General features: G+C 63.4%; 47 protein-coding genes and 2 pseudogenes. 20 read left to right on the forward strand and 29 right to left on the reverse strand.

All coding sequences use genetic code 11. From position 1 onward, the window contains the following. From AC3WJU_RS03035 to AC3WJU_RS03045, 3 genes are all read right to left on the reverse strand, one after another. Window positions 1–231, reverse strand: a 231-nt coding sequence (locus AC3WJU_RS03035; protein WP_492259086.1) for a hypothetical protein, incomplete at its 3' end; no start/stop codon positions are given. A gap of 130 nt (window positions 232–361) precedes the next feature. Next, the gene (locus AC3WJU_RS03040) at window positions 362–796 is read right to left on the reverse strand and encodes an SRPBCC family protein (RefSeq protein WP_059388794.1); all 435 of its coding nucleotides are present in this window, start codon (window positions 794–796) and stop codon (window positions 362–364) included. Window positions 797–850: 54 nt separating this feature from the next. Next, window positions 851–1,504 carry a hypothetical protein gene (locus tag AC3WJU_RS03045; protein WP_492259087.1) on the reverse strand — a complete coding sequence of 218 codons (654 nt, stop codon included), beginning with the start codon at window positions 1,502–1,504 and terminating at the stop codon, window positions 851–853. 325 nt (window positions 1,505–1,829) lie between these two features. Between AC3WJU_RS03045 and AC3WJU_RS03050 the strand changes: the two genes are divergently transcribed. Beyond that, window positions 1,830–2,882 carry an iron ABC transporter substrate-binding protein gene (locus AC3WJU_RS03050; RefSeq protein WP_284988896.1) on the forward strand — a complete coding sequence of 351 codons (1,053 nt, stop codon included), beginning with the start codon at window positions 1,830–1,832 and terminating at the stop codon, window positions 2,880–2,882. 85 nt (window positions 2,883–2,967) lie between these two features. Here the strand turns inward: AC3WJU_RS03050 and AC3WJU_RS03055 are convergent. Further along, window positions 2,968–3,285: pseudogene (locus AC3WJU_RS03055) on the reverse strand (SDR family oxidoreductase); the annotation flags it as partial. 268 nt (window positions 3,286–3,553) lie between these two features. Here AC3WJU_RS03055 and AC3WJU_RS03060 point away from each other — a divergent pair. Further along, on the forward strand, window positions 3,554–3,757 hold the full coding sequence (locus AC3WJU_RS03060; protein ID WP_035743560.1) for a cold-shock protein: 204 nt from the start codon (window positions 3,554–3,556) through the stop codon (window positions 3,755–3,757). An 18-nt stretch (window positions 3,758–3,775) separates the two neighbouring features. On the opposite strand, the gene AC3WJU_RS03065 is transcribed toward AC3WJU_RS03060, so the two are convergent. From AC3WJU_RS03065 to AC3WJU_RS03085, 5 genes are all read right to left on the reverse strand, one after another. Further along, a complete protein-coding gene (locus tag AC3WJU_RS03065) occupies window positions 3,776–4,510 on the reverse strand; it encodes a maleate cis-trans isomerase family protein (protein WP_492259088.1) in 735 nt (244 codons plus the stop codon). Window positions 4,511–4,517: 7 nt separating this feature from the next. Beyond that, complete coding sequence (locus tag AC3WJU_RS03070) at window positions 4,518–5,951, reverse strand: amidohydrolase family protein (protein ID WP_306964558.1); 1,434 nt, start codon at window positions 5,949–5,951, stop codon at window positions 4,518–4,520. Window positions 5,952–5,959: 8 nt separating this feature from the next. Then, window positions 5,960–6,772, reverse strand: a complete 813-nt coding sequence (locus tag AC3WJU_RS03075) for an aspartate/glutamate racemase family protein (RefSeq protein WP_492259089.1) — start codon at window positions 6,770–6,772, stop codon at window positions 5,960–5,962. Continuing rightward, window positions 6,769–7,452, reverse strand: coding sequence for a GntR family transcriptional regulator (locus tag AC3WJU_RS03080; protein ID WP_492259090.1), 684 nt, complete (start codon window positions 7,450–7,452; stop codon window positions 6,769–6,771). The genes AC3WJU_RS03075 and AC3WJU_RS03080 overlap by 4 nt, the downstream gene beginning before the upstream one ends. Window positions 7,453–7,553: 101 nt before the next feature. Continuing rightward, window positions 7,554–8,906 (reverse strand): MFS transporter, encoded by a 1,353-nt coding sequence (locus AC3WJU_RS03085; RefSeq protein WP_306964553.1) that lies wholly within the window; start codon window positions 8,904–8,906, stop codon window positions 7,554–7,556. A gap of 1,235 nt (window positions 8,907–10,141) precedes the next feature. Between AC3WJU_RS03085 and AC3WJU_RS03090 the strand changes: the two genes are divergently transcribed. From AC3WJU_RS03090 to AC3WJU_RS03100, 3 genes and pseudogenes are all read left to right on the forward strand, one after another. Then, window positions 10,142–10,849 carry an EamA family transporter gene (locus AC3WJU_RS03090; RefSeq protein WP_492259091.1) on the forward strand — a complete coding sequence of 236 codons (708 nt, stop codon included), beginning with the start codon at window positions 10,142–10,144 and terminating at the stop codon, window positions 10,847–10,849. Continuing rightward, window positions 10,846–11,088: a hypothetical protein gene (locus AC3WJU_RS03095; RefSeq protein ID WP_332602813.1), complete on the forward strand. Its 243-nt coding sequence runs from the start codon at window positions 10,846–10,848 to the stop codon at window positions 11,086–11,088. Before AC3WJU_RS03090 ends, AC3WJU_RS03095 begins: the two co-directional genes overlap by 4 nt. Further along, window positions 11,049–12,056 (forward strand): annotated as a pseudogene (locus AC3WJU_RS03100) (cysteine desulfurase family protein); the annotation flags it as partial. The gene AC3WJU_RS03095 and the pseudogene AC3WJU_RS03100, both read left to right, overlap by 40 nt. Window positions 12,057–12,343: 287 nt before the next feature. Here the strand turns inward: AC3WJU_RS03100 and AC3WJU_RS03105 are convergent. The 4 genes from AC3WJU_RS03105 to mscL all read right to left on the reverse strand — a co-directional run bounded on the left by AC3WJU_RS03105 (window position 12,344) and on the right by mscL (window position 15,073). Then, the gene (locus AC3WJU_RS03105; RefSeq protein ID WP_492259092.1) at window positions 12,344–13,291 is read right to left on the reverse strand and encodes a proline dehydrogenase family protein; all 948 of its coding nucleotides are present in this window, start codon (window positions 13,289–13,291) and stop codon (window positions 12,344–12,346) included. Between the two features lie 80 nt (window positions 13,292–13,371). After that, window positions 13,372–13,626 carry a hypothetical protein gene (locus tag AC3WJU_RS03110; protein WP_306964542.1) on the reverse strand — a complete coding sequence of 85 codons (255 nt, stop codon included), beginning with the start codon at window positions 13,624–13,626 and terminating at the stop codon, window positions 13,372–13,374. Between the two features lie 30 nt (window positions 13,627–13,656). Continuing rightward, complete coding sequence (locus AC3WJU_RS03115; protein ID WP_492259093.1) at window positions 13,657–14,520, reverse strand: amino acid-binding protein; 864 nt, start codon at window positions 14,518–14,520, stop codon at window positions 13,657–13,659. 121 nt (window positions 14,521–14,641) lie between these two features. Continuing rightward, window positions 14,642–15,073 (reverse strand): large conductance mechanosensitive channel protein MscL, encoded by a 432-nt coding sequence (mscL, locus tag AC3WJU_RS03120; protein ID WP_059388782.1) that lies wholly within the window; start codon window positions 15,071–15,073, stop codon window positions 14,642–14,644. A gap of 306 nt (window positions 15,074–15,379) precedes the next feature. Between mscL and AC3WJU_RS03125 the strand changes: the two genes are divergently transcribed. The 5 genes from AC3WJU_RS03125 to AC3WJU_RS03145 all read left to right on the forward strand — a co-directional run bounded on the left by AC3WJU_RS03125 (window position 15,380) and on the right by AC3WJU_RS03145 (window position 20,065). Beyond that, window positions 15,380–16,429: an FUSC family protein gene (locus tag AC3WJU_RS03125; protein ID WP_492259172.1), complete on the forward strand. Its 1,050-nt coding sequence runs from the start codon at window positions 15,380–15,382 to the stop codon at window positions 16,427–16,429. 93 nt (window positions 16,430–16,522) lie between these two features. Beyond that, on the forward strand, window positions 16,523–17,293 hold the full coding sequence (locus AC3WJU_RS03130) for a GAF and ANTAR domain-containing protein (protein WP_284988978.1): 771 nt from the start codon (window positions 16,523–16,525) through the stop codon (window positions 17,291–17,293). 106 nt (window positions 17,294–17,399) lie between these two features. Then, window positions 17,400–17,963 carry a hypothetical protein gene (locus tag AC3WJU_RS03135; protein ID WP_059388779.1) on the forward strand — a complete coding sequence of 188 codons (564 nt, stop codon included), beginning with the start codon at window positions 17,400–17,402 and terminating at the stop codon, window positions 17,961–17,963. Window positions 17,964–18,011: 48 nt separating this feature from the next. Beyond that, window positions 18,012–18,764, forward strand: a complete 753-nt coding sequence (locus tag AC3WJU_RS03140; protein WP_492259173.1) for an IclR family transcriptional regulator — start codon at window positions 18,012–18,014, stop codon at window positions 18,762–18,764. 113 nt (window positions 18,765–18,877) lie between these two features. Then, window positions 18,878–20,065, forward strand: coding sequence for a 4-hydroxybenzoate 3-monooxygenase (locus AC3WJU_RS03145; RefSeq protein ID WP_492259094.1), 1,188 nt, complete (start codon window positions 18,878–18,880; stop codon window positions 20,063–20,065). Window positions 20,066–20,083: 18 nt separating this feature from the next. On the opposite strand, the gene AC3WJU_RS03150 is transcribed toward AC3WJU_RS03145, so the two are convergent. The 3 genes from AC3WJU_RS03150 to AC3WJU_RS03160 are packed head-to-tail and all read right to left on the reverse strand — an operon-like array spanning window position 20,084 to window position 23,523. Then, window positions 20,084–21,010 carry an aldose 1-epimerase family protein gene (locus AC3WJU_RS03150; protein WP_492259095.1) on the reverse strand — a complete coding sequence of 309 codons (927 nt, stop codon included), beginning with the start codon at window positions 21,008–21,010 and terminating at the stop codon, window positions 20,084–20,086. A 10-nt stretch (window positions 21,011–21,020) separates the two neighbouring features. Continuing rightward, window positions 21,021–22,247 (reverse strand): ROK family protein, encoded by a 1,227-nt coding sequence (locus AC3WJU_RS03155; protein ID WP_059388778.1) that lies wholly within the window; start codon window positions 22,245–22,247, stop codon window positions 21,021–21,023. A 10-nt stretch (window positions 22,248–22,257) separates the two neighbouring features. Beyond that, a complete protein-coding gene (locus AC3WJU_RS03160) occupies window positions 22,258–23,523 on the reverse strand; it encodes an FAD-binding protein (RefSeq protein WP_492259096.1) in 1,266 nt (421 codons plus the stop codon). Between the two features lie 204 nt (window positions 23,524–23,727). Here AC3WJU_RS03160 and xylA point away from each other — a divergent pair, with 204 nt between their 5' ends. The 4 genes from xylA to AC3WJU_RS03180 all read left to right on the forward strand — a co-directional run bounded on the left by xylA (window position 23,728) and on the right by AC3WJU_RS03180 (window position 28,801). Beyond that, the gene (gene xylA, locus AC3WJU_RS03165; protein ID WP_307053176.1) at window positions 23,728–24,918 is read left to right on the forward strand and encodes a xylose isomerase; all 1,191 of its coding nucleotides are present in this window, start codon (window positions 23,728–23,730) and stop codon (window positions 24,916–24,918) included. A gap of 4 nt (window positions 24,919–24,922) precedes the next feature. Then, a complete protein-coding gene (gene xylB, locus AC3WJU_RS03170) occupies window positions 24,923–26,425 on the forward strand; it encodes a xylulokinase (RefSeq protein ID WP_492259097.1) in 1,503 nt (500 codons plus the stop codon). Further along, on the forward strand, window positions 26,400–27,485 hold the full coding sequence (locus AC3WJU_RS03175) for a Gfo/Idh/MocA family protein (protein WP_492259098.1): 1,086 nt from the start codon (window positions 26,400–26,402) through the stop codon (window positions 27,483–27,485). Before xylB ends, AC3WJU_RS03175 begins: the two co-directional genes overlap by 26 nt. Window positions 27,486–27,604: 119 nt before the next feature. Beyond that, window positions 27,605–28,801: an ROK family transcriptional regulator gene (locus AC3WJU_RS03180; RefSeq protein WP_492259099.1), complete on the forward strand. Its 1,197-nt coding sequence runs from the start codon at window positions 27,605–27,607 to the stop codon at window positions 28,799–28,801. On the opposite strand, the gene AC3WJU_RS03185 is transcribed toward AC3WJU_RS03180, so the two are convergent. From AC3WJU_RS03185 to AC3WJU_RS03215, 7 genes are read right to left on the reverse strand one after another with little or no spacing between them, the layout of a single operon-like run. Then, window positions 28,783–29,904, reverse strand: a complete 1,122-nt coding sequence (locus AC3WJU_RS03185) for a Gfo/Idh/MocA family protein (protein WP_307053180.1) — start codon at window positions 29,902–29,904, stop codon at window positions 28,783–28,785. The genes AC3WJU_RS03180 and AC3WJU_RS03185 overlap by 19 nt on opposite strands. Continuing rightward, a complete protein-coding gene (locus tag AC3WJU_RS03190) occupies window positions 29,889–30,587 on the reverse strand; it encodes a ThuA domain-containing protein (protein ID WP_441433006.1) in 699 nt (232 codons plus the stop codon). Before AC3WJU_RS03190 ends, AC3WJU_RS03185 begins: the two co-directional genes overlap by 16 nt. 47 nt (window positions 30,588–30,634) lie before the next feature. Further along, window positions 30,635–31,639 carry a sugar phosphate isomerase/epimerase family protein gene (locus AC3WJU_RS03195; RefSeq protein ID WP_441433007.1) on the reverse strand — a complete coding sequence of 335 codons (1,005 nt, stop codon included), beginning with the start codon at window positions 31,637–31,639 and terminating at the stop codon, window positions 30,635–30,637. Window positions 31,640–31,651: 12 nt separating this feature from the next. Next, window positions 31,652–32,860, reverse strand: a complete 1,209-nt coding sequence (locus AC3WJU_RS03200; protein WP_441433008.1) for a Gfo/Idh/MocA family protein — start codon at window positions 32,858–32,860, stop codon at window positions 31,652–31,654. Between the two features lie 33 nt (window positions 32,861–32,893). Further along, a complete protein-coding gene (locus AC3WJU_RS03205) occupies window positions 32,894–33,817 on the reverse strand; it encodes a carbohydrate ABC transporter permease (RefSeq protein ID WP_306964519.1) in 924 nt (307 codons plus the stop codon). Beyond that, the gene (locus tag AC3WJU_RS03210; RefSeq protein ID WP_492259100.1) at window positions 33,817–34,719 is read right to left on the reverse strand and encodes a carbohydrate ABC transporter permease; all 903 of its coding nucleotides are present in this window, start codon (window positions 34,717–34,719) and stop codon (window positions 33,817–33,819) included. Before AC3WJU_RS03210 ends, AC3WJU_RS03205 begins: the two co-directional genes overlap by 1 nt. A 3-nt stretch (window positions 34,720–34,722) precedes the next feature. Beyond that, complete coding sequence (locus tag AC3WJU_RS03215; RefSeq protein ID WP_059388771.1) at window positions 34,723–36,042, reverse strand: extracellular solute-binding protein; 1,320 nt, start codon at window positions 36,040–36,042, stop codon at window positions 34,723–34,725. 287 nt (window positions 36,043–36,329) lie between these two features. On the opposite strand from AC3WJU_RS03215, the gene AC3WJU_RS03220 reads away from it, so the two are divergent. Then, complete coding sequence (locus tag AC3WJU_RS03220; RefSeq protein ID WP_284988916.1) at window positions 36,330–37,364, forward strand: LacI family DNA-binding transcriptional regulator; 1,035 nt, start codon at window positions 36,330–36,332, stop codon at window positions 37,362–37,364. A 139-nt stretch (window positions 37,365–37,503) separates the two neighbouring features. Here the strand turns inward: AC3WJU_RS03220 and AC3WJU_RS03225 are convergent, their stop codons facing one another. From AC3WJU_RS03225 to AC3WJU_RS03235, 3 genes are all read right to left on the reverse strand, one after another. Continuing rightward, window positions 37,504–38,757, reverse strand: coding sequence for a zf-HC2 domain-containing protein (locus AC3WJU_RS03225; RefSeq protein ID WP_492259101.1), 1,254 nt, complete (start codon window positions 38,755–38,757; stop codon window positions 37,504–37,506). A gap of 230 nt (window positions 38,758–38,987) precedes the next feature. Further along, the gene (locus AC3WJU_RS03230; RefSeq protein WP_284988918.1) at window positions 38,988–39,122 is read right to left on the reverse strand and encodes a hypothetical protein; all 135 of its coding nucleotides are present in this window, start codon (window positions 39,120–39,122) and stop codon (window positions 38,988–38,990) included. Between the two features lie 73 nt (window positions 39,123–39,195). Further along, window positions 39,196–39,828 carry a hypothetical protein gene (locus AC3WJU_RS03235; RefSeq protein WP_492259102.1) on the reverse strand — a complete coding sequence of 211 codons (633 nt, stop codon included), beginning with the start codon at window positions 39,826–39,828 and terminating at the stop codon, window positions 39,196–39,198. Between the two features lie 188 nt (window positions 39,829–40,016). Here AC3WJU_RS03235 and AC3WJU_RS03240 point away from each other — a divergent pair, with 188 nt between their 5' ends. Continuing rightward, window positions 40,017–40,253: a hypothetical protein gene (locus AC3WJU_RS03240; RefSeq protein ID WP_059388767.1), complete on the forward strand. Its 237-nt coding sequence runs from the start codon at window positions 40,017–40,019 to the stop codon at window positions 40,251–40,253. A 33-nt stretch (window positions 40,254–40,286) separates the two neighbouring features. On the opposite strand, the gene AC3WJU_RS03245 is transcribed toward AC3WJU_RS03240, so the two are convergent. Beyond that, on the reverse strand, window positions 40,287–42,263 hold the full coding sequence (locus tag AC3WJU_RS03245; RefSeq protein WP_059388766.1) for an APC family permease: 1,977 nt from the start codon (window positions 42,261–42,263) through the stop codon (window positions 40,287–40,289). Between the two features lie 385 nt (window positions 42,264–42,648). Between AC3WJU_RS03245 and AC3WJU_RS03250 the strand changes: the two genes are divergently transcribed. From AC3WJU_RS03250 to kdpC, 4 genes are read left to right on the forward strand one after another with little or no spacing between them, the layout of a single operon-like run. Next, window positions 42,649–42,729 (forward strand): potassium-transporting ATPase subunit F, encoded by an 81-nt coding sequence (locus AC3WJU_RS03250; RefSeq protein ID WP_284988983.1) that lies wholly within the window; start codon window positions 42,649–42,651, stop codon window positions 42,727–42,729. Between the two features lie 6 nt (window positions 42,730–42,735). Next, entirely contained in the window at window positions 42,736–44,403 is a 1,668-nt protein-coding gene (gene kdpA, locus AC3WJU_RS03255; RefSeq protein ID WP_492259103.1) for a potassium-transporting ATPase subunit KdpA, read from the forward strand. Beyond that, window positions 44,400–46,526, forward strand: coding sequence for a potassium-transporting ATPase subunit KdpB (gene kdpB / locus AC3WJU_RS03260; RefSeq protein WP_306964505.1), 2,127 nt, complete (start codon window positions 44,400–44,402; stop codon window positions 46,524–46,526). Before kdpA ends, kdpB begins: the two co-directional genes overlap by 4 nt. 9 nt (window positions 46,527–46,535) lie before the next feature. After that, window positions 46,536–47,144 carry a K(+)-transporting ATPase subunit C gene (kdpC, locus tag AC3WJU_RS03265; protein WP_059388763.1) on the forward strand — a complete coding sequence of 203 codons (609 nt, stop codon included), beginning with the start codon at window positions 46,536–46,538 and terminating at the stop codon, window positions 47,142–47,144. A gap of 51 nt (window positions 47,145–47,195) precedes the next feature. Here kdpC and AC3WJU_RS03270 read toward each other — a convergent pair whose 3' ends face one another. Both AC3WJU_RS03270 and AC3WJU_RS03275 read right to left on the reverse strand, forming a co-directional pair. Continuing rightward, a complete protein-coding gene (locus AC3WJU_RS03270; RefSeq protein ID WP_332602829.1) occupies window positions 47,196–47,849 on the reverse strand; it encodes a hypothetical protein in 654 nt (217 codons plus the stop codon). Beyond that, on the reverse strand, window positions 47,833–48,922 hold a 1,090-nt coding region (locus AC3WJU_RS03275; RefSeq protein ID WP_492259104.1), incomplete at its 5' end, for a L,D-transpeptidase family protein. The genes AC3WJU_RS03275 and AC3WJU_RS03270, both read right to left, overlap by 17 nt.

The raw sequence follows: 48,922 nt of genomic DNA on the forward strand, positions 1-48,922 counted from the left end.
GGTCGGGAGGGCGAACAGGGTGCCCCGGCCGACGTTTTCGCTGCTTCGAATCGGGCGGGCGGGGGGCCATGCCGGTGCCGGAGATTGGTTGGCTTCCGGATGCCAAGAGGGAATTTGGGGGCCCGGGGCATCCGGAGCGCTCATTCCGAACTCAGGCTTGGGACGCTGCGATGCGCCGTATTCGTTGCTGCCGGGCTGCGTGTTTTCCGGCAGGTTGGTGCTTTCGGTCATGTTTCCCCCAATGTGGACCGCGGCGATCGTATGGGTCATCCTTGCACGCGACAGAGGAAATTCGCCAGCAATTGCGGCGAATAAATGTGTCGGCGATTCGACGCCGTGGGGAGAGCCTGGGGCTCGTGGACTAGCCGGCTTCGAGGATCTTCTTGAGGTTCTCCAGGTCCTTGCGCATGGCGGTGCGCATCATTGGCGCCATGAGAATGCCCGCAAGCGCGGAGAACCCGGAGGGTTCACCTGTGTTGCGGAGGGTCATGCGGGTGGCGCCATTCTCATCGGACCAGGTGTAAGTGGTGCGCATCGGGAAAGGACCTTGGCTTGTGCGCATAGTGAGTTTCTCGCCGGGGACAAGCTCGGTGAATTCGTAGACATAGTCCAAATTTCGGCCCAGAAACCGTGCGGTGAAGGCAACCCGGGATCCGACCGCGAGGGGCTTCGGCGTCTGCCACTGTGCAGATCGTATGTTCACATACCAGACCGGCGCGTTGTCCGGGTTGGAAGCATAACTTGCCACGATCTCGCGGGGCCGCTGGATCAGTATTTCGGTCTGGACGTCCACCATGTCCCTAACTATCGCAGAACGCGCCTAGCGGGCGGTAACCCCCATTGAAGGAACTCATGGCAGATGCTCAGATTCTTCGGGGCGCTGCTGGGCCTCTTCGCTCTGGGGTTCAATCTCCACGTAGTAAATCGCGCCTGCACCCGGGGCATGAAGGCGGAGGGTCGCATGACGTATCGGCCGGTAGTCGTGTCCGAAGGGGTCCCGCACTGCTATTCGTTCAAGGTGGTCCATCCGCGCGAGGAGGCCATCGACCTCCCTGAGCGTCGCGCAGTGGGTCTCTTCTCCCGCTACATCCAATACCCAGGGTGAACCGGTGGCGCCGCTGGCAAGTTCCAGGCTCAAGGTTTCAAATATTCCAGCCAGAAGGGCATCGAGCGTTGTGGGGTAGAGGCGGAGCAAACGATGCGCTTGCGGTTCGCGGCGCCGGTCGCTGATCCAGGTTTGGCGGAGCCACGTGAATTCGACCCGACCGAACGAGGACCCAAGAGTCAGCTTCCGGCCTTCCTCCAAGGTCAAGTGGAAGTTGTTCCCCGCCCGGTCCAGGATGCTGGCCGCTTCCTCAACGTACTCAAGGTCTTCCAGCATGGCGGTCTTGGACGGGTAGTACGTGAAATCGCCGAGCTCATCGACAACGACGTAGTCTTCCGGAGCCGCGCCGGCAAGCGCGGAAGCGTGTGCCGCTCCTTGGTTGAGGGGACTGCGTTTCATGGTGGATTCAGCTCCTACCGAGGTTGGCCCAAAGCCCGAATAGGCCGTGCGTCCTTTCTTCATCAGACCACCAAACCGAGCGGCCGTCGTCGGTCCTTAATGGTTTCCTTACGCGGACCGGAACAGATTTAGCGCCAAGGCTGCCGTTTGTAACAGTCGACCTCAGTGTGCCCAGAATTACGCAACAGCAGCATGTTGTTATTACAGTAAGGATTGCCTTGCCTATCTCGTTGCCGTTCCTCCCGACTCGTCGGGCTGCCGTGCACGAAGGGTAGGGCAACCCCCAGCCATTCCGGTCCCAGCCGGAACCCTTGAAAGGCCCCCCATGAAATTCGGCATCAAACCCGCTACGGCCCTTGCCGCCGCCACGGCCACGCTGCTGGCACTTTCTGCGTGTAGCGGCGCACCAAGCGGTACTGCGAGCGGTGGTTCCACGGCCGGCGCGTCCGGTGACGGCATCGTCGTATACAACGCGCAGCATGAAAACCTCACCGGCGCATGGGTGGACGCCTTCACCAAGGAGACGGGAATCAAGGTTACGCTCCGTAATGGTGACGACCTTGAAATGAGCAACCAGCTCAGTGAGGAAGGCAAGAACTCTCCGGCGGACGTCTTCCTCACGGAAAACTCCCCGGCGATGGTCCGCATCGCGAGTGCCGGGTTGCTCGCCCCCGTCGATCAGGCAACCCTTAGCCAAGTCCCTACGCAGTACCGGCCCTCCACCGGCGACTGGACGGGCATCGCGGCCCGCTCCACCGTGTTGGCCTACAACAAGACCAAGCTCAGTGCAGACAAGCTTCCCAAGTCCTTGATGGACCTTGCGGACCCGTCATGGAAGGGACGCATCGGTGCGTCCACGGGTGGAGCCGATTTCCAGGCTATTGTCAGCGCGATGCTTGCGCTCAAGGGAGAAGACGCCACCCAGAAATGGCTGGAGGCGGCTAAAACCAACTTCAAGTCCTACAAGGACGACACCCCGGTGCTCGCAGCTGTGAACGCAGGCGAGGTCGACGCGGGAGTCCTGTACCACTACTACTCCTTCGTGGACCAGGCCCAGACCGGAGAAAACAGCAAGAACGTTGATCTCCACTACTTCAAGAACCAGGACCCGGGTGCGTTCGTCAGCGTCTCCGGCGGCGCTGTTCTGGCATCCAGCAAGAAGCAGGCCCAAGCCCAGCAGTTCCTGAAGTTCATCACGGGCAAAGCGGGTCAGCAGGTCCTCCAGAACGGTGACTCCTTTGAATACACCGTTGGCTCCGACGTACCGGCGAACTCCAAGCTTGTGCCCCTCAAGGACCTTCAGGCACCTTCGGTGGACCCCGCCAAGCTCAACAGCGAAAAGGTTACCGAGTTGATGACCAAGGTCGGGCTTCTCTAGGCTCCAGGGCCGCCTTGCTGCTGCAGACCGCCGCCCCCTGTCCCGTCGAAGACAGGGGCTGCGGTCCGTCAGTGCCCAGCCCGACCTTAAAGCCCCCGTTGCTATAAGGAATCTGGCCATTCATCCACGACCCCTGCCCGGAAAACAGGAATCTCACCAGGTCCGTCGTGTCCTCGGCCGTGCCGAGTCGACCCGCTGGAGTCGCGTCAATGCCCGAACGCCGCGTAGCGTCGTCCATCCACCCGGTGTCGATCGGGCCCGGGTTCACCACGTTCGCCCGCACGCCCCGGCCTGCCAGCTCGACGGCGGACGCTGTGACGATCCGGTCGAGGGCCCCCTTGCTCGCGCCATACGGCAGGTTGTGAACAGTGTGGTCGCTCGTCAAGGCGACAATCCGGCCGCTTCGAACCGGCGCCGGAACAACCCCACCTGGTGTTCTCCTTCATGGCCGACGACGCTAATCGCCAACCACTCTGCCGTCCCAGTTTCAAGATCCCGCCCTGCAGAGGAACAAGAAATCCTCAAGATTCGGGCCCCAGGGAACACCGAGACCCCCGAAGATCCTTGCGCCCCCGAACCCCGCCACGTAGCTTTGAGGAAGCGGACGTATGCGTCCGGGGGCATCGGGTTTGAAGCCGGTGGCCAGTCAGATTCAGAGAAGGAACATGGCCGTGGCAACAGGTATTGTCAAGTGGTTCAACGCCGAAAAGGGTTTCGGCTTCATTGCCCCCGACGACGGTTCGGCGGACGTTTTTGCCCACTACTCAGCGATCGCCTCAAGCGGGTACCGATCACTGGACGAGAATCAGCGGGTCCAGTTCGACGTCGTCCAAGGCCCGAAAGGCCCCCAGGCGGAGAACATCCAGCCTCTTTAAGAGGGCACCACTGACGAATCAGGCTAGTTCGGCAAGCAGCCGGCCCCACTTGGGTGCCAGTAAGGGCGCTCCGGCAAGCTTGAGGCAGTGCCATAGCGTCACCGCCACGGAATCAAGCACCGGCACTCCGGTGGTTTCCTCCACTTCCGCGGTGATGTTGGCGCCGTAAAGGTTCGTGCACAAATAAATGAGCGCGTCCGGGTTCGAGGCGGCAAGTTCCAAGGACCCGGGCAGCATCTCCGCGTCCGTGACCCGGGCGAAGGATTCGTTGTTGCTGAGGTCCAGGTGGCGGTGGTCAACCGTCCTGATTCCTTCGCGCCCATATGACTCAATGACGGCATTGTTCACGTCCCCTGTGTAGGGCGTGAACATGCTGATCCTTTCCGTGCCGAACGCCTTGAAGGCCTCCAGGTAGGCCAACGTAGAGGTCGTGGCCGGGATCCCGGTGGCCTCCGTGATTTCCTGGACCAGCGCTTCGTCATGGGCGGAACCGAGCCAGGAGCCTGAGGTTCCGTTCCATGCGATGACGTCTACATCCGCCGTCGCGAGCAATGCGGCGGCCTCCCTCATGACGGCCGAATCGAATTGTTTGTCCGAGGAATCATCCAGTGCAATGCGTGTGACCGGAATGCGCGTGAAGTGGATGGTGACGTCCTCGCGGTCACCCAGGATCCGGTAGCTCTGCGGTTCAAGGCACGTGTTGGATGACGGCACGATCATGCCGATGCGGGTGGGGCGGTGTTCGGAAGGCATGGTTCTCCTAAGCAGAAACGGTGGCGGGAACGGACGGCGATTTTCGAACGGACAGGGCGTCGTGGTGGGCGGCGAAGCCGTTGCGGGCGACGAAACGGCCCACCGGTCCGGGATCGTGGAAACCGCCGTCGTCGACCACGACGCGTCCGGCGGAGACGACGACGGCGGGCCAGCCGTTCAGCGTCTTCCCTTCGAAAGGCGAGAAGTCAGTTCCCATGTGGAGCGCGCCGCCGTCGACCTCGCGTTCTTCGGCGGGATCGAAGATGACCAGATCGGCGTCGAACCCTGCCGCGATGGTGCCCTTGCCGGGCACGGCGTTGATCCGCGCGGGACCGGCCGAGAAGACCTCGACGAAGTCCTCCACTGTGCTGTTGGGCGCCATTGCGGTGAATGTGACGGGCATTCGGGTTTCGACGCCGGGCAGCCCGTGCGGCATGAAGCGGACGTCGTCGGTGCGCTCCCGCTTTTGCGAGAGGTCGTAGCAGGAGTGGTCCGAGGAGACGGTGTGGATCGCTCCGTCCGCGAGCCGTTCCTTCAGCGCGGCGACGGTTTCAGCGCTGCGCATCGGCGGGCAGCAGGCATACCATTCGGGGAATTTTGAGCCGTAGACGGTGTCATCCAGCGTCAGGTAGTGCGGACACGTCTCGGAGTAGGCCACCTGGCCGCGCCCGCGGGCCTCGGTGACCAGATCCACCGCGCCGGGGGTCGACTGGTGCACGAAGTAGACCGGCGCACCGGTGTACTCGGCCATGGCGAGGGTCTCTTTGACAGAGATTTCCTCGGCGAGCTCGGGCCGTGTGGAATGCAGGTGCTCGATGCCGATCCGGCCGTCCGCAGCGTGCTGTTCGGTGCAGTCGGCGATGATGGGATCGTGTTCGGCATGGATGTACGTGAGTCCGTCCAGGCGCACCATTTCGCGCATGACTTTCAGGATGGTGTCGCCGTCGGCCATGGTGGAGCCGCGGTTGGTGGTGTACATCTTCACCGAACGGACGCCCTCGGCGGCGAGTTGCTCCAGCTGCCAGGGCACGGTCTCGTCCCAACTGACCACGGAGCCGTGCAGCGCGACGTCGCAGCGGGATTCGGCGGCCAAGCGCTTCTTGTTCAGGACGGCGTCCAGCGGGGATTCCTGGGCGTCACGCGGAATACCAAAGTCGATGATGGTTGTGGTGCCGCCCCACAGGGCCGCGGTGGAGGTGGTGCGGTAGTCATCCAGGGTGCGGAAGCGGCCGGTCACTTGGGCCACGTGGCAATGGCCGTCCACACCGCCCGGGATGACCAACTTGCCCGAAGCGTCGATGATACGCGCGGCCGCGGGGACCGGTTCTGCGGCGTCGATGAGCTGGATGATGCGGCCGCCGTCGACCACGACGTGCGCGGCTTGCCGGCCGAAGCTGTTGACCACGGTGCCGTGGGCGATGACGAGATCGGGAATGGTCACGGTGGTTCCTACTTTCCTGCTGGAACGGCGGTGCCGGCAACGGAGGTGCCGGCGGCGGACTGGATGGCGGTCAGGGCGGCGTCGAGGTTTTCGGACAGTCCCCGGCGGTGCTTGACGGGCGGCGGCGCAAAAGCGCCTTGGCGGTGGAAGCCGGATTGCAGGGCCACAACCGCTTCGGTCATGCGGATCCCGGCGGAGATTCCGTCCACCACGGGCACGGGGATTTGTCCTTCAAGCTCGCGCGCGAGTCCGGCAAGCGGGGCACCTGCCAGGATGACGACGTCGGCGCCGTCCTCGGCGACCGCTAGCCGGCTCAGTGCCAGGAGGGTTTCCTTGAAGTCCTGTTGCACAGTGCCGATGCCGTTGAGGCTCTGGTTGATGGAACGGATCGAGGCAAGACGGCTGCCAAGTCCGAAATGCTCCACGCAATCCCGGTACCAAGCGGTGATGCGGTCCGAAATGGCGATGACGGAGAAGCGTTGGCCCTGCAGGGCCGCGGCGCAGAGGGCGGCCTCCGTGATCCCGATGACCGGCACGTCGGTCAGTTCCTTGAGCGCAGGCATTCCGGGGTCGCCGAATGCGGCCACGACGACGCCGTCTATGCGGTCCGCAGCCGGATCGCCGCCGCAGTGCTCGGCGATGATTTCGGCGACGGCTCCGGCTGCGATGAGGGATTCGAAGCGGGTCTCGATGTATTCGACGCCATGTCCGGCGGTCCTGACGATCAGCTCGGTGTCGGTCCCCGCCGAGCGGCGGGCTTCGGCGTCGATCAGCGCGGTGACATCCGCGCTGATGTTGGGATTGATGACTAGCAATTTCATGGTCGTTTGCCTTGCAACTTGAGTTCGGTGGCGGGCTCGTTCTGGGGGAACTGCTCGCGGTACTTTCCAATGTGCGACGCCGATTGGGTTGCGGCGCGCTCGGCATCGCCGCTGGCGATGGCGGCGTAGAGATCGCGGTGCTCCTGGATCAGCTCCGGCAGGTCGTGCACGTGGCGGAAGAGCCAGTGCATGCGGCCTTGGAGCGGTTCCAGCGCGGTGCGGAGAAAATCGTTGTTGGCGATGGCCGTGATGGCATCGTGGAATTCGCTATTGGCGCGGTGCGCCTCGAGAATTGAGCCTTTCGCAAGGAAGCGATCGGCCTCATCGAGGAGCCCGGCCAGGTGCTTGAGGTCCTTGTCCGTGGCGCGGGCCGCGGCCAGGCGGCAGGCGAGGACTTCGAGCGACTGGCGGACGTCGAAGAGGTCCTCGACGTCTTTGGGGCTCAACCCCGCCACTTCGGAACCGCGTGAGGCCCGGTCCTGGATGAGGCCTTCCTGCCGCAGCATGCGGAGGGCTTCGCGGATGGGGAGTCGCGAGACGTTGAATTCGGCGGCGAGGTCCCGCTCCACCAGCCGGGTGCCGGGCGCGTAGTGACCCTCGAAGATTCGCGAACGGATGGCGTCCCGCACGGATTCCCGGAGGGGACGGTCCGTGGTGGGGGCTTCTTCTGCAATCAGCATTCTTGCTCCATTCGTGTTCTCTTGGGTCAATGCGCCCGGCAACCCGGAGGCGTCCAGTCGTGCGGCGGTTCAGGACCGCACGGCCGGCCCGGTCAGGCGAGTTAGACCGGAAGCCGCTTGTTGTAGTTCAGGGTCAGGACGGAGACGCCCATGATCACGGCGGATCCTACAAAGTACAGCAGCGCCCAGGTGTAGGAGCCCGTGGCCCCGACAATCAGGCCTACCACAATCGGGGTGACGAACCCTGCGATGTTGCCGCTGAAGTTCATTGCACCGCCGAGGACGCCAGCGTTGGTGCGGCCGCCGAGGATTGACGGGATGGACCAGAAGAGGCCCACCCAGCGGAGGAAGAACAAGACCACTGAGAGGAGCACGACGGCGGTGATCGGGTCTGCGACGACCGTCACGCCAACTAGGCCGCCGACCACCACGACGCTGGAGATGCCCAGCAGGGTACGCATGACCAGGTTGGCCGAGGCGCCAGCTGCGCGCCACTTGTCGGCGATAGCGCCGCCGAGGATCTCGCCGACGAAGCCTGCGCCGAAGATCACGAACGTGGACCAGCCGATGGTGTTCAAGTTGAAGTGCTTGGCCTGGGCGAGGTAGAGCGGGCCCCACGTCAGCAGGCCGTAGAACACGCCGTTGAATCCCAGCCAGCCAAAGCACATGGCCCAGAAAGAGCGGAACTTCAGGTAGGGGAGGAGTGCGCGCTTGCCCTTGACGCCGTCTTTCGTGGCCTCGGCGTCTTCTTCGGCGTGGGAGGACTCGATGTATTCGGCCTCGGCGTCGTTGACGGCCTTGTGGTTGCGGGGATTGTCCCGGACGTACCACCAGACAGCCAGGCCCATGAGGACGGTGGCGGCACCGGCGATGATGAACGAGTAGCGCCAGCTGCCTGTTGAGGCGATGAGCCAGGTGATGAGGATACCGCCCAGGCCGGCTCCGAGCGGGGCGCCTGCGTCAAGGATCGTGGCGCCGCGGCCGCGCTCCTTCTTGTGCATCCAGATGGCGTTGAGCTTGCCGCCGGCCGGCATGACGCCTGCTTCGGCGACGCCGATACCCAAGCGGGCGATGAACATGCTGAGGAAGCCGCCGGCCAGGCCGGATGCTGCCGTTGCGGCACCCCAGCCGATGCACGACGCCGTGACGACCTTACGGGGGCCGAACTTGTCGATGAGCAAGCCGACCGGGATCTGCATGAGGGCATAGGTCCAGAAGAATGCCGAAAGCAGGAGCCCGACGAGCTCCGGTGCGAGGTTGAATTCCTTTTGGATGATGGGCAGTGCCACGGAGATGGAGCCGCGGTCGATGTAGTTGACGGCGACCAGGATCAGCAGCAGGACGAAGAGCCTCCAACGGACACTCGTGCGTCGCTGCACGCCGTCCTTGCCGGCTTTTTCTTCTGCTTTTCCTTCGGCGGCATGCGCTTCTGTTTCGGTGTTTTGGAGAGACACAGTTTCTCCTTCAGGGGGAGTTTGGGGAGCGGGGAAAGTCTTGAATTGTTGAGCTGGGTGCGGGTTGCCGCAGCAGCTGGACTCGCGCCGGCGGCAGCAGTAGCGGCCCGGTCCTCTTTCTGGGAGGAGGGACGCTGCCGGTTCGTTGGGTCCGTTTTGGGATCCCGCTTTGGGATCCCAAAATCAAAATTAGATGTGACCCGGCGCACTGTCAAGAGTTTTGGTATACAACGTGAAGAAACAGAATGTGACCGGGGGCGAAGTCTGGCGGAATATGGGTTCACTCACCCGAGTGGTGCGGGAAATGGGATACCGACACGATTCCTAGGCTTGCCCGGGTGGGGCATGGGATACCGGCGTGTTCGCGTGTTCCTGCCTGCCGACGCGCTCCCGACCCCACGACACGCTGTCTACCTCACGACACGCAACTGGTTATGCGACGAGGAGAAAGTCTGGCGACGCCCGAATACCGGTGTCGATAGGGATTTTCCGGGTCACGAGGCGTTTAGGGTGTCACGAGGCATTTGGGGCGTCGCGAGGCGGGCAGGGTCGGGGAGGGCTTAGCTCGGGTTGAGGTCGGTGAGGAGGGTGGCTTGTTATTGAAACGCGGGTGCGCAGATGGGATACCGGAGGCGTGGAGGGGTTCACTCGCACCCGTTGCGCCTTCCTCGAGGTAGGCGTCGGACCTACGATGATCCCGACGGTCGGAGGATCCCCGTCCGGTTCAGGGCACTTGCTCGATTCGCCTTTCGGGGTCTGCCGGCCGGCGGAGGTCGACAAGGGGGACGATGCCATATCGGCTGGGGTGGTGTTTCACGTGGGGATAATCACTGCCAACCGCATCCGAATTTGTGTGTCACGTTGCTGTCACAAACTATTTGGCCCTGTCACAAGGTTTGTGTGAGGATTTTCAGGCGTCGCATACAAGCGCAAATGCACGACTCACTTCTGGATAATTGGGATCCTCTCGTGAAAATAGCGCGTATACCTTCGGCGGAAACGGCCGACGCTGGCTCCGCGTGTTTGCACCATGCCGACTCGGAACGGGTCAGCAATTGACTTTTCAAGCAAATAGGCCAGAGTCATCCCGACACAGGGCCGGCATTCTGGCGTCCGTAGCGAGCCTCTCGCTCCTTCAAATCGGTAACGCCGTCGCGGTCGGGTTGATTAGCTCGATGGGCGCCGCGAGTGCGACGGTTTTGCGAATCGGGATTGCCGCGATCCTGACTCTTCCAGTGATTTTCATGATGAAACCATCGAGTCGAGCGCCGGTCCGATTCATCCTCAAGTACGGGTTGGTGCTGGGGCTGATGCAGGTCACCTTCTACCGGGCGATATCCACCATTGATCTATCCCTGGCCGTCTCCATAGAGTTCACACTGCCTCTCGTTATCGGATGCATCCGGTCCCGCAACACCACGGCCCGGGTTGCTGCGGGGCTGGCGGTTGCCGGGCTCTTCATGATTCCGACCTATGGCGCGACGACTGCACTCGAAGGTCTGTTCTTTGCTGCGGCAACGGGACTGCTACTGACCGCATACATCCATGTCGGGACTTCCATTCCGCAGGCCAACCACCCGATGCTCACTCTTAGTAAGGGGCTATGGGTTGCCCTACCCATTGCGCTGGCTGCCTTCATGGTGAACGCTCCGCCCGCTGTTCTATTCACTCCTGAATTGGCGCTCCATGCGCTCATTGTTTCCATATTGACCTTGCTGGCTCCGTTTGCGCTGGAGCTATTTGCAATGAAACGCCTTCGAGCTTTGGTATTCGCGCTCGTCGCTGCCCTTGACCCTGCGTTGGCTTCCACCGTAGGTGCCGTGGTTCTACATCAAAGCCTGGACTTTCGGCAGATGGCAGGTATCGCGATTCTCACGGTCTGCGCCGGCGTTGCCGTTTTTGCTGAATCATCAACTTCACAAAAGAAGGTCAGTGTGCAATGAAGACAGCACCCGCCATGGATATTGATCGACTTCTGGACGGCTTGGATTTGTCGGTTGAGGTTACCGGCGACACGCAAGCCCTGATCTCATGCGGATATTTCGATGCACCAACCGGGATCGATGATTTTTCGCGGAGTTCGATGATGGCAGGGCTCAGCCTTGGCACAGTCTTGGACGGCGCCAACACCGCGAACCTCACGGAATCGAAAAGGCCCGCCGCAGCATCTCTAGAGTGCTGAATTGCCGCCCGGGTGAGCTCTTCTTCACCTCCGGGGCGACGGAGTCCAACAACTGGGCAATCGCAACTGCAGCTGGGTCCAGCAGCAACCACATCATTACCTCTGTCATCGAGCACAAATCCGTCCTGGATGCCTGCCTCGCCTTTCAAAAGCGGGGCGGTGAAGTCACCTTTCTGCCCGTGGACGCACAAGGGATCGTCTCACCCAATGACATTGCCGACGCGATCAGGCCCAACACCAGCCTCGTGTCGATAATGCTGGCTAATAACGAGATCGGCACCATACAACCGGTCACGGACATCGCCGCCATCACTCGTGAGGCAGGGGTTCGGTTTCACTGCGACGCCACGCAAGCCATCGGCTATCTCGCTCCGGACTTCAAATCCCTGGGCCCAAACCTGATCAGCTTCTCAGGGCACAAAATTTACGGGCCCAAAGGCATCGGAGCCCTCTACATCGACAAGGAAACCCAGACGCTGCATGGGGGGTTCGAAAACATGTTGTTCGGCGGCGGCCAAGAGGGAGGGCGCCGGCCTGGGACGCAAAACATCACCGGCATCGTCGGATTCGCGGAAGCAATAAAAATTTCCAACGAGATCTCCGCCAGCGAAAAGCAAAGAGTTCTCGACCTGAGAAGCAGATTCTGGAACCAGTTGTCCAAGCGCATCCAAACGGTCACCGCCAACTCGCCGCTCGATGACGCTCTTCCGAATTGCCTGAATTTCAGGATTCCGGACATCGATTCGGTGGACCTGCTATCAGCCCTACCGAAAATAGCCATGTCGACTGGGTCCGCCTGCAACAGCAGCGACCAGAATCCCTCACATGTTCTCATGGCCATTGGCCTTGACGGCGCCATGGCCAGGTCCAGTATTCGCGTAGGATTCGGGCGCTTCACTACCACGGAGGAAATCGACGAGGCAGCAGGCATGATTGCGAAGGCTGTTCAGCGGCTCCAAAGTTCGTAGGCGCGAGCGTACTCAAGGCCGACACCGTCAAGATCTAGGAAGACGAGGCCGCGGACCGGGAACCTACCTCAGAGATCTGACAGTGGATATTAGCAGGCCGCACGCTAGGTCTGCCGGGTATTGCATGGGATACCGGGCAACCCGGCGCTGGGGCGTTGCTATGGCGACACACTAATGGCCTGCCGACGCGCTTCCTACCTCGCGACGCGGAAAATACCCTGCGACGCTGGAATACCGGTATCGCAGGGTATTTTCCGCGTCGCAGGGCAGCCGGGATCGGGGAGGGCTTAGCTCGGGTTGAGGTCGGCGAGAGCCGTCAGCGCACGCTCGGGATGTTCCGCGATGCGGTTCAGGACGTACAACCACCATTCGCCACCGAAGATGACGTATTCACGGGTCCTGTACCCGTCCCTGTGGAGCCGATCGAGAAGTTCGGTCCCGAGTCCGAGGAGCATCTCGAATTCGATCGCGTCTGTCTTCAGTGCCTCGCCGTGCCTGGAGATGAGCGTGTTGACGAGCTCGTCGTCGTGGGTTGCGAGGGACAGGGAGTGGCCCGAGCGGATGAGCTGGCTCGCGAGGTCGAGGTAGGCAGCCGTCAGTTCGGCGCTGTTGCGAGGGTAGGCGACGGACTCGGGCTCGAGGAACGCGCCTTTGACCAAGCGAACGGTACCCGGGTGGCGAAGGACCCGCTCGAGGTCTCCGGGGGTGCGGTGCAGGCGGGCTTGGAGCGTGATGCCGACGCGGGGGATCTCTGCTGCGAGCTCGTCGTACAGGTCGAGGACCAAATCGGTCCGGTCGGAGCCTTCGGCCGAGATCATCAGTCCCGTTCCGTACGGTTCAGTTATCGCGGCGAGCTGGCGTACATGGTTGAGGACCAGATCGCGGTCCACGAGTGCGCCGAGATGGGAGAGGTCGAAAGAGATGGTGCCCGGCAGGCCGGACTTCCCGAGGGCAGCGCCCAGCTCAAGGAAGACCCCGGCTTCCGAGCGTGCGAGCTCGGCGTTGCGCACGCTCTCGCCGGCATACTCGATGCTGGCGGCATGCCCGCGCGCCACCGCCGCTGCGGCTACCTCGATGGCATCGGCGGTGGTGTCCCCGGCTGAGTATCGCCTTGCCACGCGCGAAGCCATTGTTGCCAAGGCCGGCGTGGACATGACGCGTTGCTTCAGGTCTTCATCCAAAGCCCACGCCCGGAGGGTATCGGCAGCACGCTCGAGATCAATCTTGGTAGTCACCCGACAAACTGTACCGGCGGAGTTTGTGGACGCCGGCGTCGGGTTCATGATGTGAAATCCGGATCGGCCCTCCGCCCTCGCTACTCCTCCGGGAAACACCACACGGAGATGCGTGCGCCGTCCGGATCCGGGGTGACGCGGAGCCGGAGTTCGCGGCCCATCAGGGCTTCATGCGCGTCCTCGCTTGCCAGCTGGTCCGCGAGTTTGCTGATGGCAACGGCCATCGCCCGGCCCCAGTGCTGAGGCTCCCGGCTCGTGGCCACCGCCTCGGCGCTGGGCTGGCCGGGAACGGACACCCCTGCGGAATCCATCTCCCTCATGTCCATGGCGCTCATCCCGCCACCACCTTCCAGTTGTCGGCCGGCCTAGTCCCGGTCCTTGGCGTCGGCGCTCCGGGTGTGCGCCAGGATTTCCGCCAGCTCGGCAAGCCGATGTGCGCGTGCCGATTCCGCCGGCGTGAACGGTTCGTCCGGTCGGGAGAACAGGAGCGGCCCGCGCCATGCGGTCGGAATCTTGAGGAGGCTCGTGGAGGGCCCGACGGCGGCGCCTGCCTCGGCGGCCGGCCCTTCGGGTTCAGGGGTGACGATTTTCGCCGACAGCAGTTCTGCTACCGCCAGCGGTAATTCGTCCGGGTTGTCGGCGATCCGGGCAGCCAGGCTCAGGGCCTTTGTCTGGCCGTCCGCCATGGCGAGTGCAGTGGTAGGCCACACGTGCGAATCCCGGCCACCGCCGTCGTCGAGCGCTGTCAGTAGCTCATGCTCGCCGAGGTGGCCCGGGGCAGACACCACGAATTCGTCCATGACGGCTCCATCCATGGGGTGGACATGGATGCTGAGGATGTTGATGTTCGTCCGGGCGAGCGAGTGGGTCATGCGTTGGAGGGAGCCTGGCTGGTCGCGGAGCACAGTCCTCGCCCGCCAAAGCGCCGGGGCCGAATGGAGCTTCCTGCGGTGGCGGAGGGCAGGTGCGTGGATCCAGCGCCGCAGGATCCTGGCCGCGGAGGGCTCGGCAACCCAAATCACCAGGACCGTTGCGGTCACGGTCAGGAGGAGCACCTTGGCCAGGTAAGGGAGTTGCGTTTCAACCACAATGGCGTGGACAAGAAGTTCGATGGGAAGCATCACCGCGATTTGGGCCACGGTGACCCTTGCCTTCGGAGCCTCGGGCATCTGCCCGCACACTTCGCAGGAGAGCTCAGCGGTAACGGAAGACCTCTTCTTCGGCTTCATGGCACTATCGTGCCCGAACCCTGTTTCAGGCGGATTGCGCCTGCGTCACGATCTGGGGCGGTATTCATGGGGCCAGTTCGGCGCCGACCGGACGCGCCGAACTGGCCGTGATTCACGAAACCTAGCGGGCGTTCTCGTTGCTCTTGTTGGCAGCGGCGAGCTCGGTCAGGAGGTCGCGGATTTCAACAAGCAGGGCGGTATCAGCCGGCAGTGGCTCGTCCTCGGGCTCTTCGATGGAGGCACGGCGCTTGGTCAGTTCGTTGATCTTGTTCATGGGCGCAACGAAAATGAAGTACACCACGGCGGCCGTGATCAGGAAAGTTACGAACGCGGTGATGACGGCGCCGAAGTTGACGAAGGTCTTCGCGTTGTCGGGCCAAATCGCGAAGCCGAGCCCCTGGGCATTGACTCCGCCGGCGGCGGCGATGACCGGGTTGATGATGTTGGTGGTGAACGCTGCGACCAGGGCTGTGAACGCGGTGCCGATGACGACGGCGATGGACAACTCGATGATGTTGCCGCGAAGAACGAAGTCCTTGAAACCTTTGAGCATGGATTGACCTCCGGTGAATGGGTACAGGTGATGTGGCCGGAATAGCCCGGGCCCGGCTGGTAACAACCGACATGAGACTATCAATCGAAGACGTGCCGCCGTCTTACTTCGCTTCACGATCTACCATTCAACGGAAGGCGTTCCGGCTGCCTGGAGCCTCCCGGCGTAAGCTCGTAGCGGATGCCAGTGCCGCCGTCGTGGGCCCACGCCGCCAGGGTTCCCTGGCCGAGCTTGCGAGGCGAGGGTGGCGGTGGGGATTAGTTGAGCAGTTCGGCGCTCAAGAGAAGCAAAGAGGCAGGCAAGCCATTGAACGCCCTGGCAGAGATGTTCAGGATCGGTCCCGGCAACAAGGACCATCACCCGGCTGTGCGCTGCGCGGTGGGCGTCTTCCTGCCGTTGATCACCCTCGTGTTGTTCGGACGGCTGGACCTTGTGGTCTTCGCCAGCTTTGCGGCGTTCACGAATATCTACGGCCGTAACGAGCCCCACAGCCACCGTTTTCGAAGCCAGCTCCGTGCCGGTTCGTTGCTCCTCGGCATCATCCTGCTTGCCACCCTGACCGCCCGGGTTGGCCAGGGCTCGGACGCGTACCTGTGGATCCTCACGCTAGGCACCACATTGGTTGCCGCATTTTGCTCCGTGGTGACCGCGCTGTGGAGGCTTCGCCCGGCAGGTTCGCTCTTCCATATTTTCGCTTTCGCCGCGATCGCCTCCGTTCCCCAGCAGCCCCCGCTCTGGGAAGGGATGTTGGCGGCGGTTTTGACTGCCGTGTTGGCGTTGCTGATCGGAATGTCGGCGCGGGTAGTCCCGGGCCACCGGACACCATGGAAGCGACCGGCTGCGGACCGGTTGCTGTCCCAGGAAATCCGGGCAGCTTGGCTGGAAGGCCTGGGCTACTTCGTGGCTGCCGGGCTAGCCGGAACGCTTGCTACTTTGGTTGGGCAGTGGCTCGGATTCGGACACGGCTATTGGGCCATGGTGGCGGCAGTAGTTCCCCTGGTTGGGCGCAGTACCCGGCATCGGGTGCAACGGGGAATCCAGAGGATCGTGGGGACATTGCTCGGTTTGCTGGTGTTGGCCGGAATCCTCTGGCTCGGCCCGGCGCCATGGCAGATGGTGTTGGTGATTGCCGCATGCCAGTTCGGAGCAGAGCTCTTCATTACGCGCCAATATCTCGTGGCGCAGATATTCGTCACACCGCTCGCGCTCATTTCCACTTTGCTGGTTGCCAACGTTCCGCCCGCGCTCCTGCTGCGGGACCGCATTGTGGAGACCGTGATCGGGGCCGCCGTCGGCGTCGGGGTGGTATTGGCGCCTGCGGCATGGTCCCGGGTCAGGGAACTCACTTCCGGCTAGGCGTTTCCCAATTGGCGACCGTGTGGGACCTTATGTAAAGGGACTTATTGTTTCCACATGCCCCAATCAGCATATTCACCGGGAGAACGCGCCATGCTTCCTGCAGATAACACTTTGACCACCATCGACCGAATCCAGAACCTGATCCTGGAGAGTGCCGACTTCGAGGAATTCCTCAACGAGCTGGCGCGGTTTTCTGCCCACCAGATGGCGGGCGACGGCGATGACGCGCTCTGTGGGATCACGCTGCTGCGCGAGCGGAAGGCACTCACGATTGGTTGGAGCAGTGATGCGGCCCGCGAAGTGGACGAGATCCAGTATTCCTTGGCCCAGGGGCCATGTTTGACGGCTGCCGAAGAGGAAAGGGAAGTCCACGTCCCGGATCTTCTTGAAGAGAACCGCTGGGGTCCCGACTATGCGAGTGCCGTTGCGTCGCACGGACTGAGGTCGGTGTTGTCGTTGCCCTTCAATCTGGAGGGAGAGGCCAAAGCAGCGCTCAACCTGTACTCCGAGGCCCCGTACAAGTTCGACGAACGGGCTGCTGATCGGGCCCGCGGATATACCCGTGAGGTGTCGCAGGCCTTGCGTCTCGCTATCAGGTTCGCCCTCCACGCAGACAGCGCAAAGAATCTCCGGGCGGCCATGGAGTCCCGCACAGTGATCGATATCGCCGTTGGAATTGTCATGGCACAAAGCCGCTGCAGCCAGGAGGACGCTGTCCGGATCCTCACGGAGGCCTCGAGCAATCGCAACGTGAAATTGCGCGATATCGCCACGTCCTTGGTGGACTCCGTTGACGCAGCGGGCACCCTGACCCACTTCGAAGAGCCCGCCCAGGAGCCGGGCCGCAGCCGGGCCGGGTGAGGCGGGCCCGCTCGTCGGTCGACTCGCGGGGTGTACAACGAGGGTTCCGGAGGATAGGCTTCTTGAGGTTGAGCCGTCGGCCATAGACGCCTCTTTTGGAGTACCTATGGACCGTAGATTGCACGCCCTTGTAAAGTTTGATGTTTCCACCGACGCTGTCGAGATCGACGTGCGGGGGAGCCTGAATCAGGACTCCCGCTCCGCGCTGGTTCACATTGTTCGCCGGATTCGCCGAATGGGCATCACCTCCCACATCAGAGTCGGCTTTTCGCACGCCGCGATTGTCGAATCGCAGGCACTAGCGGGACTCCGCAACGATCTCAATGCGATCGACGGCGGAGCCACCGAAGTTGGCCTGCCCACCGGATCCGGCGTTTCCCTGGAATTCACGGACAAGCCTGCCAGTCCCGGTTTCGGGGCCGCGGCGGGAACGAAATCGATTGAAATCACCGGCGAATTCGCAGCCTCAATCGACGCGGCGGGACTCCAACCGCTGGACAAATGCTCCGATGAAGAACTTCTTGCTGCCAGCGATTTCGCGTTTGGCCTGCTGGACCAGCCCGGTACATCCGCCTCGCCGGTAGTGCTGGCGCACTACGACGCGATCGGCTTGGAGATTTCGCGCCGGGAAACCAAGCATGCCCCTGCGGATCCCGCTGAACCGCAGTAAACTTGAGCCCACCATTGAATGGAATCCGTGGGAAATGGGGAAAGCGCAGTGGCCAACTCGGCATCCGGTGATTCCGTCGTGGACCGCATCGTCCGGATTATCGAGGCATTCCCCGAAGGATCCACGTCACTGCGGCTTTCCGAACTCGCGGAGACTGCCGGCTTGCCGCTCACGAGTGCCCATCGCCTGGTCCGGCAGCTCGCCGACCACGGTCTCCTGGATCTGGCTGCCGGCGGAGATGTCCGCCTGGGCCTGCGGTTATGGGAACTCGTCAACCGGAATTCACCCACCTTGGCCCTCCGGCAAGCGGCCCTGCCATTCATGGAGGATATCCAGCAGGTCCTGAACCAGAACGTGAACCTTGCCGTGCTCGATGGTTGGGAGGCGTTGTTCGTGGAGCGGCTGTCCCGCCGGGGATCCGTGGCCAACCGTGCCCGCGTTGCCGGCCGGATGCCCGTTCACATTTCTTCGGTCGGGCTGGCGTTAATGGCCAGCCAGCCGCGGGAAAAGCAGGCCGATTACCTCAAACAGTTCAGCGACCCAGCTGGAAAGGTGACGGCCGACGTCGTCCGTCACCTTTTGGCTGAAACCGCCCAGCAGGGGTACGCGCAGCTCGCGGGCGTCGTGGATCCGGACACTTGGGGAATCGCGGTGCCGGTCGCGGACGGCAAGCGGCGCACGGTGGCGGCGCTCGGCGTCGTGGTTCCCCTCGCCGAAATGCGCCTGCAGGCGTTGGTGCCGGCGCTGCAGACGGCGGCCCGCGGAATCGGGCGCCAGCTCGGGGAGCAGCGGAACAATTAAGGGTTTTCCGTTGAACGGAATTCGTCTAACGCCGACGATGCGGCGGGGGTCACACTGATCAGCAGAACCACCGCGGCCCTTAGGCGCGGTTCCGCAATGAAGCGAGGAACACCATGGCACGCAAGATCATCACCACCCAAGTGGCCATCATGGGCGCCGGCCCGGCCGGCCTCATGCTTTCCCACCTGCTGGCAAAATCGGGGATCGAATCCACCGTCATCGAGGTCCGCAGCCACCAGCAGATCGCCGAAACGGTCCGCGCGGGCATCCTGGAACACGGCTCCGTGAACCTGCTCGTGGACAGCGGGGTTTCGGACCGCGTGCTGCGCGACGGCGACAGGCACGACGGGATCGAACTGCGCTTCAACGGCGAAAGCCACCGGATCGACTTCAACGGGCTCGTGGGGGAATCAGTCTGGCTGTACCCGCAGACGGACGTTTTCCTCGACCTTGCAGCACGGCGCAAGGACGACGGCGGCGACGTCCGGTACAGCGTCACGGACACCACCGTCCATGACCTCGAAGGCAGGCCGAAAGTCTGGTTCACCGACGCCGAGGGCCAGGAATTCGAGATCCAGGCGGACTTCCTGGTGGGTGCCGATGGTTCCCGAAGCCACTGCCGCTTCCAGATCCCCGAGGCCAACCGGAAATGGTACTTCCACGAATACCCCTTCGCCTGGTTCGGCATCCTCGCCCAGGCCCCGCGCAGCTCGGACGAACTGATCTACGCCAACTCCGCGAACGGCTTCGCCCTGATCAGCCAGCGCACCGAGAACGTGCAGCGCATGTACTTCCAGTGCGACCCCAAAGAAAACGTGGCCGACTGGGACGACGAGCGCATCTGGTCCGAATTCCGCAAACGCGTCAACGGGAACGGCTTTGAGCTCAAGGAGGGCCCGGTCCTGGAGAAGATGGTCCTGCCGTTCCGCAGCTTCGTCCACACTCCGATGCGCCACGGGAACCTGTTCCTGGCCGGCGACGCCGCCCACACCGTCCCCCCGACCGGTGCCAAGGGCCTCAATTTGGCACTGCACGACGTCAAAGTGCTCTTCGAAGGCCTGGAGTCCTTCTACTCGAACGGTTCCAACGGCCTGCTCGAGTCCTACAGCGACCGCGCCCTGGAACGCGTCTGGAAAGCCCAGCACTTCTCCTACTGGATGACGTCCATGTTGCACACCGTTCCCGGTTCGGACGATTTCGGCCGGGCCCGCCAGCTCGGCGAGCTCCACTCCGTGGTCTCGTCCCGGCACGCCCGTGCCTACCTTGCGGAGTCGTACACGGGGTGGCCGACGGGGAAGTAGCCGGCGACGCGCGGCTGGCTACTCGCGCGTCGTCACGTACCGGATGCCCCAGCTGGGCTCCCAGGCCTCCCCGGGTTCCAGCCAGCGCAGGCCTTCGCCACTGTTGAAGGCATCGGCGGGCGCAGTCATCGGTTCAACCGCGACGGCGGTCACCATACCGCCGTCGGTGGCGAAGTCCGTGGTGGTGAAGGCCTGGACGTAGCCGAAGGAGGCATCCATGAACATTTGGACTTGGCTGCCGTCGGGCGCTTCGAGGTAGTGCACCGAGCTTCCGTCGTCCTCGCGGTGGACATCGCTCCAGGCGTCGTCGAGGTCAACTGAACCAACCAGCTGGCCTGTGCGGAAGTCGTTCGTGGTTCCGGCGACGTCCGTGGTGATTCCGCTGGGGTTCAGGCGTTCGTCCACCTCGATGTGGGTAGCGGCGTTGATATAGAGCGTGAGTTCGTCCGTCGGCACGCTGCCCAGCCGGAGGAAAGGATGGGCGCCGAGCGCGACGGGCGCGGACCGGTGGCCCGTGTTTTCCAGGCGGTGGGTGACAAGCAGCCCGTCCTCCACGAGTTGATAACGGACCGACGTCGACAGCTCGAAGGGGTACCCAGCTTGCGGCGAGATGCCGGCGTCGAGCGTAATGCTGTCAGCGGTCCGGGCACTGACCCCGTATGGAGTGTGCGTCAGCAATCCATGCAAAGCATTGCCGTTGTCCGGTTCGGTGATATCGAGTTGTTGGGTGACGCCGTCGTCGCTCCATGTGCCGCCAGCCACCCGGTTGGGCCACGGGACCAGGACCCAGCCCGCGCACCATGGCGGTTGGGCATCGGCGGGATAGTCCTGGACCAGGGCCACGCCGTCGACGGCGAGCTCCCGCAGGCTGGCGGCGATTTCCGTGACGACGGCGCGCTGGATGCGGCCGCCGATGCTGGCCGTGAGTTCGAAATGTTCGCCCATGGGCGAATTGTCAGTAGACATAGTCGACCTTACTAAGAGGAAGCGCAGCTAAGGCGCCGGCCGGATCCGCGAGGAACTGTGCGAAGGCCAGTTCCGCGGCTCCGATCATCATGAGATCCGAGCCGAGGGCGGCCCGGTAGATCTTTACCTGGCCAGCCGGTCCGTCCATCGCCTGGGATCGCAGCGAGCTGTCCAATGTCCCGGGAGACAGGGCGTGCAAGACGCCGAGAAAGCCATCCAGGACGATCGCTTCAGGGTTGAAAATGTTCACCGCATTCCGCAAGGCGATGCCAAGATATTCAAGCTGGCGTGCCACTTCGGCGCCCACCGCTTCGCTGCTGTTCCGGCGAAGCGCTTGCTCGAGTTCACCCGCATCCCCACCGCCGATCCCGGCCAGTTCAAAAAGCGAGGACTGCGAGACTTCGGTCTCGAGGCAGCCTGCGGCCCCGCAATGGCAAGGTTTGCCGGTCGAGCGGACAAAGGTATGTCCAAGTTCCCCGGCGTAGCCGGATGTCCCGCGAAGCAATTCCCCGTCAGCGATGATTCCGCCGCCGATGCCGCTGGCGCCACCGTTGAGGAAGATCAGGTTCCTTTGGCCCGCGCCGGCGCCGAAGAGGAGTTCGCCCTCGGCGCCGAGCGATGCGTCGTTGGCCGCGTGGCAGGGGTATCCGGTAGCTTCGCCGAGCATTCGGGCTATAGGTTCATCGCGCCAGCCCAGATGCGGGGCGTGCCGGACCACGCCGTCGCCGCGGTTGACGAGCCCGGGCACTGCGATGCCCACGCCCATGACCTGGTACGACGTGTCGAGCTCCGACCGCATTCCCTCGATGACGGCCGCCGCGATGTTCACGGCTTCTTTGGCCGTCGGGATCCGCTCGGTGTCGAAACGGATCTTCTTCTGGACCTTCCCCCCGAGGCCCACAAGACCGATGGTGACAGCATCGATCTCCGGGTTGACCGCAAGGGCAGCTATGGACGGCCGGGGATGGACGATCGGGCTGGGCCTGCCCACCTGCGCTTCGCCGGAGGGCGCCGTCTCATACACCACTTCCAAGTTCACGAGTTGCCCTATCAACGCCCCTACCGTGGACCTGTTCAGGCCCGTCCGCTTGGTCAGCTGGGCACGGCTGAGCACACCGTTGTGGTGGACAAGGGAGGTCAGCAGCGCCAGGTTGTTTCGCCGTGACGGATCGGGCTCGCTGGCGGTGACGGGATTTCGGGTGGGGGAGGGCATCATCGCGACAATATCAGCTCCCAAACACCGTTCGGTCCAGGAAGTCGTTGCGGAACTTTCCGGACGGATCGAGGCGTTCAGCCAGGGCGATGAAGTCGTTGAAGCGAGGGTACAAGGGCGCGACGGCGGCAGCACCGGCGTCGAACAGCTTGCCCCAGTGCGGCCTCGCCGCGAACGGAGCCAGTTCCGCCTCAAGCAGCCGCAGGATGGCTTCGACGGCCGGCTGGTCCTGGCGCCACGTGAAGTGCAAGCCGATGCCGTCGCGGCCGTAGTTGGCGCTCAGCCAGAGCTGGTCGGCGGCCACCGTGCGGATTTCGCCAACCAGCAGCAGGGGAGTCACGACGTCGGAGAGCCGGCGCATGGTGCGGAGGGCGTCCACGGCGTGTTCACGGGGGATGAGGTACTCGCTCTGCAACTCGTCGCCTTGGCTCGGTGTGAATTCCATCCTGAAATGGGCCAGCCGGTCGGACCACGGCCCGGCCATGCCGAGCTGCTGCGTGCAGTTGCTGCCCGACACGCCGGGAAGTGGGTGCCGGGCTTCTGTTGCCGGGGTGCCGCCGAAGAAATCCGACGTTTCCACGGCCGCATCGCCGCCGCGCCTCTTGAGCCACGCCTGGCCCACCGTCTCTCCGCTCCAATCGGTGAACAGGCTGACGCTATACGCCGAGGAGGTTATCCGGTCGAAGTTTTCCAGGACGAGGTCCCAGTTGAGGTTTTCGAACACGCTCTGGGCGACGTCAAAGGTTGGATGGATGTCCAGGGTCAATTTGGTGACGATGCCGAGTGCGCCGAGTCCCACCACCATTCCGTCGAAATCCTCGTCGCCGCGGCGCACGCTGAGAATGCTGCCGTCCGCCGTGACCAGCTCAAGGCCCGCGACGGCGCTGGCAAGGTTGCCGTTGGCATCACCGGAGCCGTGCGTGGCGGTGGAGACAGCTCCTGCCACCGAAATGTGGGGGAGCGAGGCGAGGTTGTGAAGGGCGAAGCCTTGGCGCTGGAGTTCTGCCGCCAGGGTCCCGTACCGCGTGCCTCCGCTCACGGTGACGGTCATGTTCGCCGCATCCACGCTGATGCCCGGATCCAGCTGGTCCAGCACCACGAGGGTACCGGCCGTGTCCGCGATGGAGTTGAAGGAATGCCTGGAGCCAAGCGCACGGACCTTCTGGGCGCCTGCCACGAGACCTTGCAGTTCCTCCACGCTGGCGGGATGGGCGAGTTGCGGTGCCAGGTAGCTGTAGTTTCCTGCCCAGTTGCGTTCCGCCACCAGCTGATCAGTCACGGTTGAATCCTTCGTTCGAGGGCTCGACGGCCTTATTTGATGTCCACAACAACATAACGGCTGGATGGCCCATGCGCCAGATCTTTTCCGGACTTTTCCTTGAGGGGATGAAAAAACTTTGTTGGCTTCACGTGGTTGACATCACAGGAATTCATAATATGTTGGATAGCGAAACAAACCCCTTTCGACTACCCGGAGCACTCAATGACGATTCAGCCCACCCGTGAAGACAAGTTCTCGTTCGGTCTTTGGACCGTCGGTTGGGAGGCGCAGGACCAGTTCGGTTCGGCCACCCGCCCTCCCCTGGACACCGTGGAAGCCGTCAACCGACTCAGCGACCTTGGCGCCTACGGCATCACTTTCCACGACAATGACCTGTTCCCCTTCGGCTGCTCGGCTGCCGATCGCCAACGCGAAATCGACCGCTTGCAGGGTGCGCTCAAAGCCACGGGGATGATCGTTCCCATGGTCACCACCAACCTGTTCAGCCACCCCGTCTTCAAGGACGGCGGTTTCACGAGCAACGATCGCGGCGTCCGCCGCTTTGCCCTGCGCAAGGTGCTGGACAACATCGATCTCGCCGCCGAACTCGGCGCTGAAACGTTCGTCATGTGGGGCGGCCGCGAAGGCAGCGAGTACGATGCCGCCAAGGACATCCGCGGCGCGCTGGAACGCTATCGCGAGGCCGTGAATTTGCTAGGCGATTACGTCACGGACAAGGGGTACAACATCCGCTTCGCGATTGAACCGAAACCGAACGAACCCCGCGGCGACATCCTGCTCCCCACCCTGGGCCACGCCCTAGCCTTCATCGAAACCCTGGAACGCCCGGAGCTCGTGGGCATCAACCCCGAGACCGGCCACGAGCAGATGGCGGGCCTGAACTTCACGCACGGCATCGCCCAGGCCCTGTACCAGGGCAAGCTCTTCCATATCGACCTCAACGGCCAGCGCAGCATCAAGTTCGACCAGGACCTGGTGTTCGGCCACGGTGACCTGCAGAACGCTTTCTCCTTGGTGGACTTGCTCGAAAACGGCGGTCCCGACGGCGGCCCCGCCTACGACGGTCCGCGCCACTTCGACTACAAGCCCAGCCGCACCGAGGACATCGACGGCGTGTGGGACTCTGCGGCCGCGAACATGCAGACCTACCTGCTGCTCAAGGAGCGCGCCAAGGCATTCCGCGCCGACCCCGAGGTCCAGGAAGCCCTCCAGGCGTCCCGCGTGGCAGAAATCAACGAACCCACCCTGAACCCGGGCGAAGGTTACGAGCAGTTGCGTGCGGACAAGTCCGCTTACGAGGACTTCGACGCCGATGCCTACTTCGGCGGCAAGGGCTTTGGGTTCGTGAAGCTCCAGCAGCTCTTCATCGAGCACCTCCTCGGAGCGCGCTGACCTCATGACACTGGTTGCCGGGGTTGATTCCTCTACCCAAAGCTGCAAAGTGGTGGTCTTGGACGCGGAAAGCGGTGCGCTCGTGCGTGCGGGCCGCGCGAGCCACCCGGATGGAACGGAAGTCCATCCGGACGAGTGGTGGCGGGCGCTGTCCGAAGCGTTCGGCGACGCCGGCGGCCTGGCCGATGTCAGCGCACTGTCCGTAGGGGGCCAGCAGCACGGGATGGTGCTGCTGGACCTCGAGGGCAATGTGGTGCGGCCGGCGCTGCTGTGGAATGACACTCGCTCGGCCGGCTCGGCGGAAGATCTCACCGCCGAAGTGGGGGCGGAGGACTTCGCCCGGCGGACCGGCCTGGTTCCGGTGGCTTCGTTCACGATCACGAAAATCCGCTGGATTAGGGACCACGAACCCGAAAGCATGGCTCGGGTGGCCGCCGTCGCGCTCCCCCACGACTGGCTCACGTGGCGTCTCCGCGGTTACGGTCCGGCGGGCTCCAGCCCGCTGGGGCCGGACCTGGACGAACTCACCACTGACCGTTCGGACGCCAGCGGCACCGGCTATTGGAGCCCGCTGACCGGACGCTACGATCTGGACTTGTTCAAACTGGCGTTCGGTCAGGACGCCCGGGAAGCCTCGGGCGGGACGACGACGGCGGCGCCCGGCGTCGTCGTTCTTCCCCGGGTGCTAGGTCCGGGCGAAACCGCGGGCCGCGTGCACCCGGCGTGTTTCGGGGGCCCTGGCGCAAGCGAAGCGTTGGGCGGCGGGATCCTGCTCGGCGTCGGGGCGGGGGACAATGCCGCCGCCGCGCTTGGGCTCGGAGCCAAACCCGGCGACGTCGTCGTGTCCGTGGGCACCAGCGGCACCGTGTTCGCCGTCGACTCTTCACCCGGACATGATGCGAGCGGGACCGTGGCGGGCTTCGCCGATGCGAGCGGCGAGTATTTGCCCATCGCAGTGACCTTGAACGCCGCCCGCGTGCTCAGCTCGGTAGCCGCGGTGCTCGACGTCGACTTCGACGGGCTGTCCAGGCTCGCCCTTGAAGCCGAGCCTGGCTCAGGAGGCGTGGTGCTGGTGCCGTATTTCGAAGGGGAACGGACTCCCAACCTGCCGTACGCGAAGGCCAGCTTCCACGGCCTCAGCATTGCCTCCACCACCCGGCCGAATATCGCCCGGGCCGCCATCGAAGGCATGCTGTGTGGACTCGCCGGAGGCCTGGACGCGCTGCGTGACCAGGGTGTCCGTGCGGAACGGTTGCAGTTGATCGGGGGCGCGGTACAGAATCCTGCCGTGCAACGGATAGCGGCTCAGGTATTCGACCTGCCTGTCGTGATTCCGAGCCCGGGCGAATACGTTGCCCGCGGTGCAGCCGTGCAGGCGGCGTGGGCGCTCGCAGGCTACCGCCCGGATTGGCCCGTGGCCCTCGACGCCACACCCGAGCCGGACTTCCGGGATTCGATCGGGCAGAACTACAGGAAGGTCAGTGCCCGCGTTGACGCCGGCAACTGAATCGCTGCTCATCAGGACACCGCTTCTTGATTCCCTGAACCAGGATCCGGTGCCCGCATCGGGCAGTCCCGTCCGGTGGGGAGTCATTTCCACCGGACGGATCGCCTCCACGGTCGTCAGCGACCTCGCGCTCCTTCCCGACGCCGTTTTGCAGTCCGTCAGTTCCCGGACCCAAGAAAACGCGGACGCGTTTGCTTCCGAGCACGGCTTCCAGAGCGCCTACGGCGACGACGGCGGGCTTCCGGGGTACCAGCGGCTCCTCCAGGATCCCGCGGTGGACGTCGTGTATGTGGCAACCCCTCACACGAGTCATTTCTCGGCGGCGAAGGCGGCCCTCGAAGCGGGGAAGCACGTGTTGTGCGAGAAGCCGCTGACCATCAACGCCCGTGAAGCAGAGGTCCTGGTTCGGCTGGCCCGGGAGAAAAGCCTGTTCCTGATGGAAGCAGTGTGGACCCGGTTCCTGCCCAGCGTGCAACGGGCGGCGGAAATCATCGCATCCGGCGAACTCGGCGAGATCCGGTGGCTGCAAGCTGACCTCGGGTTTCCGGCGCCGTACAATCCAGAATCCCGGCTGTGGAGGCTCGACGACGGGGGAGGTGCCCTGATGGACGTTGGTGTCTATCCCCTGACATGGGCGCTGATCAGCCTAGGACGCCCGGAATCGTTGACGGCCACGGCGCATCTGACTGACGGCGGAGTGGATTCCGAGACCGCACTGACACTGTCCTATCCTTCCGGGGCGCAGGTCCAGGCCATGACCTCTTTGACCTCGGCCACCCCCCAAACGGCCACCATATGCGGCACGAAGGGGATGCTCCGATCCAACGCACCGCTGTTCAATCCGACGGAGTTGACCATCACCTCCAGCTCCGGCGAGCAACGGCTGGAGAAATTCACCCCGGTCGGCCATGGCTACACCTACCAGTTGCGCGAAGTGATTCGTTGCCTGCAGCTGGGCCTGCTCGAGTGCCCCACGATGCCGTTGGCGGATACCCTGACCACCATGTCCCTGCTGGATGAAGCACGCAGGCAAGCGGGAATCAGCTACCCGGGGAACTAGGGGCAGGCAGCACCTCGGCAAGTGACCAGCGCCGCACAGCACGGTCCAAATAGCCAGCAACCTCCGATCCCTGAATGATGATGTAAGTCACGCAGTCAAAACAGGATCCTGGAGGAAACATGCCCGCCACGCCGTCGCCGGGAAGAGTGGGCGATGTCCGCAGGCAGAACCTTGCGCTCGTCCTCGCCGGGATACAGGGGAACAGCGGGGCCACGCGTGCCCAGCTTGCCGCGGAAAGCGGTCTCACGAAAGCATCCGTTTCGAGCATCGTCACCGACTTGCTTGAATCCGGCCTGGTGCGGGAAACAAGTATCACCCGAGACGGCGAACGCGGACGGCCCGGAACCGGTCTCGTCCTCAATCCGGCCCGCGGCGCTTTGGCCGCGGAAATCAATGTGGACTACCTCGCGGTGGGAGTCCTGGACTTCGCAGGGGAACTGGCCTTCCACGAAACGGTCGAAAGGCATAACCGCGGAAGCCTGCCCTCCGACATCCTGCCGCTCCTCGTCGCCATGGCGCAGCGGGCGGCAACACAGGCGGCCGACGACGGCGTCGAACTTCTTGGCGGGGAACTGACCGTGCCGGGATTGGTGGATACGGAACGCAACGTGGTGCTGGCCGCGCCGAACCTGGGCTGGGCCGACGTCGGACTCTCCGAAGAGCTGCCCAGGCTCCTGCCCGCAGCCCCCTTCGGAGTGACCCTCTCCAACGAGGCCAATGGCGCCGCGCTCGCGGAACTCTGGTTTGGCCACGGCGACCGCTTCCCTGACTTCCTCTACATTTCCGGCGAAGTGGGCGTCGGTGGAGGGCTGGTCATAGATTCCCGGCTTTTCGCCGGTCCGCACGGCCATGCCGGTGAGATCGGGCATGTGGTGGTGCATCCCGACGGCCCGTTGTGCGCCTGCGGCGGTCACGGTTGCCTTGAGACGTTCGCGGGCCAAGACGCCATATATTCTGCAGCCGGAATACATCAGGATGTGGCTACAAAGCACATGGAATACCTGCTGAGCCGCCTTGCCGACGGAGATTGGAGCGCGGTTTCAGCGGTGGAACAGGCCGGGCACTACCTAGGAATCGCGATAGCCTCGACGGCGCGGGTGGCGAACATTTCCGCCGTCGTGCTCGGCGGTCATTTCGCCGTACTCGAGGAGTGGATCGCTCCTGCGCTGCGCCGGAGCTTGGACCACCACGCACCGGGACTGATCCCGGAAGGAAACCTGGCGTTCTCCGGACTGGGGCAGACGGGGGCCCTCAGGGGCGCCGCTGCAACCGCAGTCCGGAGAATATTGAGCCAGGCCTATGAACTGATTCCCTGAACTTCCGCGAGCGGGGCCGCCAAGGCTGTCAGTTCCACGAGGGCCGGCCGCGCAACCGTGCTTTCGATCGAGACCGCTGAACCACTGTGGGCAGATGCCAGCACAGATTCCATGACCTCAAGCGCATGGAACGCCAGTTGGCCGCCAGCACGTGGTTCGACCCCGGCCGGGGTTGAGGCGAGGTCGGCGATGCCGAAGCCCCTGCCCGAATCGATGTAGCCGGCCGAGATCGGAAGGGTCTGCCAGGAGTCGGCGCCAAGCGTAAAGAGCTGGACGTCGCCGTCGAAGTGGTTCGGATCAGGAACAACAAGAGATCCCGCCGAACCGTGGATCTCGATGTTGGCCGACTTGGTCTTCACCGCGTCGAAGCTCATCACCAGCGTGGACAGGGCGCCGGAGGCGTGGACCAGGACCCCGGTCACGTGCGAATCGATGGTCACCGGAATCACCTCGCCCTCCCGCGGTCCCGAACCAATGGTGCGCGTGTCCCGTGTGTGGCTTGCGGCACCAATGACCGAGACCACCGGGCCCAATAGCGTGACCAGGGCGCTCACGTAGTAGGGACCCATGTCCAGCAGCGGTCCGCCGCCGGGCTGGTAGTAGAAGTCCGGGTTGGGATGCCAGCGCTCGTGTCCCGGTGTCACCATGGTTGCCGTGGCCGAGATCGGCGCACCGATCAGGCCGTCGTCGATCGCTTTGCGGGCAGTCTGGATCCCGGTGCCGAGCACCGTATCCGGCGCGCAGCCGACCACGACGCCGGCCTCCCGCGCCGCGTCGAGCACTTGCCGTGCCTCGGCGGTTGTCGCAGCGAGCGGCTTCTCACCATAGACACTCTTGCCGGCGGCGATGGCCCTCAATGCGATCGGCGCATGCGCGGCCGGAATGGTGAGGTTGAGTACGAGCTCGACGTCGTCCGCCGCCAGGAGCTCGTCGACGGTCACCGCGCGGACGCCGTCGTAAGAATCCGCGACCGCTTGTGCGCGCGCGGGATCGAGGTCCGCGACGGCTACCAGGTCAATGTCGTCCAGCCGGCGGAAGTTCTTGAGGTACTGGGCGATGATGGCGCCACAGCCGATGATGCCTACTCTTAGCGGCTTGCCCACAGCATGCCCCTTTCGATGATGGTGCGGACGTTGCTGTCCTGGAGGATTTCCACGCGGTGTCCCGGGGTGCAGACGAAGATCCGTCCTTCGGCCCACTGCCGGGTCCAGATCGCAGGGGAGGTGACCTCCCGGTTCCATTGGTCCCAGTCGCGGACCTTCTGGGTGGTGGTGGCGAGGACGTCGATGTAGTCGTCAGACAGGACCCAGTACTGCTCGGTGACCAGCTCGAAGTCGCCGATTCCCTGGGTGATGGGGTGGCTCGCGGCAGCCGGGAGCATGTTGACGCTGTACGGCACGTAGTTGTCCGACTGTTCGCCGATGCGTTCGTCGGGATGTTTGCCGGGGTGGCAGGCGAACTGGCCGCCGATCATGTGCAGGTAGTCCGAGTTGTTCCGGTAGGAATCGGCGATGCCGCCGTGCCAGCCGGCAAGTCCCGTGCCGTTTTCGACGGCGGTACGGAGCCCCTCGAATTCGTCCTTCTCGATGGTGGACATGGTCATGCATTGCACGATCAGGTCCACGCCGGCCATATATGCCGAATCGGCATATACCTTGGGGGATTCCTCCACGCGGACGTCGTAGCCGTTCTCCTTGAGGAAGGGGATAAAGAGTTCTGTGGCTTCGAATGGCTGGTGGCCATCCCAGCCGCCACGGACCACCAGGGCGGTCTTCTTGTCAGTCATGGTTTCCTTTGCTGAGAAATACGGCCGGAGAGCCGAAAATGAAATGGTTAGCGGCTTGAGAAGGCCGCGTCGAAAGCGGCGACCGGCGGGGCGATGGCGGCGAGTTCCCGGACCATGGCCAAGGATTGCGGTGCTCCCACGAGTCGGTCCATGCCCGCGTCTTCCCACTCGACGCTGGTTGGCCCCTCGTAGCCGATGGCATTGAGGGTGCGGAAGATCGGCTCCCATTTCACGTCGCCATGGCCTGCGGTGACGAAGTCCCAGCCCCGGCGCGGATCCGCCCATGGCAAGTGGGAGCCGAGCCGGCCGTTGCGTCCGTTGAGCTGGCGGATGGATTCCTTAACGTGCACGTGGAAGATCTTGTCCGCGAAATCCTGGAGGAACATGACGGGGTCCAGGTCCTGCCAGATGAAGTGGGATGGATCGAAGTTCAGCCCGAAGCTCTCGCGATGCCCCACGGCTTCCAGGGCACGTTTCGCGGTCCAGTAGTCGTAGGCGATCTCGGAGGGGTGGACTTCCAGGGCGAAGCGGACCCCGACTTCGTCGAACACGTCGAGGATCGGGTTCCAGCGGTCCGCGAAATCCTGGTAGCCACGCTCGATCATCGCCTCCGAGGCGGGCGGGAACATGGCCACTGCCTTCCAGATGGAGGAGCCCGTGAATCCCGTGACGGTCTTGACGCCGAGGCGTGCCGCGGCCCGTGCCGTGTCCTTCATGGCCTCGGCAGCGCGTTGGCGGACTCCTTCAGGATCGCCATTGCCCCAAACCTCGTCGGAGAGGATGTCCCGGTGGCGCTCATCGATGGGGTCGTCGCACACGGCTTGGCCGGTGAGATGGTTGGCGATCGCAAAGACCTTGAGGCCGTTCTTCTCCAGGATGTCGAGGCGTTCCTGGACATAGCTGTCGTCGATGGAGGCCCGGTGGGGGTCCAGGTGGTCGCCCCAGCAGGCGATTTCGAGCCCGTCGAAGCCCCATTCGCCCGCGAGCCGGGCGACCTCTTCGAAGGGCAGATCGGCCCATTGGCCGGTGAACAGTGTGATGGGTCTTGTCATCGGTGTTCCCTCCTAGACTTTCTGCCAGCGGCTGGACTCTGCGGCGCTGCCTTCCACGGCGGCCAGCACTTTTTGCACCTGCAGGGCATCAGCGAACGACGGCGAGGGCTGCTCGCCTGCGCCGATCGCGCTCACGAGGTCCACCACTTGGTGCGTGAAGCCGTGCTCGTATCCGAGGCCATGCCCGGTGGGCCACCAGTTGCCGACGTAGGGGTGTTCGGGCTCCGTCACGAAGATCCGGCGGAATCCGGCGTCGGGGGATTCCGCGGCGTCGTAGAAGGACAGGACGTTCATCTCTTCGAAGTCGAACGCGAGGGAGGCCTTGGTCCCGTTGACTTCCAGGCGCATGGCGTTCTTGCGTCCCAGCGCGAACCGCGTGGCCTCGAAGACCCCGACGGCGCCCGCGGAAGTAGTGCCGCCGTCGAGCCCGTCGCCAGAAAAGCGGGCGGTGAAAATGGCGGCGTCATCGACCGTGACCGCGCCGCGCGGCGCATCCGCGCCGACATCGCCATGGCCGCCCAACCCGACGAGGTCACCGGCCAGCGGACGTTCGTGGACGAAGGTTTCCAGGAGTGCGGAAACGCCCGTGATCTGCTGCCCGGTGACCCACTGCGCAGCGTCGATGCTGTGCGCTCCGATGTCGCCCAAGGAGCCCGATCCGGACTTGGACTTGTCCAGCCGCCAGGTCATGGGCGCGTTTTCGTCGCTAAGCCAGTCCTGCAGGTACTGCGCCCGCACGTGCCGGATGTTTCCGAGCCGGCCCTCTTCGACCATCCGCTTGGCCAGCGCCAAAGCAGGGGTGCGGCGGTAGCTGAAGCCGCACATCGAGAACACTCCGCGTTCTGCCGCGGCCTGGGCGGCTTCGGTCATGCGCTCCGCCTCCGCCACAGAATTGGCGAGGGGTTTCTCGCAGAGCACGTGCTTGCCCGCTTCGAGGGCTGCGATCGCGATCTCGGCGTGCGTATTGCCCGGGGTGCAGATGTCGATCAGGTCGATGTCGTCCCGCTCGAGGAGCCGGCGCCAATCAGTCTCCACCGATCCCCAGCCGAGCTTGCCCGCGGCGGCGCGGACGCCGTCGTCGTTCCGGCCGCACAGTGCGGTGAGCTGGGGGTCAAGCGGGAGATCGAAGAACCGCGGCGCTGTCCGCCAAGCGTGGGAGTGGGCGGCGCCCATGAACGCGTAGCCGACCATGCCGACCCGCAAGGGCTTTGCGGTAGTCATTGTGTTTCCTTTCGTGCTTTCAAAGAGCGTTGGCTATTTGCTGAATCCTGCGGTCAACCCGCTGAGCAGCTGGCGGCGAGCCACCACATAGATGACCAGCAGCGGCAAGGTGGCGAGCACCACGGAAGCCAACACGGCGGGGATGTTCACGCTGAATTCGCCCTGGAAGGTCCACAAGGACAGCGGAAGCACGCGGGTGGACGGGCTCTGGGTCAGGATCAGCGGGAACAGGAAGCCGTTCCAGACGCCGAGCGCGTTGTAGATGCCCACGGTCACGACGGCGGGGCGCGTCATGGGCAGCGCGAGCCGCCACATCATGGCCCAGTCCGAGCAACCATCGAGCCGCATGGACTCGAACAACTCGTTGGGTACATCGCGCATGAAGTTGCTCAGGATGAGGACGGAAATGGGAATCGCGAAGGCAATGGAGGGCAAGATCAGCGCCAACAAGGTGTCATAGAGATGCGCTTTGGTGATCATCCAATAGATGGGAATGATCGTGGCGTGCAAGGGAATCGCCAGGCCCAAGAGGAACGTGTTGTTCGTCCACGTCAGGAACCGGCCCTTCCCCCGGACGATCGCGTAGGCGGCCATGAACGAGACCAGGAGTGCAGGTACAACACTGCCCACTGTGACGATCAGGCTGTTGAAGAAGTACATGGCGAAGTCGTTGTCCAGGACCAGCTTGTAGTTGTCCAGGGTCGGCTCGGTGGGCGGCATCATCGGGTTCGAGGTGAAGAACCCGGCCTGGTTCTTCAGGCTGGTCACCACCACGTAGTAGATGGGAACGATGATGATCGCCAGCCAAAGCCAGCCGCCCAGGCCGCCCAGGTAGTTGGGACGGAGCCGGCCGGGGCCCTTGGCGCCTTTTGCTCGCTCGCCATGTTTGTGGCCTTGCTTGTTGCTTGGCGCGTTGGGCCTTGCCGGCGGTGCGGGAATCTGGGTTGTGGAAGCCATCAGGCACCTTCCAATTGGCTTGCGTTGCGGTTCTTGCCACCGAGTCTTTGCAGGAGCAGGGCCAGTGCAAGGCCGATCACCACGAGGATGACGCCGAGGGCGCTCGCCGCTCCCATGTCGTTGGCCTTGAAGCCGGTCAGGTACATGTGCAGCGGTAGCAGCCGCGTGGAATAGCCGGGGCCTCCGCCGGTGAGGACGAAGACGAGATCGAAGTAGGCCAGTGAGCCGACCACCATAAGGGTCGAGGACGTGATGATGGTGTATTTCAACTGGGGCAAGGTAATGGCGAAGAACTGCTGGATGCGCCCCGCGCCGTCGATTTGGGCCGCTTCATACAGCGACGCCGGGATCTGGCGCACGCCGCCTTGGTAGATGAGTGTGTGGAACGGGACAAACTGCCAGGCGATGACGAAGACGACGACGAACAGCACCAGATCCGAGTTGCCGAGCCAGTCCTGGGCGAGGAATGGAAGGCCCAAGCCCGGACCGAGTCCGAAGTTCGGGTCCAAGAGGGCCTTGTATGCGATCGCGACGGCCGCGGAGGACAGCAGCAGCGGCACGAAGTAGAGGACTGCGAGGGCCGCGCGGTATTTCTGGGACGCGGACGTGAAAACTCCGAGGAGCAAGCTGATGGGGGCTTGGACGATGAACGAGAAGAACATGATCTTGGCCGTGACCCACAGCGCATTGCCGGTGACGGGATCGGTCAGGACCGTGGTCCAGCTCGACAAGCCGTCCAGTTTGATTTCGCCCAGCCCGTCCCATTTGGTGAAGCTGAGGAAGAGCACGCCGAAGAGCGGGATGATGGCGAAGAGGAGGAAGAAGACAAGGGCTGGTGCGGCCAGCCACCCCGACGGGCCCTTTTCAAGGACCCGCCGGGAAGAACCGGTTGAGGTAGACACTGGTTACTTTCCGATCGTGGCGTTCATGGTTGAGACGAACTGATCGGGGCTGATCTTCTTCAGGAAGATCTGGTCCAGGTTCGCCAACATGGCGTCTCCCTGGGCGGGGCTGAGGGCCTGGTCCCAGGAGAGGGTGAAGCTCGGTGCGTTCTTGGCCATGCCGTACACGTAGCTCAGGAAATCCTTGTCCGGTGATGCGGCCAGCTTGCTTTCGATGCCCGTGGTCACGGGAACCGCTCCGGAGTCGATCAAGGACTGGGTGTCGGCGTCGGTGAACATTCCGCTCTTGACGTAGTCGAGCGCCGCCTTCTTCTGGCTGTCAGTGGCCTTGGAAGAGATCGACCAGAAGTTGGAAGGGTTGCCCACGACGTTGGCAGGATCGCCCTTGCCACCGGACACGGTGGGGAAGGTGACGTAGCCCAGCTTGCCGTTCTTGACGAAGTCCGCGGCGTCCTTCTTCATGCTCTGGTAGATCCAGCCACCCTGCAGGATCATGGCGGCCTTGCCGGTGTAAAGGAGGGCCTGGTCCGCGTTGCTGTCGGCGGCAATGGAGGAGAATCCGTTGGCGAATCCGCCGGCGTCCACCAGGTCCTGGATCTTGCTGAGGGCTGCCTTGACGGCGGGGTCGGACCAGGCGCCGGGCTTGTTGGCGGCGATGTTCGCGAAGACCTCGGGTCCGCCGATGCGCTCCACCAGGTATTCGAGCCACATCAGGTCAGGCCACTTGGACTGGCCGCCCAGGGAGAAGGGAGCGATGCCTGCAGCCTTGAACTTCGGCACCAGGGCCATGAGTTCATCCCAGGTCTTGGGGGCCTGGGCGCCGATCTTATCGAAGACTTCCTTGTTGTAGTACAGGACGACGGGCTGCACGTTGTTGTTGGGCAGGGCATACGTCTTGCCGTCGATCACGCCGTTCTTGAGCACGGACGGCAGGTAGCGGCTCTTGACATCCGGGTTTGACGATACGAAGTCCGACAGGTCGGCCACCTGGCCGGCGTCGACATAGGACTTCAGCACGCCACCGCCCCAACCGTAAATGAAGGTGGGTCCTTGGCCGGCGCCGACGGCGGTGCGCACTTTGGTCTTGTACGCGTCGTTCGCGAAGAAGTCGAGCTTGACGGCCTCGTCCGGGTGGGCTTTGTTCCATGCATCGATGGACTTCTGGAGTACGGGCTGGTTACCGCCCGTGAGGCCCCACATGGTGGCCGAATCGGCGTTTCCTGCCGAACTTGCCGGTCCACTTGATCCGCAGGCTGCGAGGGAGATCGATACGGCCGCGGCAGTGACGGCGATCGCTGCCGTGCGCAACGTGAGTTTTACCATTTGCAATTCCATTCGTCCTCCGGGCTCGACGCTGATTGCCCGGCTATTGGTTTCGGGAGTCCGGCCTTCGGGGAGCGAGGCTGCACTGCCGCTGAATATGCTTGATCCGAATCTTCGAAATATTTCGATAATCTTTTCGGTCCGTTAGGCAAATTTAGCTGTGGTCTGGGTCACCGTCAAGGCGATTCGGGCATAAAGTTCAACTCTTTTACGAAATGGCGATTGACTCTGCTTGCCTCGCCGCCCACACTTGTGTCAGCGAAATATTTCGAAAGAGTTGAGGATCCATGGCCAGCAGTGAAAGTTCCGCCAAGGTGACATTGGCCGCCATTGCCCGGGAAGCGGGCGTCTCGATGCCGACCGTCTCGAAGGTGGTCAATGGGCGCGAGGATGTTGCGGCTGACACGCGCGCCAAAGTTCTGACCGCCTTGGAGCGGACGGGATACAAGTCGCCGCTTCAGCGAAAGAACACCGCCGGCCGCCGGCCCGTGGTGGAGGTTGTGTTCGACACCTTGAATTCGGCGTATGGGGTGGAAGTGCTCAACGGCGTGTTGGAGCACGCGGCCGCCTCCGACGTCGAAGTCCTGCTCAACATCACCGGCCAGCAGTCGGCGTCGAAGCTGAGCCTCGAGCAGCGGGCGCAGCGGATCGTCGACGAAGGCCGCAGCGGCATGATCGTGGTGACCTCGGCGTTCAGTTCGGCCCAGCTGGATCCATTTCGACGGCGCCAGATACCCATCGTGGTCATCGACCCGCTCAACCCGCCGCCGGGTGACGTGGTCAGCGTCGGTGCCAGCAACTGGGCCGGGGGCAAGGCCGCCACGGCGCACCTGTTGGATCTGGGGCACCGCCGGATCGCCTACCTGGGTGGCCCGGAAGGCGCCGAGTGCAACCAGGCCCGTCTCCACGGCTACATGGCGGCGCTGATGGCGAATGGTGTGCCCGTCGAGGAGCGTTACATCCTGTCAGGGCCCTTCCGCTCCGAGAACGGGGTGGCGGGAATGAAAACCCTGCTTCAACTCGAAGAGCGCCCAACGGCCATCTTTGCCGCAAGCGACAGCATCGCCCTGGGTGTGCTCGCCGAGGCGCGGCGGCAAAAGATCCGCATCCCGGAGGACATCAGCGTGGTGGGATTCGACGGAACCTACCAAGCAGAGGAATCGGTGCCGCCGCTGACGTCCGTATCCCAGCCGCTGCAGGAGATGGGCCGTGCCGCCCTGCGCTTCGTGCTCCGCCAAATGCGCGGTGACGCATTGGACTCGCGGCGCGTGGAACTCGCCACGCACCTTGTGGTCCGCGAATCCACCGCCCCGCCGGCGTAGGCCTAGTCCGGACCCCCGCTCACTTTTGGGGGTGTTTTCGCCGACGCTAGCTCACATCTTCGAGCCCGACGACGGGGCGGTGGTCTTCCCTCAGCTTGGTGTTCCGCGCGTCAGGGTCTAATTCGGGCCGATTGATCTGTCAGAAGTCGTAGCGGAATGTGCTCGTTGCAATCCCGGTTCCACTCAGGCCATACGTCAAGGTGTGGACGCCCTGGTTCACGGTGGTGACGTTGAGCCGGAAGGTCAGTTCGCCGGGTTGTGCCGAATTTGTGGTGCAACTGATGCCGGAAGGATCCAGTGGCTTCGCCGAGCAACTCCAGCCCGAGGGGGCAGTAATGGATCCGCTTGAAATTGTGCCGGGCGCGTTGATCGAGAAGTCGGCTGTGGCATTCCCGATTCCTCGGGACAGGGTGAAGACGGTCTCGAGCGTCGCCGTCGTGGGGTCCGCACCCGTGTCTGTCCGACTCGCTGTACCGCTGATCTTCCCGCGATTTGCCGTCGGCGTCGGCGTCGGCGTGGGAGCCGGGGTCCGCACGGGAACGGCAATGGGTAATGGTGTGCTGGCTGGCGCGGGCCCTCGTGCCGGCGCCGGTGTCGCAAACTGCCCTGCAATGCCCAGCCCCGAGGCGCCGCTTCCCCATGCTGCCAGCGGGACGCCTGTCATCAATGGCAGGAGCACGGCCCGCATGGTTGCCTGCACGTCCCTGAGCTCCAGCAGCACGGCCGTGCACTTGGCGCACTCGTCAAGGTGATCCCGGACCTTTGCCTCGGCGTGTTTGGACAAGCCCCCGCGAACATAGGATCCGAGCTGGGGTACGACTTTCGTGCAGGCGCCTTGCGGAATCTCGCTGACGTGCATCTGCAAATACTGTTTGCGCAATCCTTCCCTCGCGCGCACGCCCAGTGCGGAGACAGCGTTGGGCGAGAGCCCGAGGATCGGAGCGACGACGGCGGGCTTCATCCGTTCCACGTCCAGGTACCACAGGGCCGATTGCCATCGTTCCGGCAGTGATCGGAAGGCACGGGCCACGGTATGGGATTCGAAAGCCTGGACGACCGGATCCCCGGGTGTCATTTTGTGGTCAAGAACAGCCTCGTCGGCGGTCGGCAGGGCGCGGCGGGCATTCCGGTTCCTATGATGGGAAAGCCTGGTCACCGTGGACAACAGGTACCCACGGAAGAATTGCTCAGGCCCCTTGCCCTCGACCAGGCTCTGCAGGACCGACCGGAATGCTTCGGCGACGACGTCGTCGGCATCGCTGAGGTTGTCAACGTTCCTGCGGGCAACGGTAGAAGCGATGGAAACATGGCGAGCGTACAGCCCGTCATACGCATCCAGGTTTCCACCGCGGACCATGGCGATTATTTCACTGTCGCTAACAGCGTCGGCCATTGAAGAGGTAGTACTAGGCGCCATTACCGGCTTCCCCGCGAGCATAAATATTTCCGACCATATAGACACAGTGGCCGGACCCGGAATTTATGACGCAGGTTTGGAATCTTTTTTCGCGAAAAGGGTGATCAGCCATTTGTTCCTCAGTGGTTCGGTCCGGTGGCGCCCGTGGACGGGCACTTGGTCGACGACGTCGTTCTCGGAAGGCTCCATCGGTTCGGGGATCGCGTCTATTGACGAAGCAAATCGCCGCGTGCCGGTTGCCGCGTCCTGAGCTGCGCAACGAGGCTCTGGTCCCGCCACCGGGTCAGAAGCAGCCACATGCCATCCGCGACGGGCACCGCAGCCGCTGTTTGGATCTTCATGCCTACTGTGTGGCGCGTGCAGACGATTCATGTCGCAAGTGCGGAGAAGTATTTGCGTGCCGTGCGGGTGGCCTCAGTGGTGGACGCCGTCCCGCTTGAATCTCCCAGGAACCTCGACGTAGTAGATGGACCTCCCGGTGGGAAAGGAGAAGCGGTGCCCTGCGTGTCGGATTGGCTGATAGTCGTGGCCGAATGGGTCATGCACCGTGACTCGTTCGAGGTGATCCTCGCGTGTGAGGAGGCCGTTGACTTCTTGGAGCGTCGCAGGGTGGGTTACTTCGCCATCCACCTCCAACACCCACGGCGCATCCGTGGTCCTGCCGGATTGTTCGAGGTAAAGCATTTCAAACAATCCGGCAAGGAGGGCTTCCAACGTTTCCGGGGAGAACCGTTGTAAGGGGTGGGTCTGCATATTCCGACATTGGTTGGTTGTCCACGCTTGGCGGAGCCAGTTGAATTCGACAGTGCCCAACGAAGGGCCCAGGCGCAGGTGCCTGTCCTTATCCATGGTCAGGCGGTAGTCGTTTCCGGCTCGGTCAAGGATGCATGCTGCTTCGTCAACGTATTCCAAGTTGTCGAGCATGGCGGCCTCGGACGGATAGTACGAGAAATCACCGACGTCGTCGACCACAACATAGTCGATCGGGCTGCTGCCGGGAACCGTGGTGTCGGGTGCCGTTCCGTGGGTAAAGCCAAAGCGCTTCATGCTTACGTCAGCTCCTGCGGAGGACCAGTCCACAGCCCGGGTGGCCGTGAATTCTTCACTCGATCAGATCACCGAAAGGACCCGCCACCGGTGGTCTTTACGGTTTCCATATGCGGCAGGGCGGAGATTTAGCACTCTCTTAACGGTCAAGGCTCGAGCAAATGGGGCAGGCATGGCAGACTTCGGCCATGAGTATCGAGCACTGGTGGCCGAAGCTGAAGCCGTCCACCCAAGAATGGCTGATCGAGAACAATGGCGACGCAGTGTCCCCCGAGGTGCTTGCCGAGATCGCCCAAGTTGGAGGTGTTGTTACTTCCGATGCCTGGTGGGTTGGTGAGAACGGGCCTTCGGGGTTCTATTTCTCGGACGAGGCGGTCGACTGGATCGAAGCGGTAGCGAACGGCGAGGTGCCTGAGCGGCCCTGACGGCATCGCCGTCAGGCCACCTTGTAGCCGCGCTTAGCCCACGTGGACCCACGGGCGGCGGCTGACATCGGGTTCGGCTTCACGCAGCACTTCCCGGGTGACTGGAGCGATCTCTCCCTCGCCCAGGAACAGGAAGCGAAGGAGATTGATGACCGGGTTGCCTTCGGTCCAGCGGAAGTAGATGTGCGGCATGAGGCCGGTCACGTCGCGGATGTGCAGCAGCACCGAGGCGATGGTGTTGGGGACCACCGGGCCGTGGACTTCGAGGATCTGGTGTCCGTGCCGAACCACGCCGTGGACTTCGAGCGCGGTTTCGAAGTCGGAGGAATCGTCCACAATCACTTCCAGGAAGAGCGCCTGGTAATCCACCGGAATGTGGCTGACTTCGATCGCTGAGGTGAGTTTGTCCCGGTAGGCCTCCGCGGTGAGGCGGAGGGGTTCGTGGGCGATGAGCGCAATCGGGCCACTTAGGTTGGTGGACATGAATTCCAGCGCCTGGCGGTCCAGGTGGACGTGGGTCGCGTGCAATTCAAACGAGCGCCGGATCCGGGAAAGCAGGGAGATCACGATAATCCCCACGATAAAGATCGCGGCGATCCGGATGCCTTCGGGACGTTCGAAGATGTTGGCAATTGTCGTATAGATGAAGACAAGGGCGATGACGCCGAATCCGACGGTGCGCTTGCGCTGCCTCAAACGGCGGGCGGAGAGGGTCACCGCCACGGCGGCCGACGTCATCAACACCAACACCCCGGTGGCGTACGCGCCACCCTGGGCGTCCACGTCGGCGTTGAACAGGAAGGTGATCAGGAACCCGATGAGGGTGAATACCAACACGAGGGGGCGCACTGCCCGGGCCCATCCCGGTGCCATTCCATATCGCGGCAGGTACCGCGGGACCAGGTTCAGCAGCCCCGCCATGGCGGAGGCGCCTGCGAACCACAGGATGGCGATGGTGCTTAGGTCGTAGACAGTGCCGAACCCCACGCCGAGATATTGGTGCGCAAGGAATGCCAGGGCCCGTCCATTGGCCTGGCCGCCGGTTTGGAATTCCTGGTCCGGAATCAACACAACGGTGGTGAAGCTGGTGGCGATCAGGAACGAACTCATGATGACCGCGGCCGTGGTCAGGAGACGGCGGGTTCCCTTGATCCGTCCGGCAGGGTTTTCCTCCGTGTCCGAGGCACGTCCGCGGATCTGGGGCATCACGGCGACTCCCGTCTCGAAACCGGACAGGCCCAAGGCGAGTTTGGGGAAAACGAGTAGCGCGATGCCGATCACCATGAACGGGTTTCCGTGCGAAGTGGAAAGTGCATGCCACCAGTCACCCACTGCGACCGGATGTGCGAACACTTCCACAAACGTTGAGAACACGACCACGACGTTGAGGCCCAGATAGACGATGACCAGAACCACCGCCACGCCGATGGCTTCCTTGAACCCGCGCAGGAATACTGCGGCCAGCAGGGCCAGAAGGAACAAAGTGACCAGGATGTTCTGTCCCTGCAGCCAGCCCGGGGCGAGTGGATTCTGGATTGCGTGGGCCGTGGCGTCCGCGGCCGAGAGGGTCATGGTGATCATGAAGTCCGTTGCCGCGAACCCGAGGAGAACGAGGACGAGGAGCTTTCCTCCCCATCGTGGCAAGAGGCGCTCAAGCATGGCGATTGATCCCTCGCCACGGTGGCTTTCACCTGCGACGCGGTGGTACACAGGCAGGGCACCCAGCAGCGTGACGGCCACCAGGACGATGGTGGCCAACGGCGAAATCACTCCGGCGGCCAAGGCTGCGATGGCCGGCTGGTAGCCGAGGGTGGAGAAATAGTCGACGCCGGTGAGGCACATGACCTGCCACCACGAATGCTTCTTCAGATGGGGATCGCCCACCGCACCAGGTCCTTGGTGGGATCCTTTGGAGTCTTGCAGTCCGAACAGCAACCATGTCCGAAGGGAGGCCATGCCTCCGGGCCGTGGGGCCGAAGGATCAGCCGGGGGCCTGCTCAAGGTAGTCATGGTGTCCTTTCCGCGCGACGCGCAGGCACCGCGATCATTGCTGAACATAACACCGGCCACAGGTGTTTTCGCTGGTTGAAGCCGATCTTGATGAATCCTTAACGTCGATTTCCCGGAATCCACTTTGCGCCTGTTAAGAAGCCGTCAAGATTCGGCCCTGCGGTGTTAAGGAACCATCAGGAACCGATTTTCGCCGTCTGCCGGGGAGTTGACTGGCATCAGCCCCGCAAACGGGGCGCGGATGAAAGGACGTTCCAATGGCCGACGTGGCTGTTGTGGGGATCTTCGTGGTGTCCATGGGGATCGTGATGTGGATTGCCCACCTTCTGGGCAAAATCGTCGACGGCGATGGGCCGGTGAGCGGGCAATGAGCGCGGACGCCGTGATGTGGTTGGTCCTGTTCATTTCAGGCCTGTGTCTGTTCGGCTACTTGTTGGCCGTGTTGATCCACCCGGAAAAGTGGTGATGCGGGATGGTTTTCAGCGTTGCCTCCTTCCTCACCCAGGTGGTTGTCCTGCTCTTGCTGTTGGTCTTGGTGCACAGGCCCCTGGGCATCTACCTTGCCCTCGTGTTTGACGGCAAGAAGTCATCACGGGCGGAGAGGCTGTTCTACCGCCTCGCGGGAGTGGATGCCGGCGCCGAACAGAGCTGGTCGATCTACCTGCGCAGTGTCCTGGTCTTCTCTGCAGTGTCCATCCTGGTGGTGTTCTTGCTCCAGCGGCTCCAAGGCGTCCTGCCAGGGAACAATTCCCTGGCCGGCGTGGATCCCTGGACGGCCATGAACACGGCCATCTCCTTCGCGACGAACACCAATTGGCAGACTTACGTCCCCGAGACCACCATGGGCATCTTCGTACAGATGTGCCTGCTGGCCGTGCAGAACTTTCTCTCTGCCGCAGTCGGAATCGTGGTGGTGATTGCCCTGATCCGCGGCATCGCTCGCACCCGGACTGACAGGCTGGGGAATTTCTGGGTGGACCTTGCCCGCACCTCGTTCCGTGTACTGCTTCCGATGGCTGCGCTCGCGGCCATCGTGATGGTGATTGGCGGTGTGGTGCAGAACTTTTGGTCCACCGACGTCGTCAACCAAGCAACAGGCGTCACCCAGACCATCCCCGGCGGGCCGGTGGCCTCCCAGGAGGCCATCAAGATCCTCGGCACCAACGGCGGCGGCTATTTCAACGCCAATTCCTCGCACCCGTTTGAGAACCCGAACGTCTTCATCAGCATGTTCGAGGTCTTCTTGATCCTGCTCATTCCTTCTGCCTTGCCGTACGCCTATGGCCGCATGGTGGGGGACCAGCGGCAGGGGCACACAGTAGTCGGTGTCATGGGCATGCTCTGGCTGGCGTCCACCTTGCTGATGGGCTGGGCCGTTGCCGGCGCTGCGGGAACGGCAACGGCGGCAGCCGGCGGTTTGGGCGAGGGCTTTGAACAGCGTTTTGGCGCGGCGCAGAGCTCCATCTTTGCCACGGCCACCACCCTGACTTCAACGGGAGCGATCAACGTGGCCCATGATTCGCTTCCGCCCTTGGCCGGCGGCGTGGCCATGGTCAACATGATGCTCGGCGAGGTGGCTCCGGGCGGCACGGGGTCGGGGCTCTATGGCCTGCTCATGCTCGCGATCGTCTCCGTGTTCATCGCCGGGCTCATGGTGGGCCGCACTCCGGAATTCCTGGGCAAGAAGATCGGGCCACGGGAAATGAAGCTCACGGCCATGTACATCCTGGTGACGCCCGTCATCGTGCTGGCCACGGCTGGAATCACCGTCCTTCTCCCGGACGCCGTTGCCAACGCCCCTGCAACCGGACCGCACCAATTCAGCGAAGTGCTGTACGCCTTCACCTCCGGAGCCAACAACAACGGCTCCGCGTTCGCCGGTATCACCACCTCCGGCCCCTACCTGTCCACCATGATGGGAATCGCCATGCTGCTTGGCCGCTATCTCCCCATCGTGCTGGTGTTGGCCCTGGCAGGATCCCTGGCAAAACAGGCCCGGATCCCGGCATCCGCCGGAACAGTGCCCTCCCATGGCTGGCTCTTCGGTTCGCTCTTGCTCGCCGTCACGGTGATCATGACGGCGTTGAGCTACTTCCCTGCCCTCGCCCTGGGCCCCCTCGCAGAAGGACTCCTCAAATGACCCCGTCCACAACGGACACCGCCGCCCGGACCTACGCAGACGGAAATCCCCTGGGAACTCCGGGAGAGCACAAGCACCACACCAAGGCACCGGCAAAGCTGGACCTTGCCAGTATCCGGACTGCGCTGCCGGTTGCAGTACGGAAACTGGGGCCACGCCAGATGATCCACTCTCCCGTGATGTTCACCGTGCTGGTAGGGGCGGCTCTCTGCACGGCCATCTGCATCCTCAAGCCAGCAGTGTTCGGCATATCGGTGACAATCTGGCTTTGGCTGACGGTGCTCTTCGGAACCCTCTCGGAAGCCATCGCCGAGGGCCGCGGCAAGGCCCAGGCAGACAGTCTCCGGGCCAGCAGGAAAGGTGTCGTTGCCCGGCTTCGGCTGGAGGACGGCACCCTCAAGGAAGTGCCGGGAACGGAACTGCGGAAGAACGACGTCGTCATGTGCGAAGCAGGGGACGTCATCCCCTCCGATGGCGAGATCATCGAGGGCCTGGCGAGCGTGGACGAATCCACCATCACGGGTGAATCGGCGCCCGTGATCCGTGAATCCGGTGGCGACCGCTCCTCCGTGACCGGCGGCACCAAGGTCCTTTCGGACCGCATCGCCGTTCGCATTACGGCTGAGGCGGGCGAAACGTTCATTGACCGGATGATCAAGCTTGTGGAAGGCGCTGTTCGGCAAAAGACGCCCAACGAAATCGCCCTCCACGTCCTCCTTGTCTCGCTCACCATCGTGTTCCTTGCGGTCACCATGAGCTTGGCGCCGTTCGCTTCCCTGCCGGGGGCAACGCCATCGCCGATCGTGCTGGTGGCGCTGCTGGTCTGCCTGATCCCGACGACGATCGGCGCGCTCGTGCCGGCGATCGGCATCGCTGGCATGGACCGCTTGGTGCAGCACAATGTCCTGGCCACTTCCGGCCGCGCCGTGGAGACCGCGGGAGACATCACCACCCTCCTGCTCGACAAGACCGGCACCATCACCTACGGCAACCGCCGCGCGGTCAACTTCTTCCCCGCCCACGACGTCGAGCGGACCGAACTCATCGAGGCTGCCCGGCTATCCAGCCTTGCCGACGAGACGCCGGAGGGACGCTCGATCGTGGATCTCGCAGCGGAAAAGGGCGTCGGCGGCCCGGACCTTGCCGCTCTCCTGAAGGGAACGGAAGAGTTCGCAATTGTCGAGTTCAGCGCGAGCACGCGGATGAGCGGCCTGGACCTCGACGGGCGGAAGATCCGCAAGGGCGCCGCTACCGCCGTCGCGAAGTTCGTGGCGGACGCCGGTGGCAAGACGCCCGCCGAAGTGGACCGCAAGGTGCGGGAAATCTCAGCCCAGGGCGGCACCCCGCTGTTGGTGGCCGGCGTCGGGCACGACGGCGGAGCCCGGGTCCTCGGCACGATCCACCTCGCCGACGTGGTCAAGCCGGGCATGCATGCCCGCTTTGCCGAACTACGCCGGATGGGCATCCGGACGGTGATGATCACGGGTGACAACCCCATCACGGCCAAGGCAATCGCTGCAGAGGCAGGCGTCGACGATTTCGTCGCCGAGGCCACTCCGGAGGACAAACTCGCTGTCATCAAGGAAGAACAGGCGCACGGCCGGCTGGTGGCCATGACGGGCGACGGCACCAACGATGCCCCCGCGCTGGCAGCGGCGGATGTCGGCGTCGCCATGAATTCGGGTACTCCGGCTGCCAAGGAAGCTGCCAACATGGTGGATCTGGACTCGGATCCCACCAAACTCATCAACATCGTGGGCATCGGCAAACAGTTGCTCATCACCCGCGGCGCCTTGACCACGTTCTCGGTCGCCAACGACGTGGCGAAGTACTTCGCAATCGTGCCAGCCCTGTTCACAGGCGCCTTTCCCGGACTCGGGCTCTTGAACATCATGGGCCTGGCCTCGCCGTCCTCGGCCATCCTCTCCGCGGTGATCTTCAACGCGTTGATCATCATTGCCCTGGTGCCGCTCGCCTTGCGGGGGGTCAAGTACCGCGCTGTCTCGGCAAACCAGGCACTGGCCCGGAACCTGGCCATTTATGGCCTCGGCGGTCTTGTGGCTCCCTTCATCGGGATCAAGCTCATCGACCTGCTCATTTCCCTCATCCCCGGCATCGGCTAGGAGACAACCATGAACACCCTTCCCGGTTATTTTCGGCAAGCAGGAACGGCACTTCGGTTCCTGCTCCTGGCCACCGTGGTCCTTGGATTGATCTACCCATTGGCGATTTTCGGTATCGGCCAGGCCGTTGCGCCTTTCCAGGCCAATGGCTCCATCGTGAAAGACGCGGCAGGTAAGCCCGCCGCTTCTGCCCTGATCGCGCAAGTCTCTGCCAACGACGCCGGCACCCAGAACCCGCTGTGGTTCCACGCCCGCCCGTCGGCGGCCAAGTGGGACCCGGGGGCATCTACTGCCAGCAACCTGGGACCCAACGATCCCAAACTGCTCGACGCCGTCAAAGCCAACCGTGCCGCCGTTGCCGCTGCGGAAGGTGTCAAGGAGTCTGACGTCCCCGCGGACGCCGTGACGGCGAGCGGTTCAGGGCTGGACCCGCAGATCTCGGTTGCTTACGCCCGCCTCCAAGTGCCCAGGGTGGCAAAGGCGCACGGGCTGAGTCCCGAGACGGTGCAGGCCATGGTTGACCGCCGAACCGTCACCGGACTTGAGGCCTTCCTTGGGCAGCCGTCCGTCAACGTCACCGAGCTGAACCTGGACGTGGCGGCAGTTGCAGCCAAATAAAGGAAACCAATTAAAGGAAACCGGCCATGTGAAGTGGCTGGCCGTCCCGCGTCAGGGAGCTTGCAGTAGCGAGGTGAGTTTGTCCTGGGACTGTTCGACCGGCGGTGCTTGGACAGGGACTGCCAGCGTGATCCTCGTGATGACGTTCTTCGAAGCTGATTCAAGGACGTACTCGGTACTCGAGGACAACTGGTTCCGCGCGTACCAAGCCCGTTCGCCTGCGCCGTCGACGGACTTGGGGGACATCATGAGCCGAGGCAGTTCCACTTTGCCCAAGGCAGCCGTGTCCGGGTACACGGTTGTGGAAATGGTCAGGGCGTTGCCCGGATCGGGATCCTGTCCGTTGGGCACACCCACCAAGCTGAAAGTGCAACTCGTTTCTTTTACGCCTTGGGTTTCCGTGACTGATTGCACACCCGGCTGGATCTGCGCGGCAATGGCTCCAAGCTTTTGCCGGATCTCGTCTGTGCCAGGCACTTTGCAGGCCTGCGCGTCGGGGGTCCCGATGATCCTGCCGTCCATGGCCGTGGTGCCCGGGGAGGCCGTGGCATCGGTTTTTGGAGAGGCCAGGGCGCTGGCTGGTGCCGGGCTCGCCGCTGAGCCACTTGGCTCCGAGCCGCCCTGGCAAGCAGTCAGCAAGAGCCCGGCCAGGGCAACGGACAGTGGCACCGCCCAGGTGCGGACGCTCCTACCAGAAGATTTCATAGCCTACTCCCATCACAATCCGGTCCCCGGCCTGGGCGGTGTGCATGAACTGCAGCAAGTCCGGATCGTTGAACGCGAGGCAACCCCAGGTGGGTTTGTTGTTGCCGTGCATGAAGATCGCGAATCCGGCGTTCATGACGATGGGCGAGTCCGGTGGCCGGTTGTAATTGATGACCACTCCCTGACGATAGTCGTGCGTTGGCCGGGTCGCGAAGTACCACATGTTCTCGTCCGGGAAGATGTCCGAGCTGGATTCGAAGTACTGATTGTAGTTCGCATTGAGCCTGCCGCCCCAGCGCGAGAACGGGTTCAGCGTCCGGTAGGACAGGGCCGTTCCCGGGTTGCCGAGGCCGAACGCTTCGGTCACCGTGAAAGAACCTGTGGGCGAGAACGCCTGCCAGGTGGGGCCGGTCGCCACGCCGGGTCCGGCGAACCCCGACTCCCCGGCGGAGCCGATCGCACCCCACTCCTTCACGTACTGCCCGTCACCGGGCCTGCGGACGCAGGTGATCATCGATACCTGGGTTGCACGGTACGCGTCCGCTACCGCCAGGGACACCCTTTGCGCCCCGTTAGTCGGGTACTTCACGGCGCCGGAGTTCAAAGCGGGGCAGTACCCTGCGGTGGAGATCGTGTACCTGACACCTCCACCGTTGATCCACTGAAGCTGTCCGAACTGGAAGCTCTGGCTGCAGTTCCCGGCCCCGTCGCAGGCTTCGCCCGTGACGGGGTACCCGATGACGCCGTCCTGGGAATGGCGGGAGTCGTAGAAACTGCCAAGGCCGCCCCAAACCGGCTGGGTTCCGGCGCCTATCGCAAAGTAGATCTTGCCGCGCGTGAACTGTTGCGAGCAGCCGCCGAACCGCAGGCCGCACTGCTCGTCACCGTGCGGGGCTCCGAGGTAGCCGCTGAGGCCGCCCAGGGACTGGTAGCGGCCACTGATGGCGCCCACAACGGAGAACGTCCCGTATCCCGGGACGAAGTAGATGGATCCGCGTTGGAACTGCTGGGAGCATACCCCTCCAGACAGTCCGCATTGCTCGTCGCTGCTCGGGTACCCCAGACCGCCCGTG

It is taken from the genome of Arthrobacter sp. FW306-1B-F12A, from assembly GCF_058781865.1.

What these genes read in the sequence shown, in the direction of transcription:
- AC3WJU_RS03040 (WP_059388794.1), bottom strand. Translation starts at nt 796, where the DNA reads ATGGTGGACGTCCAGACCGAAATACTGATCCAGCGGCCCCGCGAGATC.
- AC3WJU_RS03045 (WP_492259087.1), bottom strand. Translation starts at nt 1,504, where the DNA reads ATGAAACGCAGTCCCCTCAACCAAGGAGCGGCACACGCTTCCGCGCTT.
- AC3WJU_RS03050 (WP_284988896.1), top strand. Translation starts at nt 1,830, where the DNA reads ATGAAATTCGGCATCAAACCCGCTACGGCCCTTGCCGCCGCCACGGCC.
- AC3WJU_RS03065 (WP_492259088.1), bottom strand. Translation starts at nt 4,510, where the DNA reads ATGCCTTCCGAACACCGCCCCACCCGCATCGGCATGATCGTGCCGTCA.
- AC3WJU_RS03075 (WP_492259089.1), bottom strand. Translation starts at nt 6,772, where the DNA reads ATGAAATTGCTAGTCATCAATCCCAACATCAGCGCGGATGTCACCGCG.
- AC3WJU_RS03080 (WP_492259090.1), bottom strand. Translation starts at nt 7,452, where the DNA reads ATGCTGATTGCAGAAGAAGCCCCCACCACGGACCGTCCCCTCCGGGAA.
- AC3WJU_RS03095 (WP_332602813.1), top strand. Translation starts at nt 10,846, where the DNA reads ATGAAGACAGCACCCGCCATGGATATTGATCGACTTCTGGACGGCTTG.
- AC3WJU_RS03110 (WP_306964542.1), bottom strand. Translation starts at nt 13,626, where the DNA reads ATGAGCGCCATGGACATGAGGGAGATGGATTCCGCAGGGGTGTCCGTT.
- AC3WJU_RS03115 (WP_492259093.1), bottom strand. Translation starts at nt 14,520, where the DNA reads ATGAAGCCGAAGAAGAGGTCTTCCGTTACCGCTGAGCTCTCCTGCGAA.
- mscL (WP_059388782.1), bottom strand. Translation starts at nt 15,073, where the DNA reads ATGCTCAAAGGTTTCAAGGACTTCGTTCTTCGCGGCAACATCATCGAG.
- AC3WJU_RS03130 (WP_284988978.1), top strand. Translation starts at nt 16,523, where the DNA reads ATGCTTCCTGCAGATAACACTTTGACCACCATCGACCGAATCCAGAAC.
- AC3WJU_RS03135 (WP_059388779.1), top strand. Translation starts at nt 17,400, where the DNA reads ATGGACCGTAGATTGCACGCCCTTGTAAAGTTTGATGTTTCCACCGAC.
- AC3WJU_RS03145 (WP_492259094.1), top strand. Translation starts at nt 18,878, where the DNA reads ATGGCACGCAAGATCATCACCACCCAAGTGGCCATCATGGGCGCCGGC.
- AC3WJU_RS03150 (WP_492259095.1), bottom strand. Translation starts at nt 21,010, where the DNA reads ATGGGCGAACATTTCGAACTCACGGCCAGCATCGGCGGCCGCATCCAG.
- AC3WJU_RS03155 (WP_059388778.1), bottom strand. Translation starts at nt 22,247, where the DNA reads ATGATGCCCTCCCCCACCCGAAATCCCGTCACCGCCAGCGAGCCCGAT.
- xylA (WP_307053176.1), top strand. Translation starts at nt 23,728, where the DNA reads ATGACGATTCAGCCCACCCGTGAAGACAAGTTCTCGTTCGGTCTTTGG.
- xylB (WP_492259097.1), top strand. Translation starts at nt 24,923, where the DNA reads ATGACACTGGTTGCCGGGGTTGATTCCTCTACCCAAAGCTGCAAAGTG.
- AC3WJU_RS03180 (WP_492259099.1), top strand. Translation starts at nt 27,605, where the DNA reads ATGCCCGCCACGCCGTCGCCGGGAAGAGTGGGCGATGTCCGCAGGCAG.
- AC3WJU_RS03190 (WP_441433006.1), bottom strand. Translation starts at nt 30,587, where the DNA reads ATGACTGACAAGAAGACCGCCCTGGTGGTCCGTGGCGGCTGGGATGGC.
- AC3WJU_RS03195 (WP_441433007.1), bottom strand. Translation starts at nt 31,639, where the DNA reads ATGACAAGACCCATCACACTGTTCACCGGCCAATGGGCCGATCTGCCC.
- AC3WJU_RS03200 (WP_441433008.1), bottom strand. Translation starts at nt 32,860, where the DNA reads ATGACTACCGCAAAGCCCTTGCGGGTCGGCATGGTCGGCTACGCGTTC.
- AC3WJU_RS03205 (WP_306964519.1), bottom strand. Translation starts at nt 33,817, where the DNA reads ATGGCTTCCACAACCCAGATTCCCGCACCGCCGGCAAGGCCCAACGCG.
- AC3WJU_RS03215 (WP_059388771.1), bottom strand. Translation starts at nt 36,042, where the DNA reads ATGGTAAAACTCACGTTGCGCACGGCAGCGATCGCCGTCACTGCCGCG.
- AC3WJU_RS03220 (WP_284988916.1), top strand. Translation starts at nt 36,330, where the DNA reads ATGGCCAGCAGTGAAAGTTCCGCCAAGGTGACATTGGCCGCCATTGCC.
- AC3WJU_RS03225 (WP_492259101.1), bottom strand. Translation starts at nt 38,757, where the DNA reads ATGGCCGACGCTGTTAGCGACAGTGAAATAATCGCCATGGTCCGCGGT.
- AC3WJU_RS03230 (WP_284988918.1), bottom strand. Translation starts at nt 39,122, where the DNA reads ATGAAGATCCAAACAGCGGCTGCGGTGCCCGTCGCGGATGGCATGTGG.
- AC3WJU_RS03235 (WP_492259102.1), bottom strand. Translation starts at nt 39,828, where the DNA reads ATGAAGCGCTTTGGCTTTACCCACGGAACGGCACCCGACACCACGGTT.
- AC3WJU_RS03240 (WP_059388767.1), top strand. Translation starts at nt 40,017, where the DNA reads ATGAGTATCGAGCACTGGTGGCCGAAGCTGAAGCCGTCCACCCAAGAA.
- AC3WJU_RS03245 (WP_059388766.1), bottom strand. Translation starts at nt 42,263, where the DNA reads ATGACTACCTTGAGCAGGCCCCCGGCTGATCCTTCGGCCCCACGGCCC.
- AC3WJU_RS03250 (WP_284988983.1), top strand. Translation starts at nt 42,649, where the DNA reads ATGTGGTTGGTCCTGTTCATTTCAGGCCTGTGTCTGTTCGGCTACTTG.
- kdpA (WP_492259103.1), top strand. Translation starts at nt 42,736, where the DNA reads ATGGTTTTCAGCGTTGCCTCCTTCCTCACCCAGGTGGTTGTCCTGCTC.
- kdpB (WP_306964505.1), top strand. Translation starts at nt 44,400, where the DNA reads ATGACCCCGTCCACAACGGACACCGCCGCCCGGACCTACGCAGACGGA.
- kdpC (WP_059388763.1), top strand. Translation starts at nt 46,536, where the DNA reads ATGAACACCCTTCCCGGTTATTTTCGGCAAGCAGGAACGGCACTTCGG.
- AC3WJU_RS03270 (WP_332602829.1), bottom strand. Translation starts at nt 47,849, where the DNA reads ATGAAATCTTCTGGTAGGAGCGTCCGCACCTGGGCGGTGCCACTGTCC.